The following is a 45,046-nucleotide window of genomic DNA, read 5'->3' as shown; positions in this document are numbered from 1 at the left end:
GGGCGGATCGCATCGGCGGGGCACTCAGGCTCGCAGACGCCGCAGTCGATGCATTCATCGGGGTCGATGTAAACCATTGTGTCGTCCTCGTGAAAGCATTCGACCGGGCAAGCCGGCAAGCACGCTTTGTCTTTGCACCCAATGCAGGGTTGAGTCACCACCATCGCCATCTTCGTGTCTCCTAAAGTAGAACGGTGGTCTCCACCGCGTGAAATCGAATCACGGTGGAGGACCACCGTGCCACTAAGGAAGTGAGAAAGCGAGTTTGGAACCGGACAGTAGCCCCGAAGAAAATCCAAGAATCCCCGAATCGTTCACCGATCGACCGGATGGCTGGTTGCTGCGCGAGTGGAAAGCGGGCGACGAGCGAGCCGCCGAAGTCCTGTTTGATCGCTACGCCATTCGATTGGTGGCCCTGGTCTCTAGCCGGCTGAATCGGAGGTACAGAGCCTCGATTGATCCAAACGACGTCGTTCAATCGGCGATGGGCAGCTTCTTCGACGCAGCCAGGCACAGTCGCATCGAAGTTAGTCGCAGTGTTTCGCTGTGGCGTCTGCTCGCGACCTTTGCTCGCCGAAAGATGGCTCGTTCGATTGAGCGGCAATCAGCGGTCAAACGTGGCGGCGATCAGGTTCGTGTCCCCCTCGACAGCCTCCAACCACAAATTATCGGCAACCATGACTCGGAATCCGAAGATGAGGCGGATGCATTCCTAGCGACGTTGAAGGCCGAATTACCGGGCGATCTGTTTGTGATCGTCGAAGGTATCCTGGCCGGCCAAACGCATCGAGAGCTTGCCGAGTCGCTTGGCATCGACGAGCGAACCGTCCGTCGCCAGCTGTCGCGTGTTCGCGAACGACTCGCCCCAAACGTCGCCAGCACGAACGAAACCGCACACACGGCAAACAGTCCGCCGACGTTGCCGCGAGTGAACTACAACGAGTTCGTGCTCGGCAAATTGATTGGCAGCGGTGGTTTCGGCAAGGTCTATCGTGCGAGCATGCAAGCCGATGGCGAAACCGTCGCCGTCAAATTCCTTCGCAAGGCGTTCTGGCAGAACGAAGCGGCTCGCCGGTCATTCCTAAACGAAATCAACCTCGCCTCGCAAATTAAACATCCAGGCGTCATCCGCTACCTCAGTTACGGCGAATCACCGCACGGTGGCCCGTATGTCATCAGCGAGTGGATTGACGGGCATTCATTGCAAGACGCTACCGACGTCACACCGAATCAGATCGTCCATTGGCTCCAGCAAATCTGCGATGCCATCGCGGCCGTGCATCAAGCCGGCCTGATCCACGGCGACCTCACACCGAGCAACATCCTTGTCGATACAAACGATCGAATCACGATCACCGACTTTGGTTTTTCACAAGCGTCCGCGGGTTCATCATCGCAAGTCCTCGGAGGAACACCGGGCTTCGCGGCTCCCGAGCAAATCGACCCAGCGTTCGGTTCGATCGGCCCCAAGACCGACATTTACGCGATTGGTGGTCTCCTTCACTGGCTCATCTTCCGAAGGCCACAGAATAACGGCACAAGTCACGAAGAATCGCTAGCGTCAACGCTCTCGGATCTCGATCCAGAAGTCCCTGCAAACGAAGCAATCCCCGACGTACTTCGCAACATTCTCGCAGCCACGCTCCGCAAATCGCCATCAGACCGGACGGTCACAATCGAAGACATTCTGACGATGCTGGGATCGTCTCGACCGATGTCACGCAGAAACCACTCAATCGGCTTCTAGCAGCGGAATGAGCGTCGGCATTGGAACCCAAGCAATAAACAGAACGGAACTTAGCGACGTCAGCCCGTCACTACTAAGGCGAAACGAAGCGATGCTACTGGTTTAGGCTAAGCCCTGAATGAAAGCGTTATCACTTCGTCTGGCGATCGTTCTGTTTTTCTTCCCTCAAAATGAACAAATTGAGCTTTCGATTTTGGTTTGAAAATCTGGAAGCCGAGTTTTTCAAGATCCGAAGCAAAACGATTGACATCATCGAAGCGACTCTCCGCCTCCCAGATATGTATGTGCCCGTCGATCTTCAATATTCGGTGCGATTCACGCAAGTAGTCGGTAAAGTTGTTCCCCATTAGCGACAACGAGAATGCTACAACGTCAACCGACTCGTCGTCGAGTGGCGTTTTGCTCATGTCGCACTGAATAACGGTTTCGTCAATTGCAACATGGTCGAAGCTATGGACGATGTGTTTCTCATTGATTGCTTTTGCCAACATTGCTTCGCCACAACCAAAATCTGCAACGATGTAGCCTTCGCGCTTGTTACACCATCGAGCAATCTCCTCAAACGGAACGACTGGCCAGCTTTCACGGGCGTTGCGATAGAGAGTGTGGTACTGCTCCCACTCTTCAGGGTTTTCATCAAGTTTCGTTGCTAGTGTAGAGCTGTTGGCAGCGTTCCATCGGTTGTTCATCGTCGAGAAATCGCCGTAACGCGCAAGACGTTTTTCGGCGCGATCACCAAAGTCGGAAAGTGGAACGACAATCGTTCTTCGCTCGACAGTCTGTTCCTCACCAGCTTCGAGCCTTTTGAGCCATTCCAGAACATCCTTTTGGGCCTGCGCGGGCGTGCGGAGATTTCCTTCAGGAACAGCACCGTCGACGGCTGCGTCAGCAATCGACTTCTTATATCGAATCCTCTGGAGCTTCGATCCACAGTAGGACCATCGCTCGCCTCCGATGTTGGCATAGGTTACTGGAACGATCACTTCTACCGTAGCAGATGCTTGACCCTGCCGCCAAATACGACCGATAAGCTGTTCGTACTCCGCGTTGGTCCAAGGCAAAGAGTTGATAATCAAGCGGTCGCAGACATGCTGCAATCCATCCACTCCGGTGCCAATTGAACTTGAGCCGATCAAGACGTCGAGTATTCCGTCTTTAAATGGCTGAAGCCCATCCTTGGATTCGCCAGTGTAAAACCCGCATCGGAAACCCGCATTCGTGATTGCTTCGTAGAGAAGCTTGTCGATTTCGTCCACGTAATGGGTGTAAACCAAACTGCGCCCCGGTCGCTTGATCGCCTCCAAAATCTCAGGTATACGAACTTGTGTGAGGAGTTTTTCGATCTGAAGTGGAGATGGGTTGGCTCCAAGTGAATGGATTTCGTCTAGAACGCTGCTGCAATCCAACTCCGGTGTCTCGATCTTTAACGATGACTCGTATTCGGGTCGCCATCTCGTTCCAAGTGTGGCGAGTTGCTGGTGCAAACGCATGCAGTTCGGCACACTGGCCTTCGTCGGCAGATCATCGTGCTCGACCCCCGTTATCATTTCGATCAGGCTGCGTCCTTCTTGCAGGTTGTTGATAACCGGCGTGGCCGACAAACCGAGCACACGCAATTGCTGATTCTTACTGCCTGCCTCAGCAACCATGGCTTGCAGCAGTCGTTTGCGTTGCGACATCTGATCAGCGTAGCGCTGCTTTGCGTAGTGAACTTCGTCGATAACGATAAAGTCAATCTCGTTGTGATCGAGAAACCATTTGAGCTGTGCTTCCGAACCTGGTTGTTGGAACTGCTCGTAATTCATCACGAGATATCGGTGAGTTGATCCAGATCGCCAAACTGGCTCCCACGTTTTGAAAGTCACGTCACTGTCCGGGAAGATGGACTGAATCTCGCCACGCCAGCCCGATTGCTCCGAGCCGACTACCGCATTGGGGCAGCAAACGACAGTAAGAGAAGCATTGCAAACTCTGGTAGCCAGCACGGCGGAAAGCGTTTTGCCTGCACCAGTACCCGACCAATTGCCAAATCGAAGTCGATCACGAACCTTGGCCGCGACATGCCTCTGCATCAAGTTGGGCTGCGTGATGTCGCCACCTATGGAGAACGAGTAGCCGTTCGGTGTCTCAAGAGATTTCGCTTCGGAATACTCATGCAAGAACTCTGTTTTGACGCGACTTCCATACTCACTTTCATGCGGCGTGTTTACCTCCGACAAAGCCGCTTCTTCATCTCGAAATGCGTGGCTCCAAATCTTGGCTTTCGCTGAAGCCACTAGGAACTCAGCAGCCTCCGCATCCGTCGATGCGATGACAGGAGAATCCATCGCGTCCAACGCTGCCTTTGCGGTGACTTCGGGAAGTTTTTGAGGCGTGGACGGTTCCGGTTCAGTCGTTTCAATTTCGTCTTGTGAATCGTTGAGGTTGTCATCGTCGCCAACCAGTAAATCCAACGACTCTAAGTCAATCTCATCATCCGAGATGAATTCATCGACCAGCGATTCTTCGCCGGCGATAAACTTATCAAGCTCCCCCCGAGGAAAGCGACCCGTTGCGAGTGACTTCACGAACCCTTTTGCACGGCCCCCGCGGTTCAGTAGCCCACTCTGCTGAAAAATTACGTAAAGTTCTGCGGGCGTGAAAGTATCGAGGTGCTGACGAAGCGACGTTACGAAGTGTCTCAGCTTCTCCAAGTTCCAACGTTCTTGGCATCCGGGGCAACCGCGTACCATACGGGTGCGGTATACCGGCATCGCCTCAAACTCATGCTGTTGCTCGCACATCCACCAACGCGGCTTAAACGAGTTCGGGCGCACATCGGCCGGAGTCAGGCTACCGTTCTTGGACGGATGCCACTGAGACGCAATTTCTGGATCGGCTTTCTCTAAAGAAAGCTCAGATTCATCAAAACTATCACGATGAGCAAGTTGGAGATTATTCGAGAGCCTGCGTACATCAGGATGCTTCGCCACTATCGAGACTAGCTGATAGGCGTTGCCCAACTTGTTCGCGAACTGCGACGAAGAAAACAGATCGAATAAATCCTCACCGTCAATTACCTTGCTCTCACCTGCCAGCAGTTCTGCACCCCAGTTCGCTATCGCTTGAACCTCATCGAGTGAAATACCAAGAGAGTCAATGTGAATGTACTGGCCGCGTGCCGTCGTTAGGATCGAGTGAAGTTGACTCAAATACCGCCCGACTAGAACTGACTGATGCCACTTTCGTTCACTTTGTTGGACGATTTCCTCGATGCCAATAGAATTGCCCGCATCTCGTATGATATTAACTAGCTCGTCGGCCCGGCTATAAAGGGCACCCGGCCTGCGAAATCGGCCGCTTTCAGAATGATCCGCGTCGGATCCGAGCAGCGCAGCAAGCTCTGACGCAGATTTCACGAATCCGCCCGTGTCGATCTGGTCAAACGCCAGACCGTTAACGCCCGCTGCAACAAGTTGCGCCCGCACGACGTTCTTGATCCAGTCTTCACCTAGCAATAGATGACATGCGTCTGGTGGAAACGCCTTTTCAGCAATCGCAGCCAAACGTTCCGTCAGATCAGATTGTTTTCCGGCAGCCATTTGATGGGCGTCGACGAGGTCACCAACTGACTTGATTTTCGAAAAGTCGAAACCGCTTGTCCCGTTGGCGAGTGTCTTTAACGCCCTGTAGAAATCGTCGATGGTCTTGCTGGGGAACTGACAAACGCCACGAGTGTCGCTGGTTGACCAGTCGAACTCCGATACGGTGATTAACAGCCTGACTTCCCAGGCCTGCTGGCATTGAGTCAACTCTGCCAATTCATGAATCGGAACGTACAATCGCAGGTCGAGCAAGGGTAGAGCTGGCTCCAAAAACGTATTCGCGACATCTTGAAACACGTGCAGCTTTTTAAGCGACGTGGAAACAATCTGTTGTGCCCGAGCCCGCGTAATTTCATGCTCGTCGCCAATATCATCAAAAGTGCGGCCCTCCAATGAGTCCTGGAGCATCGAAACGGCACGCGAATCCAGAAGCTCTCGCACCCGTGCGACAAACTCAGTCGCGTCCTTCGGTGGGCCTCCCTCACCAAAACGGTAAACGTCAAGACCTGATTTCGCCAGTCGGTTTAGCTCACGACGCAACTCTTCAACGATTGCTTCGGTAAAGCCATCAAGTTCACCTACGTTTTTCCATGTCGCTGTTTCAGGACATGGGAGTTGCGAGCGTACTGCAGCGCGATGCACATCGGCGATTTTGCTGACTTGACATTTTCGTAACAACGTCTGCGCTTTGGCACGAAGCCGCAACGGTACAGATTCCCAGGCCCAGTCTGCCGGCTCAAGGCTCTCAATATCGCAGATAATCTTTCCGCGATATTTTCTGAGACCATCTGCTTTCAATCGCACAACTTCGTTACGGAGACTTTCGAGCGATGAGCCACCGAAGTTGTCAGCGTCGATGGCGCTCACTCTGCTGCCATTCGAAGGATGCGTCAGCCAACCACGGGTTGCCAATTGCTCAAGATCGCCAATGGCCTGCAAGCTGTGTTTGTCAAGAAAGTCCCGAACACGACTATTGATCTGTAACGGAACGTCCCGCCAGTCTAAGTCGGCAAAGTCCTCTTCATGCTCGTCTCGATGAATCCATAGTCGTAGCAACGAACGAAGATCGAGTGTTTCCTGAATGGCCTTTCCCTTTAAAGATGGCTGATCGCTGCATTCAATAAAACTCTGGAGTGATAGCGATGCTAATGAGTTGTCGGGTAGCACCGGCTTGGGGACAAATGAAGATAGGGAAGCATTTGGGTCTGGGTCGGCATTGCTGAGAAGAGTTTGATACAGATCACGAAGGGCGAGTGCTGCTAATGATTTCTTTTCACCCCATGATGGCAAGCCCGCCAAATCAGCTTCTTCAAGGCGAAGCAACTTTGATACCGTGTCGATCTCCAACCGGCGAAAACTTTCTTTCAGAAAACTAGGGACGTAAAGAAGCGGCTGATCCAGACGGACATCCGTACTGAAGTGTTGGATACGTTCGGATCGCAAATCAGGCGGCGTGAAGCCTGCTAACTGTTGTGCCTGCTCAATCAGGGTACGTATGGTTTCGACCTTTTTAACTCCGACCCCTTTTTCTTTGGCGACGACATCTATGTCTAAACCACAGAGATCTGACACCGTGTGAACTGAGAAATGATCCAAGACTTTTTGAACCAAGCCGCTAACGTCGATATGGTCTGAGAGTGGTTGATCGTTGATGTCAGAATCGAGGTTTGTATTCATTTTTGCTGTTGAGCCAAGAATTCGGGACGCAAATTGTATCTGCCACGCGAAAGCACGCCAACACTCGCACGACATACGGATTTCGTGGAAGACCTTCGAGCTGGTGGAGTCATCGTCTGCAGAATTGGGAGTGGCAGGATCCCAAACGCCGACCGTCTCCCAAACCTAAATACTTTGGAAGAACACTGCACCTCGCGATGGTCGGGCACGACCGAAACATTCAACTCGGAAGTCGCTTGCCTTGGTCTCTACGCCGTCCCTTCTTGTTTTTCCTCTTGGGGTTACTTGCTCCTGGAGCATAGTTGCCGAGCAGTCGTTCGGCTTGGACCGGCGAGAATGCAACCAATTTGCGTCCGACTTGTGTTTGACGGCCGGTGTCCATTGCGACGAACGACTTTCGGAATGACTCTGGTTCGATCGCTTCGACGATCTTGTGAGCCTGTTCGCCGGAAACCTGTGCAACGCTATTGATAGCGCTGGCGAGCCGGTCTGGGGCCAATGATTTTGCTTTTTCAATGAATCGCTGGTCGATAATTTGGTCCAGAAGATCGGAGCAGATGTCGCGGTCGATCTTGGACAAGCTGCCGAGGGCGACGAGAACTTTTTCTACTTGCTCGGATCGAAGCTTCGCTTCCAGACGTGAGAACGACAGTGAACGGAAAAGTCGTTTTGCGACACCGCTGTCGATCCGATTCGCTGCTCGTAGCCCGTTGGAAATCTCCTCAAAGCGACATCGCTTTTGAATAGCGATGACTGGAAAGCGATTCTCTGCTTCAGCCAGCAATGTCTTGGTCGTCTTGCCGAGCTTGCGTTTCGATCGACCTTCCACACCATGGATTTTGGCGATCGCGGCAAATAGTTCGCCAAGGCTTGGTTCGCTCCTAACCATTTTAACTAAAGCATCTTCGTCGAGGCAGTCAAGAATGTCCCTAGAGAGTCGTGGACTGACAGAGCGAACTTCGGAAAGGTAGTGGCCAAGGTTACGCAGGCTAACTTCTCGATACGATTCGGCAATGTCAGCTGGGTGCATCTGCCTGGCAATCCACTCCGCCTGCTTTTTGTCGACGTTCTGAATCTCGCGAAGTGATCTCCCCAGGGAATCAACGCTGCAAACACGGAACATTTCAATTAGCGTGTAATCATCGACTGAATCGAGGATAAAGCAGGCTCGTTCATTGTCGATTCCAGACAGTTCGCTGAGTGCCTTCGTCAGATACCCAACGTTTTCGCAGCCTCGCGCCTTCTCAGCCAAGTTGCGGTATCCGATTTGTTCAAACAAACGCTTTACCCGCCGAGCGTCTATCTTTCCCAGTTCGGCAAATGTCTTGCCGAGTTTGAAAAGTGGTGCCGCTCTCGCCCACGCAAGCAGATCGTCATCGGAGTATCTTCTCAATTCTGCTCGGGCCTTGCCGTCCGAGACTCGATACAATTCCGAAAGAGAGTTGCCGAGGTTGCTGATTGCCTGCCTTGAGAACGGCGATTCAGTTCCAGGTTTTGTGGCTTTATCGAGAAATCGTTTTGCGAACAAACGATCAACGTCCTTGAACGTGCTTGCCGCAATCGCGAGCGACGCAGCGCTGCTCCGAGCGGTGAATCGCTTAAGGTCGTCGTCTTCGACGGCGTGAAGGAATTTCTTTACCGATAGTTCATCGCACCAGTTCAATTCTCCGATCGCTGAAGCAAAGTCGTCGACCGCAAGGCAAAGCAGTCCGAAAAACGGTCCGTCCCGATCTCCCGCTGTTTCATTGCAAAACCGTCGAGTCCATTCCACGTCAACTTCGCGGAGTCGCCTGATCGCTCGAACAAAGTCGTGCGGAGGTAGCTCCGTGGCAGAATCCACTAGCAGGCTGGAATAAGCATTTTCCAGAATGAACTTTGCCTCTTCACGGTTGATGTCACTCAGCGTCCAAACGCAATAGGCAAGTTGGTGGAAGCCCGATGACCGGACAAGGCTCTCGACTAGATCGGCATCGACAGCTTGATGTAGACGGTCGACGGCCCTCTCATCGCAATACGAACTTAAGCGAAGGCTCTTCGTCCACAGAAGCAATGCATCGCCCTGTTCAGCGAGTGCGGAGAAGCGTTCTGGCAAATCGACAAGCTGCGCCGAGAACAGACGTCGAAGCGTTGGGCGATCAAGAATGTCTCGAACTCGAAACAGGAACTCGATCGCCGTTCGATTTGACGGTGCCGCGGCGAGGAACTCCTCGATTCTGCTAAGACTGTCTCGCTGGCCAAACAGGGTTTCGATCACATCTTCACTTCGTTCACTCCCAACCGCTAGAAGCAACTGTCCCGCATTGGGCGGTAGTGTCTCGTGGGATTCGATGTATTTTCCGAGGAGCCGCGCGAAAACGCGTTCGGCGTCTTTCCGCTGATGCAAATATGTGTCAATCAACTGGTTTGGGCGTGAAGAGTCCATAAAGCGGAATCTGTCGCGACTGGTCTTTTCTAGTAGCCCTCGTTCTCGGAGGGTCGTAGCTGTATCACGCAAAGAATTCGGAATACTAAAATCGACATCGTACGACGCGACAGCTGCGGTTTGCAGAAGAAGGCTTCGTTCCGATTCGGTTGTTCGCTCCTCCGACAGAAAACGATGATACACAAGTCCTCTCGCCTTCTCTTCTACAAGCTGCCGCAGCGACGCGTTCCCGTCCCAGTCGGCCAGGGCAGCTTTGAGGCTACCGAGATTGCCATGTGCTTCTGAAGCGATCTTCTTAATCTCACTCTCACTTGGCGATTGCAGTTGATGATCGGGGTGAGCGCGGATCCACGAGTTAATGATACCCGAAACCTTTTCGTCGAATTCAGGATTGGTTAGATTCGTGGAGAGATGAACTTTGTCTTCACCGAACAGGTCAAGTACATCGTTGTACTCGATCTCGTCGTGTGCTCGCAGGAACAGATCTTGGTCGTTTGCTACGAACAGAATTGCAGGCAGCTTGATTCGTTTTCGTCTCAACCGAAGTCCGACGAGGACATCGAAATTTCGATGGCAGTCGTCAAGAATGACCACGATCGGAACCCTGCTCCTTTCCTGAGCAAACTGAATGTCCGCGATCAACTCACTGGGCTGTGTTTCTGGACTGATCGAAGCGAAGTAGAGTTGGTATGCCTGATTGGAAAGCTGCACACCGATTGATGCAGCAAGCAGCGTTTTCCCAGAACCAACGTTTCCGCTGATGGCAGCGTCGCCTCCTAGATCTCTGCCAACCAACTCGCCTATTGCCTTCGCTTGATAGTCAAGCTCTCGTCCTGAAAAGTAGGCGATCCGTTTCTCGATCATCTCCCGTCGTGAATATCCAAGGCCGAATTTCGTGTCGAGCCAATCGTCGGCTTCTTCGAGCACCAAGAATCGTCCGGTCCCGAACGTCTCTTTGCACCACTGGGTGTAAGAGACGCTCTTTTCCATGAAGTGCTTGTCCCATTCCGCCTCAAAAATCGGAAGGGTTAGGGTGCGCGGCTCGGTCGCCTTAGGAGTACTTCGCGTTGCGGCGTCAGAAACAGTCGACTCCAAATGCTCAATAAAGCTTGGGACGCCAACTCGCGGCAGGCTATAACGCTCGCATCGCTCTTTCAGAATTGCATCGACCGCTTGGTGCGTTTGTAGCAAGTCGCCGGATTCAAGGTCGAAACAGACTTTTCCAAGAAAGTCGGCCCAGACTTGTTGTGGAGGATTCGCCCGGAGGTAGGTCTTAACCATTGGGGCAACCGCTGAGTCGTCGACCAGAAAACGAATGATCGCATCTTGTTTTGAACTGTCGCCCATTCGCGCGGCGGTCCACGCCAACAAGCCGCTCTTTCCAAGCCCAGCCAACGACGGGCTTTCGTTGCCCGCAGGCAGGTTCGTGGTGACTGCGTAGCGAACCTCGGCACTGGGCTCGTTCTCGATGAGATGCACGTATGCGTTGCAAAGGCAATCCATCACCGTCGATGATCGCAATGTCAGCGAGGTCGCGCTATTGATGTATTTGGTGTCGGAAATCACTGCGGTGCCAAGATCGGCAACGAAAGCGTCGTCGATCCATTCTGAAACAACGTACCCGTTACGATCTTTCAGGCTGATCCAAGCGAGAATCGTCTTGAGATACTGATAGCGGATGCCGGCATGAAGCGCTCCCTGGCGCCTGTCGCTAGGTTTCGGTAAATTGGGAATTGCTGTATTCATCTGCCTTGCACCCCTGGAAATCGTTTGGATGCTGATTTTATCGCTTTTGCTCCCAATTGTCGCGACGGCGGTTCGTGACAAGCAAAAGCCCGTCAGTTGACGCGAAGCAGGTTCTATTTGCCCTTCGTGAGGTTGATCACGAAGATAGAACAGCCTTCTTGCCGGGGTTCTTCCATGCTGCGCGCAGTGGTTTGGTGAGGTCGATTTACATCGCCGCTTGATGACTGCTGGGGGGCTCTCGTAAGTGTTGGGTTGGGTTCGTTGGCGTTGGGTCGGCGGCTTGATCTTGGCTTTGTGAGGGAGTTGTTCTCGTGGTTGATGAATTGAAGTTGGATTTGGTGCCGGCGGTGGAGTCGGTTGGGACTCGGGCGGTGGCTTACTTTCGGTCTTCGCTGGATGACGCGGGGCGATCGGTTGAAGTGCAACGTGATTTTGTTCGGCGTTGGGCGGCGGTGAATGGGGTGCGGATCGTTCGGGAGTTTTGTGACTCGGGGTTGGCGACGGCGGAGGATCGGCCGGGGTTGGTTGAGATGATCCAGGAGTGGATCGCTCGGCGGGATGATTTTGATGCGGTGATTTGTTTTGATCGGAGTCGGTTGGGGCGTTTGGTTGACGATGGAGGTGCGGAGCTTGCTGCGGTTTGTGAGGAGAATGGGAAGACGATGTTGATTATTGATTAGGCGTGGTTGTTGGTTTTGTAATCGTTGATTCTCGCCGATGGGTTGGCCGTCGGCGAGAAGTTTTTGTTGGGGTTTGTCGGTTGGTTTCGCATCGTGTGACAAAGTCTCGGGAATCTGGGCGACAGGTGTGACTTAGCCGCTTGAGGCATGTGGGGGTGCTCTCGTAACTGTCTTGTCGGTGTCGCGAACGTTGGGTTCGCGGCCACGACTTAGATAGGTGCGAAAGGACTTTGACGTGAGTCATTGGTGGGAAATTGAAATCCCGGATGCGGACGCTCCGCCTCTGGTGCTGGCCGTGGCGTACTACCGGCACTCGGCCCAGGACCGGCAAGAGAACTCGATCCCGATTCAACAGGATCAGGTGCGGGCTTGGGCTCGCGAACATGGGGTCGAGATCATCCGCGAGTTCTGCGACGCAGGGCGGTCGGGGTTGAACTCCGAAGGACGGCCGGCGTTCACGGAGATGATGGAGGAGTGGATCGCGAAGCGACATGACTTTGGGTACGTGTTGTGCTTGCCTTTTACAACTCCTCGCTACCGTGCTGCGAAGGCCCACACGAATGGATCTGGAGACATGAACGGGAAACACTATCGTCAAAATGGTTGGATCGTTTGAGAATGGCTGATAGCTAAAAAAAATCAGGCTGGGCCGCCTTGGCAGGCGGCCCAGCGATGTTTTTTCGATTCCGATGTCAGTTCGACGCTGTTTCAGTAAGCGTCAACTCACCGGCCAATAAGTTGACCGTCATATCCGAGTCGATCGGAAGCTCGCGGAGCCATCGAGTGAACTGGTGAACCATCAATCCCGCCGCGATGCTCGCGGCATAAATCGTGCTCCGGGTAGTGCAAGTTCCTCCCTGCGCTTCGGATGGAGTAAACAGGGTCGTCGCGTAGTGGTTCGAGGTTAAAGTATTGCTCGCTCCGAGTACGCGAATCACTTCACCCAGCATTCGACCATCTACCCAAAACGCCGCTCGACCTTCCACTGCCTTCCAGATCGCCGATCGTGACGCGATTGAATCGACGCAGCAGAAAACGCACCTACCGATTTCCTGCCGAGGACGGAACCGATCTTCAACCGGCGTTACCTCGATCACTGGATCGATTTCACGGATCGCATCGGCACAGCACAGTGGTTTGGACCGGCCGATCTCGTAATGCCGATAGCCTTGCGTCGTCGTGTTGGACAGATCGACGTGATCAAAATCGATCAGCTGGAGGCGTGGCGTGCCAATTGCGGCGAGTTGCAAAGCGACTTGCCGACCGATGGCACCGACGCCGATGACCGTGGCTGAAACCTCAGCAAGTCGGTTCGCCGGAACCAATTCACTTTGACGCTCGAAGCGGTTTGCGGCTTCGATCATCGGCCCGCCTCGATCAGGCTGTCGCTCCAGCGATCGGCAGTCGACGGAGCGTGTTCCCACCAATCCGACTCCTCATCTGTGTCAGCGAAGGTGTGACGCGACGAAAATGGATCGTAGACCTTCACGTTGTCACAGTATTCGATGAACCACGATTCGTGGTCGGTTGCCGGGAATTCGCGATCGAACTCGACGCACGACCGCAGACGTCGTTCGGTGCCGGGGCCGACGTTGAAGCGGGTTCGTGTGTAGGTGTTGCCCTCCTCGGCGATGATGTGCATCACCGCCCAATCGACTCCGCCGAAACAACGATCGAACGTTTCTTCATCGGTGCCGCTTGGAGACGGCGACGCACCAGGATGCGTGTGAATCCAAATTCTCGCGAACTGTTCCGGCTGACGACCGGTGTCAACTTGTTTGTCGAAAAAGTCGGCAACGCTGTCGTCGTTGAATTCGACCGAGACGACAGTGCAGGTTTGCTCGACGAGTTGAATGTCTTCGACCAGCAGTAAGTCGTCCGCGTTGGAAATGCCGAAACCACCGACTTCGGTGTTCCCGACGTCACGCAGGAACAGCAACTTTGCCATCGCGTATGGCGTGAACCGCAGGACTCGCGGGCTCGCACTCCGATTTCGAGCTTTCTTCATTTTGTTTGGTGATGCAATCATCACAGGTTCCTTCATACAGACAGGTGGGACAGAAATTTTCGCCGCAGTCGTCACACGACTTCAGGCACGATTTGCAGACGTCGTCGCCGCAGCTTTCGCAGGACGAGACGCATTCTTCGCAGTACCGGTCCGAACATGAATCGCAGCACGTGCTACATTCCACGCACAATTCGGTTTCACATTTGCTGCACGCGATTGTCTGGTCGGACTCGACGGTATCGCCGCATGCTCGGCAGTTGATTCCGTTCCAGTCCTCGAGTTGGACATAAGCCGAGTCGGGGTTGTAGTTGCGAAGAATGTGATCGACGACGCAGAAAATGTCATAGAGACGGCCTTCATCGAGTGCGCGCCGGATCGCGTCCGAGCCTTCCCCTTCGCAAAGTGAATCGGACTGCACATGCGGATGAGTGACACTGTCGCCTGACGCTGGGCAATTCGGATCGACCGCGTAGACATCGAAAGGAGACGACTCTTTGATGTACTTCCAATTCAACCGAATCTCGAAACTGCCGAGGTAGACGCCTTCGAGCGTGATGCTCGACGTCTCAACAGACAGTCGTTGGTTGGCACGGTCGATCTTCACGGACTCGAATTCTCCCCGCAGCGCCTCGATCTCTTTGAAAATCAGTTTTGCAGTGGGCTCGACCGTAGGCCGTGATTTCCGTTTCAGGTCGTCGATCGCGTGCGTTACCCGCATCCGATGAACGTCGAGGGCGCCGCGAAGTCGCTCGGTGGCATCTTTCGCAGCGTGATGCCATTTTCGGTCAGTTGCCAAATCCAACTTTCGTTGCCATCGCTGGCACTGAGTGAAAGAGTCATCCAGTGGCGTCATCGATTTTGGATCATGAATCTTCGGACTACGAATCGTTTGCAGCGACTGCAAGATATCGACGGCGGCCCGGTAGTTTTTCTTGATTTCATTTCTCATTGCGTTGCTCCTTGAAAAGCCAGGACGGGACGGTCAGCTACTTGCAAACCGACCATCTCATCCGAGCGAATGAAAACGAATCTCAGACGGCGCCTTCGATCTTCAGGGGCGTGAAGCTAACGCGATCACCATCGCGTAGCACCTGGTCCGCCGTTGCCGGTTGCCGATTGACTCGGATCCGATAGTTATCCGCATGGAACGAACCGATGTGTCGCTCGAACATTTGCTGGACCGTTGTCCCATCGGGTGCCTCGACGTTGTGTGCGTATCCACCAGCGTCATTGGAAATCAGGAGTACTTTCATGTTTGACTCTTTTAGGTTTGGGGTTTTGGAAGAACGTTTTGCGTTTGGGAAAGCGAAGCCGCCGCTGTCCACGAACGGGAAAGCGGTGGCGTTTCGCAACAAAGAAGAAAGGCTGATTGCGATGGGGTTTCATCGCATCAGCCGATTGCGGCTTCGGGAATGAAGCAACTTTCATCTGGTTCATCTTGAAGGAACTCGAAATCGTCCCAGTCGATGACGCGGCCGCCGTGCACGGGATCGGTCGGGTCATCGAAGGGTTCATTGGGTTCGCTGATCAAAAAGCCGATGCGTTTGATCGCCGAGACGGTTTCGCCGGTGGCGGCTGCCACGGCACGATTGAGGTCGTTCTGGTTCATGGTGAAATTCCTTTCGGAAGGGGGGAAACGAAAAAAGCCTCGCCCGCCTGACTTGCGTCAGACGAACGGGGCTTCGGAAAATAGAGTTAGCTAAAGAACGGCTATCCGGTGGACCGAATGAGCCAATTCCGATGAAGCCAAGCGACCTCTGCCGCCAAGGCTTCGCATCGTTTGTCGAACGGACCGAGGATCGGTCCGCCGACTGGTGAGAGATCGGCCGTCCAGTGACCAACCGGCGTTGGTTCAACATGCGAGCCGCGCCGGATTGATATCCGGCCGACCGAGCGAAGATCAACGCGGTCGTCGAACACCATTCGGGTTTCCCCGTTGGTGGTCACGACCCATTCAATGGCACTCACCGTGGGCCTCGAATGATGTTTCGGCGTGGGCGATCGGTCATGAGTTCATCGAGACTCGTTTCGACTTTCGTCAAGGAACGAGCCATTCGATCACGCATCGACGAACGGGCACGTAAGTCTTGCGGGTCGACACCACTGATGATTTGCCGAGCATTTTCAACCAATTGGTCGAGATCGTCATTGCTGCCAATGCTGAGATGCTGGAATCGCTCGAAAAATTCGTTCAAATTCGAGATTGCCGAATCGCGAAAGACTTTCGGTTTGCCGTCCACCGAACCAGACAATCGCTCGGCCAAATGACCAATTAACTGCGAGAGTTCTTCGGCGAAGGTTTGCTCGGCCAGTTCAACCGCTTCAGCGAATTTCGCCTGCACCCGCTGGCACTCCTGTTCGTAAAGTTCAGGATTGACCGTTCGCAGGTATGCAGGTGGTGTGACGGACGGAAAATCCCAAGAAATCGCGAACAGATCCGAGACGGAGGCGGGATAGTCAGCCGGATCGAACAAGTGCCCAAGTTGGGTGCGGGCTTGATCGACGAGTTCCGCAAAGCAACGGTCGAGTTCGCCAACAGCTTCGCCAAGATCCGCTTGGATGACGATCATGCGCTCGTCGAATTCCGAAACGTCACCCCGTCGCAGTAACCGGAGGCCCGGTTCGATGTACGGCAACGTCATCCCTTTCCACAGGGAACCCGCTCTCGTTTTGATCGCCGAGACGGCACGGAACGACGGATGCGATGTATCGAACAGACGTTTGGCTGCTGAGAGCGTGCGGCTATCGGCGTCGAACGCTCCGGCAGCTTGTTGTTTCTGATCGCGACTGAGACTCTTGCGAGTGCCCGGCCAGCGGATGTGCAATCGCACGGCGGTCGTTTCGGATTGAAGCCGCGTGCCATGCGATGATTGGTTCTGAGTCACAGGATCTTCGAGCATGGTGCTCATGGGTTCTCCTTGGTTAGAGTTGGTTTCACAAATTGAGAGCGTCCAAACGCCTCAATTCTGAGACGGATTGGAACGCGACACCCGCCGCCGCGATTGGGGTTTGGCAGCGTGTTGGTAAATCCCAGACTTCTCCGCATCCAAGCAACGCCCGCTGGCCCATTGACGCAAACGGTCAACCGACTCGGTTGCCGTTACTGCTACGGGAACCACGTTCAGCCCCGCTTGCGAGAGTGGAATATCAAGCAACGCAGATAACCGGCAGCAAGCACGGATTTCCGCGCCGGTCCATTTCTCGTCAGCCGGACGCTTTTGCTCCGCTTCTAGCCCGAACATGGTGATGTATTGGTTCCAAATTCGGTCCTTCTGGTCACGCTGGGGCAGATCAAGGAACACGATTCCATCAAACCGCTCGGCACGGGAGAGCTCTGGAGGCATCCGCGTAATATCGTTGCAGGTCGCGATCAGATAGACGTTCGAGGTATGGTCATTCATCCAGCTCAGCAATGTGCCCAGCATGCGAGAGGACACACCCGAATCGTTTTGACCCGAGCCCGCTGCCCCGCTCAGAGCCTTCTCGATCTCGTCGATGAACAGAATACAGGGGGCCATAGCGTCCGCGATCTGCAGCGCCCGCCGAACGTTTTGCTCCGTTTGGCCGACAAGGCTTCCCATCAACGCCCCGACGTCGAGGATCAACGTGGGACGTCCTGTCTCTTTGCCAAGTGCTTTCGCAAACGCGGACTTGCCAGTTCCTGGAACCCCCAACAACAATACGCCACGAGGGCGTTTCAACGGGTTCTCACGCCCATGTTGAAGCAATGACCGTTTGCAGAACGCCTTCAAACTGTCCAGCCCACCCAGCGATGTGAAGTCGTCGCTGCTCTTGTAGAGTTGCAGCAGGCCAGACTTTTTGAGCATGCTCGCCTTCAGTTCCCAAACCGATTCCGGCAAGATCACTGAATCACGAACCAGACTCAATCCGAATGCATTTTCAGCCTCCAAACGAGTCAGCCCCATCGCCGCGTCGAGCACGGTTTCGAGTCTTTCGGCGCCGGGAAGTTCCCCGTCTTCGGTAGCTATGCCCTCGGCGATCTCTTTGAGTTGCTCACGGGTCGGCAACGGATGGTCGATTACGATGAACAGCTTTTCGAGTTCCATCGGGATTTGGACGACTGGCGACAAAACGACGAAGATGGTTCGGCTCGCCTTTCCATCAACGATTTGCCGTGCGAGTGCCTGAACGATCTCGGCGGAACCCAGAAAGCGATGAAAGTTTGTCAGAACGATGATAGACGCGGTGTCATCGGAACCCAGCGACTTCATCGCGTGGATCGCGGCTAACGGGTCAGACGCCCCACCGTCATCGGTTGACGCGATTCCCGGTACACGCAGGCCTTGGTCAATGTCCCAAGTGGCGAGAATCCATTGCTGTTCGTGGCAAAGTTTTGAGATTTCAAGCAAAGCATCGTCGTGCTCGTGCGATTCGACCCAGATGCCAGTGAAACAGGCTCGCACCAGTTCCACTAGCCGATCGGTTAGTTTCATATTGATTCCTTTGGTTGGTGTGGGTTTAGGACGCCAGCAACTCCTTGATTACCAGCATCCAAGAATAGATTTCGCCCTCTCGATCCTGTTCTTCGAGTTGTCCGACCGTCATGTGCTCTACCGCTTGAGTGTTAAGCCAACGCTTCGCACGATTCGCCATGCGGCTTTGCGAGCGACGGGCTTGCAACTGCCACGCGGTCTCACCTGGGCGCTGACGATACAATGCGCGTGCGGTTAGCTCGGCAACGCAATCGAAGTCGTCGTATTGAACGCGGATGCCACCGGCAGCGAAGATGGCGTCGGGATGCAGGTAGTTTTCTAAGCACCGTTTCTTGGTAAGAACCGCCTTGCACCTTGGGCGGCGATTGACGGATGCAGCGGCTTCCAAACGTAGTTCGGTTTCCGGCGGAAGCTCATGGTCGTAGAGGTGAAACTCGGGCCGAGCGAGTGGAGCAAGACGTTCCGTCCAGGCTCGCACGTGGCCGCCGCCGAATGGGACAAAAATCAGTTCGCCAACTTGTTCCATCTCGGCGAGGTTTGGCAATTTGCTGTCGTCAGCGTGAAGCGTCCTCGAAATGCATCGTAAGAACTCGATATCGTTCATGCCTTCGACGACTAGCAGTAGCCTGACCGAATCTCTGATTGTCCCCTGTGATGTAAATGCTTCTTTGAGCGTGTCGATTATCTCTCCTGTTGTTTTTCGTTTTGGGGTTGTGATTGATTACCGTAATACTCACAGGTGAGCGTTTCGGATCGCTGGGTGCCAAGAGCGGACTCAAGGAAGCGACTTGCCTCGCGGCACTCGCTTCCTGCGAAACCCTGGGTCTCGACTTTCGATTCACCGTTCGGTGAGATTGTAATTGAGATCGTTTTCAACTTTCGCCCCCAACATGAACCGTGAGCTTGATGGAACCATCGGCTAACGATTGTTCGGTGACGGAACGCCCCTGTTTTCGAGCTTCAAGAATTGATTTTTCAACCGCATAGCTCTGACACAGCGAATCAAGCAAAGCCTGTTCGCCCCAGTAACCCTCGTAGTTGTCGTATTTCAAGACTCCAGCGTCCGTGTTACAGACGACCGGATATCGCCAGCGAGGCAACTGAACGCAATAGCCAGTGGCTTCATCGCTGAACAACTTCACGGTTTGATGGACCGGTTCGTCCAGCCGCATCCGTCGACAAGCGGCTCGCAATGCAATTGGATCACGGATTTCGGTCGTGATCGTAACGATGTGTGAGATGATTTTCTCCTTTGTGTAAAAGGTGGTGTCTAGTTTGACTCATTTGAATGTTCAGTTGAGCCAGTCAACCGGCGTGGTGAGTCTTCATCGCACCGGTACAATAGCAACGGCTCTTTGGCGGTGAGATCATCGAGCATGATTTCAACCACGGCTTGTTCGTCTCCGGTATCTGGCGGACGGGCAAGCAGTAGCCAAACCAGAGCAAGGGGTAACGAACACGCCAGCAGCAGTCCGACGTTAGTGATCGCCGCCGCGACGAGTGAATCCCACCGTCGCTCAGAGGCAATGGAATGCCGTTCGCTTTCGAGGCGATCGCGTTGTTGGCCAATTGCTGCCCTTTCTGTCTGAACATCGCGTTGCAGTTCGACGACCTTGCGATGCAGTTCTGCTGCATTGCGGTTCTGCTCGGCTTGCCGCTGCTCATGTCGTTCTGACATTTCAGCAAGCCGACGGTTCTCATCCTCTTCACAGCCGACCGTCGTCAGAATCACGATCATCGCGAGCGGAATAAGTAGATTGGGTTGTGTTCGCATTGGATCTCCAGCGATCAATGAGACGTTTCAAGATGGATTGCAGTGCCAATCGAAGCCGCCGCTCCCGAACCAGTGCGAACACGGCCAGGAACAGGGCAACGGAGAGGAATGCAAGTACAATGTGCGCCAAGATCAGCACCTCCTTGGGGTTTGGGTAAAGTGAATCGGGGTCTCCATGGGCTAAGAGATCCCTCATGTCATATGCCGCGTTTTTGCTCTGAATTTAGCGATCAGAGTCAGTGGTCGCGTTCGTCGAGGCATCGCCGGACTGTTGATCGCGCCGGACCGCCTGCACAATGAGAAATGCGAGATTGGATGCCAGGCGATCTCGCTCGGCTTCGGTCTTTTCGTCGCGACCATTTTCCGGTTCATTCGTTTGCTGCATAAGCTTTCCTATTCTTTGAATTGGATTGGCGCATAAAAAACGCCTCACCAGATTGGCGAGGCGTTCAGTGTCATGCTGGTCGTTGCGGTCATGCCGACCGACGTTTTTTGCCGTTGTTGTAAGGAACTTTCGGGGGTTCAAGGCCCTGCATCTCGTACCAACGGTGGTAGCTGTACCAGACATTCCCCGAGTTGACATCAAGCCCCTCACGCTGCAATTGCTTGGCTGCATCACGGTGGCTCATTTTCTCAATGTCAATGAGTTGATGAACCCGCTGGGCGATAGCATCCAGTCGCGGTGGCTTGCGAAGCCAAACCGTCACGGGTTGGGTGGCAAGACCCTCGCCCGCAGTTTCTAGTGACGAGCCAAACCCGCGAATCAACTGCGGCACGAACACACCGATCACGTTGGTTCGTTTCCGATTCTTGCGTTGCTCGACGCGAACCATGATCTGTCCGCCGGTCAATGCACGAAAGACAGCAAGAGCCTTGTAGATAGCGTCTTCGCCCAGTTCACCCGACGCAGCATCCGAGAGCAAGTTTGACATTTCCGTCAAATGTTCGCGGATCTGTTCGACGGTCAATGTGTTTATTGTGCCGTCGATCGATCGCTGAAGCCGGTTGACTTCGCTCTGTGCCGCATTGCGCTGCGATTGAGCCGTCCGGAGCCGTGTCTTCGTTTCCTTCCGGTCCGTCTCGGTGCCTTCGCCAGACATCTCAAAGAGATCGTTGACGCGGTTGCCAAGGATGCTTAGCTGTTTGCGAGCATGAGCAAGCTTGGCATCCAAGTTGTGATCGGCGTGGGAATCAAGCTCTTTGCTTTTGACGATGACCGACTCGATCAGTTCGGCGTCCTGCGAGAGCGACTTCGTCAATTGCTCGCAGATAGCTTCAACAGCATCCTGACGCCGGACAGCCGATTTGCATTGGCACTGATCGCCGTTGCGGCACTGCATGCCCTTGCCCTGGGCACCGGCTTGGTAGAACCGCACGGGCTCTTTCGGCGTGCTGCAATGCTCGCAAAAGAATAGCTCCGTGGTCAAGTCCCAGAGTTGGAGTGTCTTCGGCTTGCGTGGGCCACGCGGACCAGTCTTCTTCGCATCGAACATCGCCTGCAACGCTTCAAATGTTTCGTCATCCAGGATGCGAAGTTCATCACATTGCACGGTCGTGACTTCGTCATCGGGCTGCTCGACCTGCTTAACATTGTCGAGCTTCGTCGAAAACTGATTGCGGCGACGACCGAATTCCCATTTGCCGATCAACCTCGGATTCACGAACAAACGACGGTAACACGGGTAATTCAACTTGCCACTCGTGGCCCGCGGATCAACCGGTCCGCCCGCAGCATTCCACCGGCGAACACCTTCGCGAACCGACATTCCATCAAGCAAAAGCTGTGCGTGCTCTCGAATCAACTTCGCGGCTTCCGGATCGACCTCTGGCATGGTCCGTGGGAGTTCCCGGTTTGTCAGCGGGACTCCTGGCACGATCTTGCGCCGATAGCCGATCCCGATCGCTCCCGTGGTATAGTTGTTCAGAAAGAGGCCGGTGAGTCCGGTTCGTACATGGTCGGCAATCGCGTCGAGCAACATGTCATCCATGATGCCGTGAATCTGCAATTGCAACTTCCATGTTTTGCGATCATCGGTGTCAATTCCCTGGGAAGTGATGACCGCTCGCAATCCTTCTTCAACAACCTCCTCGTTAATAAACTGGTAACCTTTGCCGGCTTGCCGAAACAACCGACTTGCTTTGTAAACGAGAAGCACTTTTGCAACTCGCTCGCGAAGAATCGCTTTCGTACGATCAAGACCAGCACGCTGCGTTCGCTTCCCTTTGACGCCTTCGTCGACGGAAATGAGTTCCGGTGGAACATAGATGCGGTTCTTTGCAGCCCAGTGGATGCATTCACGCACCTGGTCATCCGTCGAGTGCTGAAGTTTGGTGCTAAACCGCGAATAGATAGTTCCGATCTCGCACCCTTTGGAAATTGCCCACGCGATTCGCGTCTCGAGAGTCGCTTCTGGGTCGAATCCTGTCAGATCGAGATTGTGAACAGCAGCCATTTCTGACCACCATTTATCTGCGTTGCGGGTGAGTTTCTCATTAGCAGCACCCATGCTAGGAATGTTTGAGTTCATGGTTGAACCTCCTGTGTGAAGGATCCACTGGAATCGGTCGAGCCTCGTGCCCAGACTTCGGTGGATCGTTGATGGGTTCAAACTAAAGATGGGCATTCCCGCAGCGTTCGGCTGAGGGGAATTCCCGAACAATCAGTCAAGTTGATCAGCGCAAAGAAAACGCTCCGTTAACAACGGAGCGAACGCGATCTAGATAGCATCGAATGCAAGACTGCCGATAGCTAACCAGTTATACTCATGGAATTATAACGCGCAGAACGCGTAAATTTAGGTCATGGCGTCCATTCGCGAATCTCGCCGCCTACGTAATGCTCGAACAGACGGATTTGGCGGGCATCGACCATCAGTTTCTGCGTCCCCTTGCCCACAACCTCGATCGCATCTTCCAAATCAGTCGGAAAAGGCTCTAGCTTGCCAAGCTCCGACTTCGTTTTTGATACGTAGTCAGCACCCTTTCGACCTCCGAATGTTGTGCTGTCGATCGGCAGACCCATTTTCGCATGTTTCGCCAATTCCCAAATGAACGACCACTTCGCTTCGTGGGACCAATCAAGCTCGATCGGTTCTCCCATCCAGTAAACCTCGCGTGTGAACGAATTGAGCACCAATTCGTTTCGCAAAATTGCATCGTCGTAGGCGGCATCGGCATCCAGCAGTTCGCCGAACTCTGCCAGCAACCACTCGTGATAGTGAGGCGTTAAGAAATTGAACAAGGAAGCGATCTCGATCACGGCGCGCACCTTGGTGCAGCCAAAGACTCGCGACCACATCCCGATCGAGCCGCCATTGGCATAAGCCGTGTCAAAATCACCGCCAAGATTCTGCCTCTGGTTTTCGGAGAAAACCTCGGCCCAAAGGTCGTACGCTGTCGTTGGCGTGCGAATACGCAGAGCCGCCTCTTGCAACTTCTCGATTGCTTTTTCAGACGGTGCTTTCGGTTGTTCCATTACGACACTCATTAAATAACCTCCCTGTGTTTACTTACGACGGTGCCTCTACCGTGGGCGCCGATCAGTTCTTGGATTTTAGTCGATTGAGGCCCAACTCGAAAAGACATTTTGATTCCGGATGTGGGAGTTACGAGAAATCAGTGACACCGTTCTCAAGATTCCGCCCAGCGGAACGTCATCGGAATGAGTTTTTGGATACTCGGATTCAAACGCTCATCGCACCGAATCAAAACGTCGCAATTCCGTGTCTTCACCCGTCAACCTCCTGTCGTCCGCCGACGCCGCCCAGCGGCTGGGGATCTCTGTGTTGACGTTGTACGACTGGCTGACTCAATCTGACGTCGGTGAATTCCAATTGCGTGGGCAGCAGGTCACGATTGACTACTTGCAAGGGGGACGACGTGGACAGGGGCGGATCAGGATTCCCGAGAAAGAAGTCCAGAGACTACTCGATCTGATGAGGGTTAAGCCGAAGGCTCCCAGGTCAACTCGATCGAAACCGACCAAGCGAAGCCATCAGCACATCACCGCAACACTCGGACGCCCAGACGACTAACAAACGCCCGCGATCAAGCAAACCTTGGCGGCATGGTCCACGGACGGCAATCCAGTGGCCAACAGAAAGCCCGGCTCAGAATCTCTGAGTCGGGCTTTTGTCTTCGACGATTGGCAGTTGGACATCAGCTAAAAAATTGGCATGATCGCCATAACACTACACGCCTAATATGCCGCGTTTTCGAGTTCAATTTATCAACACTCGGTTCATCAACAGTACCGCCAGGAGCTAACGGATCTCCATCATGTAATATGACGCAAAAACGCCTCCAATTTAGCAAAACTAGCGTTGAATCGAGGTTTACGCCACAAATTCACGACAATGCGAGTCGCTACCCCGCTTTTCGTTTCTTCTTCGTCTTGCCCAATGCTGCCCAAAGTGGATCGTTGTAGTCATCAGCCCACTGGGCGTAGTGATCCCAACAAACCTTTGGCGTATTCCCCATCAATCCGGCAAGCACTTCGATCGAAACCGGGTTGCCGGTGTAATAACCCGACAAAGTTCGCTTCGCAAACGTGTGCCGACATGTGTACGTCACCCGATCATCGGGCAACTTCAGCTTCTTCTTCAGTTCACAGAAGTGTTGCACGCCATTACACCGCTTCCATTGCCTCCCATGCTTGGTGCGCACCAGCGGAATGCCCGATCCCTTCGGCGCGGTCAACATTAACTGCCGGGTGATCGTCTCCATCTCATCACAAAGCATGATCCGGCGGTCTTTCCCCGTCTTCTTCGCCGCCTTGTGCCCGTGTTTACCGTCGTCCGTGCGCGCTTTTAACAAATAGAACATGCCATGAGGCGTTTCAACGACGTGGTCGGCGGTTACAACAGCCATTTCCGCGTACGGACGAGCCCCGGTGAGGATGCAACACTTCAGGAACAGAGCGTGAGCCTCATTGGTGGCCGCATAGATCCGCTCTTCCTCCTCCGGACTGAACGATGTGACCCGAGCCGTCGCCGCAGGCTTCTGGTAGCTAGCGATCGGGTTGACATCGAGATCATCGAATTTGCAGCAGAAGTTAAAAGCCGCCTTGATGCACGCGATCACATTCCGCTGGGTGTTGTTGTTCCAAGTCTTGTGCTTCTGAAGCCAAGTCCGAAGGTGTTTCTTCTTCAGTTCCGGCACCGTCAGCGCACCGCAGTAGCCACAAAACTCGTTCAACCAAGATTTGCTCAGCGTCACCCACTCCGGTGACGCCGTGTTCGTCAGATCCGATAGATAGATTTCGCAGACCTGAGCGACGGTCCAGTCCTTGGACGATGACGACACCGCTGGCGTCAATTCGTCGGTCAGCTTGATCCGAGCCAGCGCCAGCTGAGCCGCCTCCTTATTGTCTTTGCCGCGAATTCGTTCACTGTTCTCGTCGAAGAGGGCTTCCCTCTTCTTCGTTCCTGGCGGCGTGAAATACCAGCAGTCCGTTTGTTTCCAGTGCCACGCAGACCCATGCTGCTGGCGCCGTGATTTTCGATTCCTTGCCATTTGAAATTGACCTTTCGGGTGTTGTCCCGGTTGCCGCCGGGAATTGACTTATGAAATGAGAGAGAAGACAATGTGGCTGGGAACCGAGTTCGGTTCCTTGCCGCCAAGGGATCTACATACGGTTTGCCGACCGTGGTCCCTTGGTTTTTTTATGCGCAGCATTCATCCGCGGTGGACCACGCTTACGCTGGCGACACTGCTGACTCAACGTCCAAGCAGCATCCACCATCCAAAGAAGGGGATTCAACATGTTCAAGTTCCTTGCCAAGACGCTGGCCTCTGGCCAGAGAACATTCGATTGCCGCCGAACATTCCCGCGTCATTTGCTACACAGAATAACTACACACGCCTTCGCGGCTTGCACAGCACTCTTCTCACAAACCCTTTATACACCTTTACTTAGAGCAGAGTCAAGCGATCGTCCAAACATCGTTTTGATACTTGCCGACGACCAGGGTTACGGCGACCTGAGTTGTCACGGCCATCCGTTCTTAAAAACGCCCAGTCTTGATCGCCTCCATGCGGAAAGCACTCGTTTCAACGACTTTCATGTCAGCCCCACGTGTGCACCGACGCGCTCTGCGCTGATGTCAGGACGCGCACCGTTCAAGAACGGGGTCACTCACACCATCCTGGAACGCGACCGGATGGCGCTCACTTCAACCACCATCGCCGAAGTGTTGAAGTCGGCTGGATACACGACCGGCATCTTTGGCAAGTGGCACTTGGGTGATGAAGACGCGTACCAACCTGATCAACGTGGGTTCGACGAAACGTTCATTCACGGCGCTGGCGGGATCGGCCAGAACTTCGCTGGTTCGCAAAGCGACGCACCGGGAACCAGCTACTTCAACCCGATCATCAAGCACAACGGAACGTTCGTGCAAACCGAAGGCTATTGCACGGACGTTTTCTTCCAGCAAGCGCTCGGATGGATCCGCTCACAAAGCGAAGACGAAACGAAGCCGTTCTTCGCCTACATTCCAACCAACGCTCCACACGCGCCGTACAAAGTTGAGAAACGATACTCCGATCTATTCCGTGACAAGTGTTCCTCCCCGCAATCGGGATTTTTGGGCATGATCGTCAACATCGACGAGAACATGGGAAGGTTGATGACCAAGCTCGATGAGTGGGACTTGGCCGACAACACATTGTTGATATTCATGACCGACAACGGCAGTGCAAAAGGATCGAAGATCTACAACGCGGGCATGAATGGTGGAAAGGGAACCGTGCACGAAGGCGGCTCACGAGTGCCTTTGTTCATGCGACTTCCGGGTTTGACGAACAGCGGCGTGGACATCGAGACGATGACTCGTCACGTCGATCTGTTTCCCACCCTGGCCGAAATCGCCGGTGCCGACCTTCCAGACGACCTGAATTTGGATGGACGAAGCCTCGTCCCTCTGATCAAGAACCCGCGATCGGAATGGGAGCATCGCTTTCAATTCTTTCACAGCGGCAGATGGGCGAAGGCTGGACTGAAAGGCAAGTTCGGCAAAGGCGACCCGGACCCAGATCATTCGAAACACAAGAACTACGCCGTCCGAGACGAGAGGTGGCGTTTGGTCAACGGCGAGCTATACGACCTGAAAGCTGATCCTGGTGAAACGACCGACGTGGCTGACAGTCACCCAGAAATCGTGACACGCATGCTCACCGCGTTTGACACGTGGTGGGATGAAGTGCGTCCGTTGATGGTCAACGAAGATGCTCCGCTCGATGTCGGCAAACCGTTCCGAGATCAATTCCTGAAACAAAAGGAAGAGGCAGGGATTCCGCGTTGGTCCCCACCTTCGCTGGATTGATAGCGATCCTCCAATCAGGCAAAGAAAAAGCGGCGAGCATTGCCCGCCGCTTCATAACAATCGTTTGAGAATCTACGTCAGATCAGATCATCGGCCGCCTAGGCTGCCTTCGATCTGCTTCTGAATCTTCTCCAGGTTGAACGAACCCGGCGTTTGGCTTGGCGGAAATTCCTTCATCGACATCAGGAACTTTCCTGCCAGTTGTTGCATGGGAGCCAACACATACACTCGCGACAGGAACCAATCGTTGTAAGTGTTCGAGTTGTGTTGTGCTTTCTCGAACGGATCGCGACGGAGGTTGAACAGCAACGGAACGCGAAGTTCGGTGAAGGGTTCACGCCAAACTTCAAACGCAACGCCTCGATTTTCGAGGAAGACGGCTTTCCAATCTTCGTAGCGAATGGCAACAATTTGACCGTCGTCGTTGACGTACATGAACTCCTTGCGAGGTGATTCGTCGCTCTTGCCAGTCAGGTAGTCCAGCATGTTGTAACCATCGATGTGGTTCTTGTACGAGCGACCATTCAGCTCCACACCTTCTCGCAGTTTGTCCTTGATGTCTGCTCCGCCTGCAGCGGCAGCGAAAGTAGGCAACCAGTCTTCGTGTGCGACGATGCCGTTGAGAACGGTTCCGGCTGGGAACTTGCCAGGCCAACGCACGTAGCAGGGAACTCGGTAGGCACCTTCCCAGTTTGAGTTCTTTTCGCTGCGAAAGGGAGTTGTCCCGGCGTCGGGCCAGGTGTTGTAGTGCGGGCCGTTGTCGGTGGAGTACTGAACGATCGTGTTGTCAGCAATCCCGAGCTCATCCAACAAATCCAACAGTTCGCCGACCTGCATGTCGTGCTCAATCATGCCGTCGGTGTACTCGTCGTTGCCTTTGTGGCGATGCTCTTTCTTGACGTGCGTCCGGAAGTGCATTCGCGTTCCGTTCCACCAGCAGAAGAATGGCTTGCCAGCCTTGTGTTGACGAGTGATGAAGTCCTTCGCCGCGGCGATAGTTTCTTCATCAATCGTTTCCATCCGCTTCTTCGTGAGCGGACCAGTGTCTTCGATCTTGCCGTCGGCGGTAGCTTTGATCACGCCACGAGGACCGAACGCTTGACGGAAGGTGCGACCATCGGCCATCACCATGTCACCGGGGTAGTCTTCGTTCTCAGGTTCCTCTTCCGCGTTCAGGTGGTAGAGGTTGCCGAGAAATTCATCAAAACCATGTTGAGTCGGCAAGTGTTCGTCGCGGTCGCCTTGGTGATTCTTCCCGAATTGGCCGGTTGAATATCCGAGACTCTTCATGACAGTCGCCATGGTGACATCAGTCTTCTGCCAACCTTCTTTTGCACCGGGCAGCCCAACTTTGGTCATCCCGCTGCGGACCGGAACGCTACCGCTGATGAAAGCAGCTCGACCAGCGGTACAGGATTGCTGGCCGTAGTAGTCGGTGAAGAAAATCCCTTCCTTCGCGACGCGATCGATGTTGGGCGTTTTGTAGCCCATCATCCCACGGTTGTAGTCGCTGATGTTTTCAGTGCCGATATCATCGCCCCAGATGACGAGGACATTCGGCTTGTCTTGAGCGTGAGCCGTGAGGCACATCCCCAAAGTCAGAACAAAGACTTGGAGGACAAGAGATCTACACTTCATTTGAATAGGTCCTAGTCAGAGGGAGCAATGTTGCGAAATGCAGTGCTGAGAAGCAGAGATAGGGCCTCAAACGCCTCGCGTCTTAAAACAGCAAGCCAGTTGGGCACCTCCGTCTCACCAGCTTATCCGCCTAACCACGCTGCATGTAGTCGTCAACAACATTGAGTCGACTTGGTTTTGATATTTTCTTCCACCAGTCTCAGCGAATTGAATGACAAAGATTGCTCTTGGATATACGAAACGATTCGCAGGTGAACGTTTCGCGAAAATCAAATGAACGATCGGAGTTTTCTGACCGGGGATTGCGACTCCATTTCTCGGTAAGTGCTCAAGAAGCAATCGATTGGGACACTCACGTCTGTTCTATACAATGCCGCTTGCATGTACGCGTGTCAGTTTGATCACCAGCATCTAGAGCTGTAATCGAGCCGATTGATTGCATGTGCGATCCATGGAGCGATGCAGACTGTTGGCGGCGATCTCAACAGAGTGCTGCGTTTCGCTCCAACAAGGAACAACAACGATCGATCAGTGTGAGCCGACGATCACCCTGGCAACGCATCTGCCCCGCAGCAACGTTTGATCGGACGGAATGGGTTCAAGATGCCGCCGCATGCCTGCGAACTGGGCCCGCAAAATTGCGTGAGGGCCGCACACTCGGCCGGTTCCGATTCAAGGACTATCCAGATCGAAACCTCGAGATCGAATGACTCGTCGAGATCGCTCAAGGTCGATTCAGTCAACAATCAAACCGGCCAAGAAACTCGAGCCATTTTCGAATGGATGATCGGCCCTGAAGGAAGAAGGGCAAATCAAGAGTCGATGTGTCGCTACGAACACGTTTCATGGACGAATGAACGTCAGGAGGAAGTCTAGGACTTCGAGTAGCCCAATTCTCGCATCACAATCAGCATCTCATCACAAGTAATGTACCGACGATGATGTTGCATCTTGTAGCGATCGATGGCGGCAGCCAATTCACAACCATCTTCCGACAAATCCGCGTGCGAACTTCCAAATTGCCGACGTTCGCGAGCGTACCCGCCGTTGGACGCGTCTCGGTTGCGACGGCGGTCTTGGCGAACTTCTCGCTCGGTTGAACGCGATTCCGTGGTTTCCGATCGCGCAGCGGACTCCTGCCGGTTCCGACGGGGCGGAATCACGGTCACAGGTGTCGTCTGGCTAGTTTGGGTTGGAGGTGGCAACGGCATCAATTTGGTTCCTCACACGGGTAACGAGCGTGTCTTGCACACGTTTTCGAGAGACCTCTCACCACAACCCTAGGTCAAGAATCGAGGGAAGGGAGCGGAAAAGCACAATTGATCCCCATCTACAGGGGCGGTCTGTAGCGAAGGATCCTGTTGGCGAAACAAAAACACGGAGAATCGTGTCTGGTTTCGCAAACACGCGGAAATCGTTACCGTTTTACGAGCCACGTTTGCTTGCGAAACACTCGCTGCGACGCGGCGATCCGCTCTTCTTTTTGCTCCCTCTGACCCGACCTGACGCCGAGATGCCCGACATTGCCCCATCGAGTCAACCGGAAGGCGATTTACGTTATCGCCGCGTGATTTTGAAACTCAGCGGCGAAAGCCTCGCTGAATCTGGCAAGCGAGGAATCAGCGACAATGAACTGCTGGCGATTGCGAAGCAGATCAAATCCGCCCACGAATCCGGCTGTCAAATTGCAATCGTCAACGGCGGTGGCAATATCCTGCGAGGCGCATCGTTTTCCGGTGCCAATGCATCCGTCCAAGAAGCCACGGCTCACTACATGGGTATGCTGGCCACGGTCATCAACTCGCTGGCTCTGCAAGACGCTCTCGATTCGATCGGGTTGCAGACTCGAGTGATGAGTGCGTTGCCCGTCGACCGCGTGGCCGAACAATTCATCCGGCGCCGCGCCATCCGTCATCTCGAAAAAGGCCGCGTGATCATCCTTTCCGGAGGAATCGGAAGTCCGTTTGTTACGACTGACACGGCCGCGGCTCAACGAGCACTCGAGATCGAAGCCGACGTGATTCTGAAAGCGACCCGCGTGGACGGCGTCTACAGCGACGATCCAGAAAAGAACCCTCATGCGGTTTTGTACGAACAACTCAGCTACAACGAAGTGATCCAAAAGAAGCTGCGAGTGATGGATGCCACCGCAATCGCGTTGTGCAACGAACACCGCAAGCCGATCTTGGTGTTTAATTTCAAGCAGGATGGCAACATTGTGCGTGCCGTCCGCGGCGAATCTGTGGGAACCTGGATCGGTGACCCACAAGACACGCAAACCAACCAACGTTGATTGCAAACAGCCTTTCCCCCTCCTCAATCCCAGGATGACACAATGACGAGCGACGAGATATTGATGGACGCCGAAGAGCGAATGGACAAAGCCGTTTCGGTGTTGCAAAACAATTTGTCGGGGATTCGCACAGGAAGAGCCAACCCAGGTTTGGTCGATTCGATCAAGGTGGAGGTCTACGGTTCGCTGACACCGCTGAAACAATTGGCCAGCATCGGCACGCCCGAGCCACAACAAATCTTGATTCGCCCGTACGACGCAACGACAATCAAAGATATCGAAAAAGCGATCGTCGCCGGTGACTTGGGATTGAATCCACAAAACGATGGACGAGTCATTCGGCTGAACGTTCCACCTTTGTCGGGCGAAGTCCGCAAAAAGATGGTTTCCCGAATCAAGGAATTGGCCGAAGAAGCCAAGGTTTCGATTCGGAACATCCGTCGCGATGCCAACAAAGCCGCCGACACGGCAGAGAAGGACAAAGAGATGACGGAAGACGATCGCGACAAGACCAAAGATCAAGTGCAAGAGTTGACCAAGAAGGCTGAAACAAACGTCAATGAATCCGCCAAAGCTCGCGAAGCGGAAGTGATGGAGGACTGATCGTCCATGACACAATCGGTGCAATGCCCGCGATGTTTCGCGGCCGTCGCTGTGAGCGACGATGCCGGGGGGACTCGCGTGATTTGCCCGAAGTGCCAGGATACGTTCTTGGTCCCCGGGGTTTCCGCCAGCACCACCAACGACGATGACGATTGGTTGGTGCTGAGCGATCCGCCGGAAAAGCCGGCCGCCAAGCCAAAGCCAACCTCAGTGGCACCCGCGAATATTTCTCCCGCGGTCACGCCTAAGCCGGCCACCACCAGTGGCTCCGCCAATACAGGTTCGGACACGTCTGCCAAGAGTTCAGCAGACTCCGACGGCGACATGTTCGACATGGATCTGCCGCCACTTGATTCAGAAGCCTCATCGGATGACGACGATCCATTCGGGTTCGACAACATCCAGGATCTTGGGACGGGAACCAATCGCGGCGAACTGGCGACCTCCGCCGATGCATTTGACGATCCCGACGACCCGTTCAACTTCGACGCGATGGAAGAATCAGCCGGTCCAGCTGACTCGACTGTTCCCCCGGCCAAGGATTCGATGGTTGATCCGTTGTTTTCCCAGGCCGCCGCTTTGGCTGCCGCTGCGAGCAAACCCAAGCCGCCAGCATCCGACGAACCGGTCGCGCACAACGTCGAATACGAAGAGCACTTTCGGGTGCGTTGCCCCGTCTGCGCGACCATGATGAACGTGACCGCGGCGCAGTCGGGCAAACAGATTCGATGCCACGATTGCCACAAGTCCATCAAGGTGCCACCGGCTCCTCGCAAGAAGAAGAAGGTCGTGATCGACATGGATCGCGCCCAGTCGTTCCAGTTCAATGAAACGGCAGTGACACAGAGCGATCGCCCCGCCGATCCATTCCGCAAGTCCGCGCAGGAGCTGTTGGCTCAGGCTGCGAAGGTGGAAAAAGAAGAGCCCGCACCTGATTTAGATGTGCCAAAGATTTCGGACTGGGCCAAGTCAACCTTTGGTGTCTTTGGTCAGTTCACCGTTGCGGTTCACTGGCTGATTCTTTCATCGATTGCATCGGTTGTCGCGGCAGTCGCCATCGGGTCCGGATTCGATGCGGCCTTGAAATTCTTGTTTCCCGCGGGGCTCGTCTACGGAGCCATGGTGCTGGCATGCGGTTTTGCCATTCTGCAATCCGTCAGTAATGACGAAGAGACCGTTTCCGATTGGCCATTGACTCTGGAACCGCTGGAGTGGCTCGCCCCGACCGCGTTCTGTTTTGCCGCCGTTGGATTGACGGGAGGCCCGGGATGGATCATCGGCACGCTGGCGTTTGGACAAAACCTAGCGACAGTGTGCTTGGTCATGTTGTCGGTGTTTCTGCTGTTTCCATTTGTTCTGCTGTCGATGTTGGACATGCAAAACATGTTCGTCCCGTTCTCGCCCGAAGTAGGCCGCAGCGTGACGCGTTGCGAAGAGGCCTGGGGCGGTTTCTATCTGTCCGCAGCACTGATCTTCTTCGGAACGTTCCTAACATTTTTCGTTGCCAGTTTGTTTGCACCGGTCGCTGCGGCAGCAGTTTGCATCTTCACGGCCACGGCGGGAGCCTTCATCTACTTTGCGATGCTGGGACGATTGGCCAAAGCGATTGGCCAGTCCGTCAATGACGCTCCGAAGCAGAACGATATCGACGAAGTTCGCGAAGCCGAACGTGCCCGCGACGCTGGCGGTTGAGAAAGAGTCGCGATCAGCCCAAGGTAATCGTTGAGACTTCGTTCGATTCAAATTGGAAGCCCCAATGAATCGAACGAGCGAAGCGAACGCTCAGACGGCTGACCAGGCTACTCTCAATTTTTCTTGGTTGCCTTCTTCGAAGCAGCCCCGAATTCAGAAAGGACGTTCGTCAGGATCGTCTCGAGGGTCGCCGCACCAACGGTTCAGAGCTTCCAGCACCTCATCGCGTTCCGCGGAACTGGTCCACACCGAATCTTCGACGTCCAAACGAATCTCGTAGTAGCCTTCGCGTTGGCAATCTTCTTCGCCACAGAAGTGCGGCAAATCCGCGATCCAAACGACTCGGTAAAGTGGCAAGTGTTTGTCATCAACTTTGACGATCGGAGAAACCATCGCGGTGTCCCTGGGCAAGATGTGAAAGAGGTAGTCGTTGAATTGGTGAGTCAGTCGATTCGGCCAACTGCGTTTTTGAGGCATGGAAAAACGCAGCAATCGCACACGCCTTCAAAATGTTCCGACAAGCAAAGTCGGCGCCACAGTCAGTTTCGCGTGGTCGCAGCGACAAAGCCTTTAGGCGAGTTCACGGCTACGATTCGCTGAAGCTTGTACAGCCTGAATCATTGCCCCTCGAACTGCATTCTGTTCCAGGCTGCTCATCGCGGCAATGGTCGTTCCGCCGGGGCTGCAGACGTTGTCTTTCAGGACGCCGGGATGCTCGCCCGTTTCGCGAACCATTTTCGCGGCCCCCAGAACCGTTTGAGTCGCCAACTTCAATGCGGTCGCGCGAGGCAAACCCGCCGCGACGCCGCCATCCGCCAAAGCTTCGATGATGAGGAACACGTAGGCCGGTCCTGAGCCACTGACTCCGGTGACCGCATTCATTTGAGGCTCGGTGACCTGCGACGCGATCCCGACGCTACTGAGCATCGTCTCGATCAACTGCACGTCTTCGTCACCCACTCCGCCGCTGACGCAGAAACCGCTGGCACCTTCGCCAACCAGACTGGGCGTGTTCGGCATCACGCGAACAACTCGATCGTGGCCGACTCCCGCGGTGAGTTTGTCCAAACCGATTCCCGCAGCGATTGAGACGATCAAACGCCCCGACCAATCCGCCGACTTCCCGGCGTCGTTTTTGACTGACAAGACTTCAGCAATGATGTGCGGTTTGACGGCCAGCATCACGACTTTGGCACCGGCAACCGCCTCAACGGTATCGGTGGTCGTGGTGCATTCGCTGTACTTCGACGACCACCACTCTCCGGTCGACTTGGTTTTGTGAACAATCGTCAGTTCACTCGCCTGGAGACACCCGCTTTCGAGCATTCCGCCAACGAGAGCGCGAGCCATTTGCCCGCCGCCAATGACCGTCAATCCGGTGAGTTGCATCTCGAGATTCAATCCATCTATTGCGTGTTGGGAAGAAGACGTCCGAGCAGACGGCTTAGAACATTCCAGGGGTACGCTTTTCGATGTTTGCCAGCAACTGCATCAACGCAACTCGAAGTTGCTTGACTCGCAGCGGCAGGGGAAGCAGCACGCGATTGGGGCCGCGTTTCGCGCGGCTGATGATGTGTCCTTGGCGTTGATCGACCAGCAAGACCGCGGGAATTTCAGCTGTCTTTTCGTCGGTGACGAATTGGTTGTAGGCCTCCAAGGCGTCGTTGCCAAGTTCGGCTGCACCAAAGATCACACAATCCGCCGGATTCTCGATGTCGTCCTCGAATCGAGCCAGTGCGCGTCGCGGATCAGCGATGATCAACACGCGGTAGCCGCGGGCTTTCAATCGTTCGCGAACCGCGTTTTGCAGATTCGCCTTGGATTCCACCAACATCACAACGTAACCTTCACCTTCGTTGGTGACCACCTGATCGTCACCGACATCGGCGGCATTGACCGTTCCACTGGTGTCGTGAACCTGACGTTCGACCGGCCCTCTTTTCAACGTTTCCAACACGCGTTCGACTTCGACTCGCAATGCCGAAGCGGACTGGATCCGTTTCGTCGGATCGTACGCCAAGATCTTCATCAGCAATTGGCTGACGATCCCTGGGCAATCAGGCACATGCTCGGTGATCGGTTTGATTTCTTGAAAACGAGAGACGTTCAGACGTGCCAAACGGTCTCGCGTTTCCGTTAGTGCCGGCGTCCCCGCCAACATGTGATACAGCATGTTGCCGGTGAAAAAGACGTCACTTCGAGGGTCATCCTTGCGAACGTTGGTCCCCCGTTCCAATGCGGCGTAGTCGATCGCGCGAGCGTTGGGGCAATCGGCGACTTGTTCGGGGTTGTTGCGATCGGCCAAAGCGGCCAAACCAAAGTCGACCAACTTCGCGGTCCCTCCCGACGAGATCAGCACGTTGGACAGCTTCAAGTCGCGGTGCGAAATCCCCAGACCGGCAGCGTGTGCCAACCCAGCGGCAATTTCCATCGTCAACTTCAGCGACAGCTCGAGCGGCAGTTGCTTGCGAATGCGAACCAGCTCACGCAGCGTTTGCCCTTCGACGAATTCCATCACCAAGAAAGGGTTTCGAACGTCAGGGACAACATCCAGAATGCGAACGATGTTTGGGTGTTTCAGCTTCAGACCCATGCGGCCTTCGCGAAGGAATTGCTCCATTTCCTTCGGTTCATCGCGGAAACGTTTGCGAAGCACTTTGACCGCGAAAACTTCGTCGCCTTTTTCGGCACGATATACGCGAGCAAACGTACCAGCACCGATCAGGTACTGAACCTTGTAGTCGCCGTAGAAGTAGCCGCCCTTGTCGCCGCGACTCAGCTTCTCGCATTGCAGCGTGGTCAGAATGCCGTGTCGTTGCAACAATTCAATGACGTCGTTGAGTTGCCGTTCTTCAGCCCCCAGTTCCGACAGCGCGCGATCGACCGCTCGTCGGTCTGCGATACCGACGGCGACCGCACGCTGGATGAATTCTTCGACAGTCGGAGCACTCATGGATTCGATGATTCTCCCGACTTCTTTCGTTCGTACTCGTGCAAACGCACACCGAGCTGTTTCAATGCAGCGAGGTCATCTGACCAATCCGCATGCTTCATTTGGGCGGGCGAGAAATAGATGTTCAGATAGGGTGCGAAACGGCGATCGCCTTCCACATCCGCCCGACACATGTCGACGAGAGGTTTCAAATTCGCGATTGGGTTGCCCGGAGCGATCAACATGTCCAAATCGTTGAGCGACGTCAGCGGCTCGAGCGAAGTGATCTTGTTGTCGGAAATCTCCAACGTCGTTAGCCAACCCAGCTTTGAAACGGGATCGAGGCTGGTCAGATCATTGCCGGCGACATCGAGCGACCAAATCTTCGTCAGGCCTGCCAGTGGATCGAGGCTGGTGAGTTTGTTGTCCGCGACATACAGCGTTCGCAAATTGCTCATTTTCGCCAGCGGATCCAAACTGGTCAGCTCATTGCCGGAAACATCCAGCAACTGCATCGCGACCAAGTCGGCGACAGGATCCAGGCTAGCAATTTTGTTGTTCGCCAAAGTGACCGACTGCAAACGTTTCAAATTCGCAATCGGGGTTAGATCTTCGATCTTGTTGTCAGCGAGATCGATCAGCATCAAAGACTTGCAGTGCTGAAGTCCTTCGAGCGATTGAATTCCTTTGCCGGTCCCGACAACGCGAGAGATTTTGGCGACGTCTTCGGCAGTGATCGGTTCGTCGTTGTGGCGTTTCGCGAAAACTTCGGCGCGAACGGCTGACTCGAGAGCGTTGTCGGGGAAGACCGATTTGACGACGGGCTTTTCCTCCGGCTTCTTGTCTCCCTTCTTTTCCTCTTTCATCTCCGCCTTGTCAGCCTTTTTGGCCTCTGGCTTCTTCTCGTCTTTCTTTGCGTCCGTTTTCTTCGCTTCAGGCTTCTTCTCGGCTTCCTTCTTTGCCGGTTTCTCCGACTTTGCGGCCTCCTTCACCTCGGCCGCTTTTTCGGCCGTGGCGGCTTCTTGTTTGTCGGCAGGCTTTTTGTCGTCGTCAGCCGACAACGCGGGGGCGATGGCCAGACAGAGGCAGAAGAGCGACATGAACCAGAGGACGGACAGTTTTCGCGAGCTGTGCATGGTGAATGTGCTGAACCGTGGGGGAAGATGGTGGGCTACAAAGTCACCCATCATAGTCGCTGCCCCCCACAATCGTCATCTCCCGCTATGGCCAACGGGCCAGATCGACGACGGTTTTTCGTCAGGTAGCCGATCCAACCAGACTCTGGATCAGAATCGCGAGTGCGGCACTGGTCATCGGCACGCTCATGCTGGGTGCATCCGAATTTTCGCGAGCGACCTGGGCTGGGGCCAGAGGCATGTGCACAAACACAGACTGCGTCCGCATGCTGAATGCCGCTGAATAGTGGTGACTGAGATACAACGCGGCGTTGCACAGATAAGTACCCGCGTGATGCGACACCGCGGCGGGAATGCCGGCATCGCGAATTTTTTGGGCGGAAATCGCCAGCGGCAATCCGGACCGGTAGGCGGCGGGAGCATCCGGCAAGATCTCGGTGCCATCGGTTCGCAGATTCAATCCGACCGTTTCCAGACGCATGACCGTCGAACCGGGGGCTTGGCCGCAGTGGATCGCCAAGTCGTAGCCAGCCTGCAGATCGGCACGCAGCCGCTCGCTCATTTTCAGCAAATTCACCGGATATCGCCGCGTGACCAGCTCCACCGGCCCATCGTACCAATGGGTCAGTTCCATCAGACTCATCCAGCTCGAATTGTCCGGCCAGCGGTCGTAGGGCTCGAAAGCCGTCAAAAGAACCTTGGTCACGTGTTGGGTCGTCCGGCGGAAATGCGAGAGAAGCGGAGCAGGGTTTCAGCCCCGAAATCCAGGGCCAAAATGCTGAAACGGGCCCCGCAAGTATAGTTCGCCGTTGTTCGCGCCGAAGTCACAAACGCAAAAACGCCCCCGAATCAAAGCGATTCGAGGGCGTTTGGCGGTTCAGATGGTTGCGTCTGCGTTCAGCGTCTCAGGACGCCGTTGACGATCACCAGTTGAAGTTTGCTCCGACGTAGGCACCGTGGAGCAACAGGCTGCTGTCGGCGTGCAAGGCACTGGCCGAGGCGACCGAGCTGTAGTCACGCGAGTAGTTGTCAGCGATGGCCAAGCCGGTTGCACCGAGAACTCGGTAGCCACCGCGAACCGTCCAGCAGTTGCTGACGCGGACGCCGAGGCCCAGATCAAACTCACCCAAAGTCGACAACACGGTGTCGCTGGTGTTGTAGTTGATCATTTCGCCGGGCATGGCAGCCAATTCCGCGGCGGTGTCTTGGGTACCCAAACGATGACGGAACTCAGCTTGGTTTCCGTAGACACCAAACTTACCACCAACGTTCAAGTTGACGCGGCTTCCCAAGCAATAGATCAGTTGGCTGCCGAACTGGTAGCCGAACAAATCGTTCTCGGTCGAGGTCGTGTCGTAGATGTCGTTCATCGTGTAACCAGCTCGTCCGTCAACATCGTATGCGTAATCGACGCTGTCTTTGAACTGGAACCAACGAAGACCGTGGCTGGTGACGACTTGGACTTTGCCGTTGCAAGGACGAACCAAAGGTCCGGCTGCTCCGCCAAATCCGTAACGTGGTCCGCACGGAGCACATTGTTGTGGTGGGCATGCACCGGTGTTGCAGCTGCCATAGCCGCCGTAGTTGGCTCCGCCGTAGCCGCCAACTCCGCCATATCCGCCCATTCCCATGAAGCTCTTCAGCTTGTGACCCATTCCCATGCCGGTTCCGAAAGACGCGGCCGAAGCACGTTGAGCTCCCATCAAACCGAAGCTGAATAGGCTGACTTCCAGACCTTGAACGTCGACATCGCGACGAGCACGGAATTGAGTCGCTTCTGCAAGCGAGTTCGTACCAACACCACCAGGAGCGGCATTGGTATCGCCACCATCCAATGCGGATTGACCTGCACGGCCATCGATGATGTCGTAGACGCTGTAGGCGCCGCCACCATTCAGGGCATTGTATGCACCGCCGCCGTTGTCGTAGTTGTATGCCATTTGCGCGCCGTTGTACTGCGGCATGCCTGATGCTCGCAGTGCACCGCCACCGCCACCATTGGCAATGGAGTTCTCAGCCGTGTAAACCGGCGAGTTGTACATCTCGGAATCAGGATTCCAATTGAAGTACGTCACGCCCAAACCGTACTGACCACATCCGATGTAGCGACCGAAGCTGAGGCTGTAACCGAGCGAGCTGTCAGGCTCGATCGAACCAATTCCCATCAACGGCAGGTAAGGACGAGTTGGATCAGCGGTGTCGTAGCGAGACACGATGTTCCGGTCTTTTCCATTTGTGTCCATGTTGAAAAACAACAGGTCAAACGAGCCGAACCACGGGAACAACGGTGCTCGCACGGGAGCGGCTGATGGCATCCCACAAGATTGCGCGGCATACGAAGCACCTTCCCAAGGTTGCGAAGCTGCTTGCATGTAAGGGCTAGGTTGAGCACATGTTTGGCAGTCACCGGCCGGAGCACTGCTGTATTCGACAGGTGCCGAGTAGTGCTGAGCAGGAGCAGCCGAGTGCTGATGCGTGGAGTGCTGGTGCACCGTTGCGGGCGGCGCAGGAGCGGAGTAGGACGGCGCTGGCTGAGCCGGAGCGGTATGCTGCTGCATCGGCGCCGACAACTGTTCGCTGTAAGAAGGAGCCGGTGTCGGAATGGATTCCGGTGGCGGCAATTGGTTGTCGTATCCTGTCGAAGCGGGTTGGAACAATTGCGGCCCATTGTTTTGGTTGCCGAAGTTGTTCCACTTCGCGGGAGCTTGATAGCCGCCTGCGTTGGGTTGTTGATAGTTCCCACCACCAAACGTCTGAACCGCTTGGGTTTGAGGAACACCTAGCTGGCTGGTTGGACCAGCGTAGGGTTGTCCGCCGTATTGACCAGGTCCGTACTGTGCCGAGGCGATCGTGCAAACACCCATGGAAAGGGTGGCTGCGACAGCTCGCAAGACGTTGAATTTCATCGCTGACTCCTTCTGCGTGCGCTAATGTGCTTCATTGCAACTGCCCTAGCCGAAATCGGGTCTTCCACAGAGGCGACCGACCAAGATCGAAATGACAGTCAAGTTGGACCAGTAGTTGCCGGCCCAAACAGCTGGGAGGCACTCACGAGGTGTCAGTTCGATCTCAATCAGTTGAGCAAATGGTTTCGCTCGACACCCCAGCCGAATGTTCAATACGGTGGACCTGAATTGAGAGAAGTTGGTTGACCAGACCGATCGCTCGGTTTGATCTTCCTTCCGCAACTCGAATCGTCAGTGGTGGACTCCTTTCCACGTAGCAATCCCTCAATTGGTGGCCAAGTCGCGCCGGATTCAGCGAAGAATACGATCGACTGCTAGGAGCGTTGCAACCGGAACGCTTTGCCATTCCGAACCAACTTGACTGAACGGGACGGTTCTCTGCAGACACATTCCCCAATTGACAAACTCACCCATTTTCGCTGATCCGCCCTGTTTTCCGGGGAATTGACTGAAAACACCATTTGGGGAACTCAACTGCCCTGATCAGCGTCCCTTGATGGAAACCGACTTGAGCGACACGATTGCGGTGGAACGCTACGCGATTGCTGTCTCACCAATTTCATCCTGACGGATTCATCTCATGCCCACACCCAAACGCTACAACGCGAAAAATGTCTTGGGATCCGATCTGGCGGTTTGCAGCACGGAGCCAATGACTGGCTTCTATCGCGACGGCTGCTGCAACACCGGCGGGCAGGATGTCGGATTGCACGTCGTTTGTGCCGAGATGACGGCTGATTTCCTGGAATTCAGCCGAGCACGCGGGAACGACCTCAGCACACCCATGCCGATGTACGAATTTCCCGGGCTGAAACCAGGCGATCGTTGGTGCCTGTGCGCCGCTCGCTGGAAAGAAGCCTACGATGCGGGGATGGCGCCGAAAGTTCACCTCGAGGCGACCCACATCTCGGCACTCGAATTCGCTTCGCTGGAAGAACTACAAGAATTCGCCACTGAATCCAATTGAAGTCACCCTCGCGAGGCGGCCGAGAATCGAATGATCAGATGCCGATTGCCCGAGCGTTTGATATCGCGGAAGGTTACAGCTTGCCCGACCCGAACAGCGTACGATGCCTCCGGTAGACAATGCCTCAGACAACCGAGCAATCGTGGCAATCGTCCCTCCCACCGCTCAAGTGTCGGAGCGTTTGCCCTGCAATGTCAGGACGAGATGCCGCGAGGAAGCTCGATCGCGGTGCTCGCACAGGTAGATTCCCTGCCAAGTCCCCACGTTCAAGCGTCCGTCCTTCACTGGAACGCTGACACTGCTGCCCATCATCGAGGCTTTTACGTGAGCCGGCATGTCATCGGGTCCCTCCAGCGTGTGAACATAGGGAAGCGATTCGGGCACCGCGTGGTTCATCGCCGTCTCGAAATCCACTCGCACATCGGGGTCGGCGTTTTCGTTGATCGTCAACGATGCACTGGTGTGCTGAATGAAGACGTGCAACAACCCCATTTCGATCTCGGCCAACTCGGGAATGGCTTGTAGAATCGGCCGCGTGATCAGGTGAAAGCCACGACGAACGGCTGGAATGGTCAGTTCACGCTGCATCCAGTACGACATTTGGGAAGCTACCAAGAGGAAGAAGAGAAATATTCTGAAACTTTTTTGCGGCTCATTTGAGTGGTGACGTTTGTACCGTTGCTGAGCCGTGAACCGCGGGAACGCTTCATTCTGACGACGGAACCGGTTTCATAACAACCCGTTCAAGTGCCTTCTTGAAACCTTCATGCAGTTGTTAGGTTGGGGATAACCCCCTTGAAACCTTCATAATTCGCTAACCAGAAAGTCGATTGATTCGCGACCGGCAAACCCGACCTCTTCGTTAGGGTCATGGATGATCGTCGCGGGACACGCCGGAAAGGCTGGGAAGAGCAAGCCCCCTCCAGAATTTTCTTGACCCACGCCGTTCCACACGAATAATCCCTTCGTGTGAAATGCTTTCAGCGAACGGACTTGGTTGAAGGCGACTGTTTGTACGCGGTGTCCAGGTCGCTTGGATGGCTCCTGACCCCCTGAAGAAAATCGGAATAGTATGACTCATTGCAAAAACGTATTCGAAGCAATCTTGCGTTACGGCCACGATGAAGATTTCGTGCCAAACGAAGATGAAATGTTCACTGCGACGGATGCACCTGCAGGCAGCCAAGAGAAGATCGAAGTGCTGCGTCGTCGTGTTGAATTGGGCCAGCCTCTCTGGCACACGACTGACCGCGTTGATTACAGCGGTTTGACGGGCGCGATCCGCCCTCGCGAATAAGTTCGACCGATCGAAAATGCAGCCCGCCCGGATAGAGGCGAGACGCTCGCAACCATCGACTCCCACAATGAACGACCCAGAAAGCCCCGGTCTCCCGCGACCGGGGCTTTTTCGTTTTCCCCTTCGCGTTTCTCCCGCGAAGTCCCTCTTCGCCTGATCGACGACCGCTCCGTAACCCGCTTCGCATGTTGATTCTGCGTGAGAAACCGACACGAGTCGAGCGACCAGCCCGTCTGCAGCTGCGGCCGACGTCTTTCGCCGGCGAACTGATCCCGGTCGGACACCATTCAGCACCAATTCTGGTCTGGTATTTCGGTGTGTTCGGTTACACTCTCATCCATGATCGAATCCGCTTTGCCACCCACCGCTTCCGCCCCCGAATTGCTCGCTCCCGCCGGCAATTGGGACTGTGTTCACGCCGCGATTGAAAACGGTGCGGACGCCATTTACTTCGGTCTTGATCGAGGCTTCAACGCTCGTCATCGCGCGGCCAACTTTGGTGTCAATGATCTCTCTTCATTGATGGGCAAACTGCATCTTCGCGGTGTCCGTGGCTACGTGACGCTCAACACGCTGGTCTTCCCCGATGAACTGAACGATTTGGTCGAAGTGGTCGACGCGATCGCCAGTGCCGGTGTCGACGCCGTGTTGGTTCAAGACTTCGGTGTCGCTCGAATCGTCAAAGCGATTTGTCCCGAGTTGGAAATTCACGCGTCGACTCAAATGAGTTTGACCAGCTCCGAGACCATCGAAGCGGCGGAATCGCTCGGGTTGTCTCGCGTGGTGGTGGCTCGCGAATTATCGATTGGTGAAATCAAACAGATCCGTTCCAAGACGGACATGCCCATCGAGGCCTTCATTCACGGAGCACTGTGTGTTGCCTACAGCGGCCAGTGTTTGACCAGCGAATCTCTTGGCGGACGCAGTGCGAACCGCGGGCAATGCGCTCAAGCCTGCCGGTTGCCGTATGACTTGGTGTGCGACGGAATCGATCAGGAACTCGGCAATGTTCGCTACCTGCTCAGCCCGCAGGATTTGGCAGGTTACGCCGCCATCCCGGACATGATCGAAGCAGGCGTCAACAGTCTCAAGATCGAAGGCCGTCTGAAAACACCCGAGTACGTCGCCAACATTACCGGCCACTATCGCCGAGCGATTGACCAAGCCATCGCGGACGGTGCCGTGGACCTCGGCGACGACGCTCGTCATGAAATGGAACTGTCGTTCTCTCGTGGCTTCACACCGGGATGGCTCGAAGGCAACGACCATAAACGGTTGGTGCCTGGCATCCGATCCGCCAAACAAGGCATCGTGCTCGGCGAGATCCGAGCCATCGGTCGCGATTCAATTTTGGTCGATGTGCAAGCCGGAGTCGCACTCGGCGATGGATTGGCGATTGAGTCCGCGGTCGATCCCAACAGCACGCAAACTTTCGACAGTGGTTTCGCTGACAATCACCAAGGCGGCCGAATCTACTCGCTTCGAATCGACAGCGAATCTGCAGGAAGCCCACGTCAGAAAACTGAATCAAAGCCATCCGAACAATCTTCTCTGAGTCCTTGGGAACTTGCCCGCCAGCGACAACAGGCAGAAGGCCAAGCATCCGGTGACAAGCTCAAGAAAGTCGAAACCAACCAAACCGTTTGGATTGGCTTCGGCCGAGACGAGATCGATTTTTCGCGAATTGAAATCGGCGCGACGGTTTTTAAGAACGATGATCCTCAACTGAACAAACGCTTGGCTGCGACATTCGGCGGCAAGCCTCGTCGTACGCGGCCCATCAATCTGCACGTTGTGGCTCATGTCGGAAGCCCAGTCGAAGTGCACGCGACGCTGGGTAGCGGCGACCACGCGACAACCGAAAGCATCATCGGCGAAGATGACTTGGCCGTCGCCAAAAAGCATGCCATCACCGATGAAGTCTTGGCGGACAAACTTGGTCGACTCGGCGGTTCTCCATTCCATTTGGGACGATTGACCAGCGACCTGAGTGGCGGCCCCATGGTTCCACTCGGTGTTCTGAATCAGCTTCGTCGCGAATTGGTCGAGAAGCTCGAAGATCAACTGCATGCACCACCAAGACGAACGGTTCGTTTGTCGGCGGG

At 54.8% G+C, this 45,046-nt stretch carries 37 protein-coding genes; 11 read left to right on the top strand and 26 right to left on the bottom strand.

Features of this window, described 5'->3' with window-relative positions; translation table 11 throughout:
• Positions 1–170 (bottom strand): indolepyruvate ferredoxin oxidoreductase subunit alpha (locus B2R17_RS21430; protein ID WP_414707388.1); only part of this gene is annotated, 170 nt, incomplete at its 3' end.
• Positions 171–265: 95 nt separating this feature from the next.
• Between B2R17_RS21430 and B2R17_RS21425 the strand changes: the two genes are divergently transcribed.
• Positions 266–1,747, top strand: coding sequence for a protein kinase domain-containing protein (locus B2R17_RS21425; protein ID WP_286765585.1), 1,482 nt, complete (start codon positions 266–268; stop codon positions 1,745–1,747).
• Between the two features lie 107 nt (positions 1,748–1,854).
• Here B2R17_RS21425 and B2R17_RS21420 read toward each other — a convergent pair whose 3' ends face one another.
• The gene (locus tag B2R17_RS21420; protein WP_286765584.1) at positions 1,855–7,008 is read right to left on the bottom strand and encodes a zinc-ribbon domain-containing protein; all 5,154 of its coding nucleotides are present in this window, start codon (positions 7,006–7,008) and stop codon (positions 1,855–1,857) included.
• 220 nt (positions 7,009–7,228) lie between these two features.
• Complete coding sequence (locus tag B2R17_RS21415; protein WP_286765583.1) at positions 7,229–11,176, bottom strand: hypothetical protein; 3,948 nt, start codon at positions 11,174–11,176, stop codon at positions 7,229–7,231.
• A gap of 311 nt (positions 11,177–11,487) precedes the next feature.
• Between B2R17_RS21415 and B2R17_RS21410 the strand changes: the two genes are divergently transcribed.
• Positions 11,488–11,856, top strand: a complete 369-nt coding sequence (locus B2R17_RS21410) for a recombinase family protein (RefSeq protein WP_286765582.1) — start codon at positions 11,488–11,490, stop codon at positions 11,854–11,856.
• 235 nt (positions 11,857–12,091) lie between these two features.
• Positions 12,092–12,472: a recombinase family protein gene (locus B2R17_RS21405; protein ID WP_286765581.1), complete on the top strand. Its 381-nt coding sequence runs from the start codon at positions 12,092–12,094 to the stop codon at positions 12,470–12,472.
• A gap of 76 nt (positions 12,473–12,548) precedes the next feature.
• Here B2R17_RS21405 and B2R17_RS21400 read toward each other — a convergent pair whose 3' ends face one another.
• The 13 genes from B2R17_RS21400 to B2R17_RS21335 form a co-directional block, all read right to left on the bottom strand.
• Positions 12,549–13,220, bottom strand: a complete 672-nt coding sequence (locus B2R17_RS21400; protein WP_286765580.1) for a ThiF family adenylyltransferase — start codon at positions 13,218–13,220, stop codon at positions 12,549–12,551.
• A complete protein-coding gene (locus B2R17_RS21395) occupies positions 13,217–13,804 on the bottom strand; it encodes a hypothetical protein (protein WP_286765579.1) in 588 nt (195 codons plus the stop codon). The genes B2R17_RS21400 and B2R17_RS21395 overlap by 4 nt, the downstream gene beginning before the upstream one ends.
• Positions 13,779–14,813: a hypothetical protein gene (locus B2R17_RS21390; protein WP_286765578.1), complete on the bottom strand. Its 1,035-nt coding sequence runs from the start codon at positions 14,811–14,813 to the stop codon at positions 13,779–13,781. Before B2R17_RS21390 ends, B2R17_RS21395 begins: the two co-directional genes overlap by 26 nt.
• A gap of 82 nt (positions 14,814–14,895) precedes the next feature.
• Entirely contained in the window at positions 14,896–15,117 is a 222-nt protein-coding gene (locus B2R17_RS21385; protein WP_286765577.1) for a MoaD/ThiS family protein, read from the bottom strand.
• A gap of 137 nt (positions 15,118–15,254) precedes the next feature.
• Positions 15,255–15,473 carry a hypothetical protein gene (locus tag B2R17_RS21380; RefSeq protein ID WP_286765576.1) on the bottom strand — a complete coding sequence of 73 codons (219 nt, stop codon included), beginning with the start codon at positions 15,471–15,473 and terminating at the stop codon, positions 15,255–15,257.
• A 355-nt stretch (positions 15,474–15,828) separates the two neighbouring features.
• On the bottom strand, positions 15,829–16,773 hold the full coding sequence (locus tag B2R17_RS21370) for a hypothetical protein (protein ID WP_286765575.1): 945 nt from the start codon (positions 16,771–16,773) through the stop codon (positions 15,829–15,831).
• A 51-nt stretch (positions 16,774–16,824) separates the two neighbouring features.
• On the bottom strand, positions 16,825–18,318 hold the full coding sequence (locus tag B2R17_RS21365) for an AAA family ATPase (RefSeq protein ID WP_286765574.1): 1,494 nt from the start codon (positions 18,316–18,318) through the stop codon (positions 16,825–16,827).
• Between the two features lie 25 nt (positions 18,319–18,343).
• Positions 18,344–18,922: an ATP-dependent endonuclease gene (locus tag B2R17_RS21360; protein ID WP_286765573.1), complete on the bottom strand. Its 579-nt coding sequence runs from the start codon at positions 18,920–18,922 to the stop codon at positions 18,344–18,346.
• A gap of 77 nt (positions 18,923–18,999) precedes the next feature.
• On the bottom strand, positions 19,000–19,194 hold the full coding sequence (locus tag B2R17_RS21355) for a DUF2997 domain-containing protein (RefSeq protein ID WP_286765572.1): 195 nt from the start codon (positions 19,192–19,194) through the stop codon (positions 19,000–19,002).
• The gene (locus B2R17_RS21350) at positions 19,191–19,490 is read right to left on the bottom strand and encodes a hypothetical protein (RefSeq protein ID WP_286765571.1); all 300 of its coding nucleotides are present in this window, start codon (positions 19,488–19,490) and stop codon (positions 19,191–19,193) included. The genes B2R17_RS21355 and B2R17_RS21350 overlap by 4 nt, the downstream gene beginning before the upstream one ends.
• 98 nt (positions 19,491–19,588) lie before the next feature.
• Complete coding sequence (locus B2R17_RS21345) at positions 19,589–20,092, bottom strand: hypothetical protein (RefSeq protein WP_286765570.1); 504 nt, start codon at positions 20,090–20,092, stop codon at positions 19,589–19,591.
• A gap of 473 nt (positions 20,093–20,565) precedes the next feature.
• Positions 20,566–22,620, bottom strand: coding sequence for a recombinase family protein (locus B2R17_RS21340; RefSeq protein WP_286765569.1), 2,055 nt, complete (start codon positions 22,618–22,620; stop codon positions 20,566–20,568).
• Between the two features lie 272 nt (positions 22,621–22,892).
• Positions 22,893–23,567, bottom strand: a complete 675-nt coding sequence (locus B2R17_RS21335; protein WP_286765568.1) for a hypothetical protein — start codon at positions 23,565–23,567, stop codon at positions 22,893–22,895.
• 247 nt (positions 23,568–23,814) lie between these two features.
• On the opposite strand from B2R17_RS21335, the gene B2R17_RS21330 reads away from it, so the two are divergent.
• Positions 23,815–24,126, top strand: coding sequence for a DNA-binding protein (locus B2R17_RS21330; protein ID WP_286765567.1), 312 nt, complete (start codon positions 23,815–23,817; stop codon positions 24,124–24,126).
• A gap of 331 nt (positions 24,127–24,457) precedes the next feature.
• Here the strand turns inward: B2R17_RS21330 and B2R17_RS21325 are convergent, their stop codons facing one another.
• Positions 24,458–25,606: a tyrosine-type recombinase/integrase gene (locus tag B2R17_RS21325; protein WP_286765566.1), complete on the bottom strand. Its 1,149-nt coding sequence runs from the start codon at positions 25,604–25,606 to the stop codon at positions 24,458–24,460.
• Between the two features lie 428 nt (positions 25,607–26,034).
• Between B2R17_RS21325 and B2R17_RS21320 the strand changes: the two genes are divergently transcribed.
• The gene (locus B2R17_RS21320; protein WP_286765598.1) at positions 26,035–27,417 is read left to right on the top strand and encodes an arylsulfatase; all 1,383 of its coding nucleotides are present in this window, start codon (positions 26,035–26,037) and stop codon (positions 27,415–27,417) included.
• Between the two features lie 87 nt (positions 27,418–27,504).
• Here B2R17_RS21320 and B2R17_RS21315 read toward each other — a convergent pair whose 3' ends face one another.
• Positions 27,505–29,007: an arylsulfatase gene (locus tag B2R17_RS21315; RefSeq protein ID WP_008660116.1), complete on the bottom strand. Its 1,503-nt coding sequence runs from the start codon at positions 29,005–29,007 to the stop codon at positions 27,505–27,507.
• 920 nt (positions 29,008–29,927) lie between these two features.
• The gene (locus B2R17_RS21310) at positions 29,928–30,266 is read right to left on the bottom strand and encodes a hypothetical protein (protein WP_037254754.1); all 339 of its coding nucleotides are present in this window, start codon (positions 30,264–30,266) and stop codon (positions 29,928–29,930) included.
• Positions 30,267–30,442: 176 nt separating this feature from the next.
• On the opposite strand from B2R17_RS21310, the gene pyrH reads away from it, so the two are divergent.
• From pyrH to B2R17_RS21295, 3 genes are read left to right on the top strand one after another with little or no spacing between them, the layout of a single operon-like run.
• A complete protein-coding gene (gene pyrH, locus B2R17_RS21305) occupies positions 30,443–31,348 on the top strand; it encodes a UMP kinase (protein WP_008672769.1) in 906 nt (301 codons plus the stop codon).
• A 42-nt stretch (positions 31,349–31,390) separates the two neighbouring features.
• Positions 31,391–31,951, top strand: a complete 561-nt coding sequence (frr, locus tag B2R17_RS21300; RefSeq protein ID WP_037254753.1) for a ribosome recycling factor — start codon at positions 31,391–31,393, stop codon at positions 31,949–31,951.
• Positions 31,952–31,957: 6 nt separating this feature from the next.
• Positions 31,958–33,643 (top strand): hypothetical protein, encoded by a 1,686-nt coding sequence (locus B2R17_RS21295; protein WP_286765565.1) that lies wholly within the window; start codon positions 31,958–31,960, stop codon positions 33,641–33,643.
• A gap of 153 nt (positions 33,644–33,796) precedes the next feature.
• Here the strand turns inward: B2R17_RS21295 and B2R17_RS21290 are convergent, their stop codons facing one another.
• From B2R17_RS21290 to B2R17_RS21265, 6 genes are all read right to left on the bottom strand, one after another.
• Positions 33,797–34,120, bottom strand: a complete 324-nt coding sequence (locus tag B2R17_RS21290) for a hypothetical protein (RefSeq protein ID WP_286765564.1) — start codon at positions 34,118–34,120, stop codon at positions 33,797–33,799.
• A gap of 93 nt (positions 34,121–34,213) precedes the next feature.
• Positions 34,214–35,032: a pyrroline-5-carboxylate reductase gene (proC, locus tag B2R17_RS21285; RefSeq protein WP_286765563.1), complete on the bottom strand. Its 819-nt coding sequence runs from the start codon at positions 35,030–35,032 to the stop codon at positions 34,214–34,216.
• 55 nt (positions 35,033–35,087) lie between these two features.
• Positions 35,088–36,596 carry a protein kinase domain-containing protein gene (locus B2R17_RS21280; protein ID WP_286765562.1) on the bottom strand — a complete coding sequence of 503 codons (1,509 nt, stop codon included), beginning with the start codon at positions 36,594–36,596 and terminating at the stop codon, positions 35,088–35,090.
• Positions 36,593–37,711, bottom strand: a complete 1,119-nt coding sequence (locus B2R17_RS21275; RefSeq protein WP_286765561.1) for a leucine-rich repeat domain-containing protein — start codon at positions 37,709–37,711, stop codon at positions 36,593–36,595. The genes B2R17_RS21280 and B2R17_RS21275 overlap by 4 nt, the downstream gene beginning before the upstream one ends.
• 121 nt (positions 37,712–37,832) lie before the next feature.
• Entirely contained in the window at positions 37,833–38,417 is a 585-nt protein-coding gene (locus B2R17_RS21270; RefSeq protein ID WP_008660102.1) for a pyroglutamyl-peptidase I, read from the bottom strand.
• 217 nt (positions 38,418–38,634) lie between these two features.
• Positions 38,635–40,617 (bottom strand): hypothetical protein, encoded by a 1,983-nt coding sequence (locus B2R17_RS21265; protein WP_286765560.1) that lies wholly within the window; start codon positions 40,615–40,617, stop codon positions 38,635–38,637.
• A gap of 640 nt (positions 40,618–41,257) precedes the next feature.
• On the opposite strand from B2R17_RS21265, the gene B2R17_RS21260 reads away from it, so the two are divergent.
• Positions 41,258–41,644: a DUF2237 family protein gene (locus B2R17_RS21260; RefSeq protein WP_286765559.1), complete on the top strand. Its 387-nt coding sequence runs from the start codon at positions 41,258–41,260 to the stop codon at positions 41,642–41,644.
• A gap of 165 nt (positions 41,645–41,809) precedes the next feature.
• On the opposite strand, the gene B2R17_RS21255 is transcribed toward B2R17_RS21260, so the two are convergent.
• Positions 41,810–42,244 (bottom strand): secondary thiamine-phosphate synthase enzyme YjbQ, encoded by a 435-nt coding sequence (locus B2R17_RS21255; protein ID WP_008660095.1) that lies wholly within the window; start codon positions 42,242–42,244, stop codon positions 41,810–41,812.
• Positions 42,245–42,716: 472 nt separating this feature from the next.
• Here B2R17_RS21255 and B2R17_RS21250 point away from each other — a divergent pair, with 472 nt between their 5' ends.
• Together B2R17_RS21250 and B2R17_RS21245 are read left to right on the top strand one after the other, a co-directional pair.
• Entirely contained in the window at positions 42,717–42,941 is a 225-nt protein-coding gene (locus B2R17_RS21250) for a hypothetical protein (protein WP_007327455.1), read from the top strand.
• Between the two features lie 339 nt (positions 42,942–43,280).
• On the top strand, positions 43,281–45,046 hold a 1,766-nt coding region (locus B2R17_RS21245; protein WP_286765558.1), incomplete at its 3' end, for a peptidase U32 family protein.

The organism is Rhodopirellula sp. UBA1907, assembly GCF_002337565.1.
Taxonomy (GTDB): Bacteria; Planctomycetota; Planctomycetia; order Pirellulales; family Pirellulaceae; genus Rhodopirellula; species Rhodopirellula europaea.
This window is presented reverse-complemented; position numbering and strand designations above follow the sequence as displayed.

Excerpts from the sequence above, each read along its gene's own strand:
- B2R17_RS21400 (WP_286765580.1), bottom strand. The coding sequence starts at position 13,220 with ATGATCGAAGCCGCAAACCGCTTCGAGCGTCAAAGTGAATTGGTTCCG.
- B2R17_RS21275 (WP_286765561.1), bottom strand. The coding sequence starts at position 37,711 with ATGCACAGCTCGCGAAAACTGTCCGTCCTCTGGTTCATGTCGCTCTTC.
- B2R17_RS21260 (WP_286765559.1), top strand. The coding sequence starts at position 41,258 with ATGCCCACACCCAAACGCTACAACGCGAAAAATGTCTTGGGATCCGAT.
- B2R17_RS21325 (WP_286765566.1), bottom strand. The coding sequence starts at position 25,606 with ATGGCAAGGAATCGAAAATCACGGCGCCAGCAGCATGGGTCTGCGTGG.
- B2R17_RS21350 (WP_286765571.1), bottom strand. The coding sequence starts at position 19,490 with ATGCGGCTGGACGAACCGGTCCATCAAACCGTGAAGTTGTTCAGCGAT.
- B2R17_RS21395 (WP_286765579.1), bottom strand. The coding sequence starts at position 13,804 with ATGGCAAAGTTGCTGTTCCTGCGTGACGTCGGGAACACCGAAGTCGGT.
- B2R17_RS21295 (WP_286765565.1), top strand. The coding sequence starts at position 31,958 with ATGACACAATCGGTGCAATGCCCGCGATGTTTCGCGGCCGTCGCTGTG.
- B2R17_RS21280 (WP_286765562.1), bottom strand. The coding sequence starts at position 36,596 with ATGAGTGCTCCGACTGTCGAAGAATTCATCCAGCGTGCGGTCGCCGTC.
- B2R17_RS21315 (WP_008660116.1), bottom strand. The coding sequence starts at position 29,007 with ATGTGCCTCACGGCTCACGCTCAAGACAAGCCGAATGTCCTCGTCATC.
- B2R17_RS21370 (WP_286765575.1), bottom strand. The coding sequence starts at position 16,773 with ATGAGCACCATGCTCGAAGATCCTGTGACTCAGAACCAATCATCGCAT.
- B2R17_RS21420 (WP_286765584.1), bottom strand. The coding sequence starts at position 7,008 with ATGAATACAAACCTCGATTCTGACATCAACGATCAACCACTCTCAGAC.
- B2R17_RS21255 (WP_008660095.1), bottom strand. The coding sequence starts at position 42,244 with ATGTCGTACTGGATGCAGCGTGAACTGACCATTCCAGCCGTTCGTCGT.
- frr (WP_037254753.1), top strand. The coding sequence starts at position 31,391 with ATGACGAGCGACGAGATATTGATGGACGCCGAAGAGCGAATGGACAAA.
- B2R17_RS21340 (WP_286765569.1), bottom strand. The coding sequence starts at position 22,620 with ATGAACTCAAACATTCCTAGCATGGGTGCTGCTAATGAGAAACTCACC.
- B2R17_RS21345 (WP_286765570.1), bottom strand. The coding sequence starts at position 20,092 with ATGCGAACACAACCCAATCTACTTATTCCGCTCGCGATGATCGTGATT.
- B2R17_RS21360 (WP_286765573.1), bottom strand. The coding sequence starts at position 18,922 with ATGAACGATATCGAGTTCTTACGATGCATTTCGAGGACGCTTCACGCT.
- B2R17_RS21290 (WP_286765564.1), bottom strand. The coding sequence starts at position 34,120 with ATGCCTCAAAAACGCAGTTGGCCGAATCGACTGACTCACCAATTCAAC.
- B2R17_RS21415 (WP_286765583.1), bottom strand. The coding sequence starts at position 11,176 with ATGAATACAGCAATTCCCAATTTACCGAAACCTAGCGACAGGCGCCAG.
- proC (WP_286765563.1), bottom strand. The coding sequence starts at position 35,032 with ATGCAACTCACCGGATTGACGGTCATTGGCGGCGGGCAAATGGCTCGC.
- B2R17_RS21380 (WP_286765576.1), bottom strand. The coding sequence starts at position 15,473 with ATGAACCAGAACGACCTCAATCGTGCCGTGGCAGCCGCCACCGGCGAA.
- B2R17_RS21250 (WP_007327455.1), top strand. The coding sequence starts at position 42,717 with ATGACTCATTGCAAAAACGTATTCGAAGCAATCTTGCGTTACGGCCAC.
- B2R17_RS21265 (WP_286765560.1), bottom strand. The coding sequence starts at position 40,617 with ATGAAATTCAACGTCTTGCGAGCTGTCGCAGCCACCCTTTCCATGGGT.
- B2R17_RS21365 (WP_286765574.1), bottom strand. The coding sequence starts at position 18,318 with ATGAAACTAACCGATCGGCTAGTGGAACTGGTGCGAGCCTGTTTCACT.
- B2R17_RS21310 (WP_037254754.1), bottom strand. The coding sequence starts at position 30,266 with ATGCCGTTGCCACCTCCAACCCAAACTAGCCAGACGACACCTGTGACC.
- B2R17_RS21335 (WP_286765568.1), bottom strand. The coding sequence starts at position 23,567 with ATGGAACAACCGAAAGCACCGTCTGAAAAAGCAATCGAGAAGTTGCAA.
- B2R17_RS21385 (WP_286765577.1), bottom strand. The coding sequence starts at position 15,117 with ATGAAAGTACTCCTGATTTCCAATGACGCTGGTGGATACGCACACAAC.
- B2R17_RS21390 (WP_286765578.1), bottom strand. The coding sequence starts at position 14,813 with ATGAGAAATGAAATCAAGAAAAACTACCGGGCCGCCGTCGATATCTTG.